Genomic DNA, 57002 nt, shown 5'->3' with positions numbered 1-57002 from the left:
GAAGCCCATGATTCCGCGATCAGCGCCATCAACTGGTCGCCATCCACGATCGCACCGCTCTCGTCGACGATGAGAACGCGATCGGCATCGCCATCGAGCGCAATGCCGATATCGGCACGCACTTCATGAACCTTCTTGGCGAGTGCCACAGGATGGGTGGAGCCGCAGTTGAGATTGATGTTGGTACCGTTCGGCTCGTTGCCGATGGTGATCACTTCGGCACCGAGTTCCCACAAGGCAGCCGGAGCAACCTTGTAGGCAGCGCCATTGGCGCAGTCGATCGCCACCCGCATGCCCGCCAGCGTGATGTCGCGCGGCATGGTGCGTTTGGCGAATTCGATATAGCGGTCGTGGACGCCGTCGATACGTTTGGCACGGCCGATGGCGTCGGCGGGCGCCAGACGCATGGTCACGTCTTCCTCGAGCATCACCTCGATCTGCTTTTCGATCTCGTCATTGAGCTTGAAGCCATCCGGACCGAAGAGCTTGATGCCGTTATCCTGATAGGGATTGTGCGAAGCCGAGATCATCACGCCGATATCGGCACGCAGCGAACGTGTCAGCATGGCCACGGCCGGCGTCGGAATCGGGCCGAGGAGAAAGACGTCCAGGCCCGCGGCGGTGAACCCGGCGACCAAGGCGTTTTCCAGCATGTAGCCCGACAGGCGCGTATCCTTGCCGATCACCACGCGATGGCGGTGCTCGCCGCGTTTGAACAGATTGCCCACCGCGATCCCGACCTTCATCGCCACATCCGGCGTCATCGGGTAAGTATTCGACTGGCCACGAATACCATCGGTTCCGAAATAGCGCTTGCTCATAAATATCCCCATTGCAGTACGGCCGGCCCGTTCAATGTCCGACCTGTCTGCCCTGCCCCCGACTCAGGAGCCGATTGCCGCTTTTCTGATAGCCAGTGGAACATGAAAACCGGAAATCAGAATTTATTTCACTTCGTTTCATGCAAAAAATTGCCGCCTTTGGTTGACGGTTACTTTACGCTGACGATCGCCGGTTGGGGAGATGCGATTGCGCCTACAGGCAACTTGCGGCTCTTTGACAACGAAAAAGGGCCGGCGCGAGGCCAGCCCTTTCTCTTGTCCATTCCGTCCGGGGCCTATTGCGGCAGCGGCTCGAGGCCCGTGTCCGGCTCGTCACCCTTGCCCTTGCCCTTCTTGGCGCCGGCCGTGGGAACGGCGGTGCCGCGCGGGCTCTGGGGCTCGTCCGGATCCTCGCGGGTCGGACGCTTGCCGTTCATCAGGTCACGCAGCTCGTCACCGGTCAGCGTCTCGAACTCGAGAAGCGCCTGGGCGATGGCCTCGAACTGGTCGATATTGTCATGGATCAGGTTGCGCGCGGTGGTTTCGGCTTCCTCGATCATGTCGCGGACTTCCTCGTCGATCAGCTTGGCCGTCGACGACGAGATATTGGTGGTCTGCGAGACCGAGTGGCCGAGGAACACTTCCTGCTGGTTCGACGCATAGCGCACGCGGCCGAGCTTGTCGGACATGCCCCATTCCATCACCATGGCGCGGGCCAGGCTGGTCGCCATCTGGATATCGCCGGAGGCACCGTTCGTCACCTTCTCGGGACCGAACTTGTAGATCTCCGCTTCGCGACCACCGAACAGCATGGCAAGACGTGCGATGCTCTTCTCGTGGCTCATCGAATAACGATCGCTTTCCGGCAGGGTCATGACCATGCCGAGTGCGCGGCCGCGCGGAATGATCGTCGCCTTGTGGATCGGATCGATGCCCGGCATCTTCAGCGCGATGATCGCGTGGCCGGCCTCGTGATAGGCGGTGGTCTTCTTTTCCTCGTCGGACATGGCCATCGACTTGCGCTCGGCGCCCATCATGACCTTGTCCTTGGCGTCCTCGAATTCCTGCATGGTGACCAGGCGCCGGTTGCGGCGGGCAGCCATGAGGGCGGCTTCGTTGACGAGGTTCATGAGGTCGGCACCCGAGAAGCCCGGGGTACCGCGCGCCAGGATGTGCAGGTCGACATTCGGGGCCACCGGCACATTGCGGACATGGACCTTGAGGATCTTTTCACGACCGTTGACGTCGGGAAGCGGGACGACGACCTGACGGTCGAAGCGGCCCGGCCGCATCAGCGCGGGGTCGAGAACGTCGGGACGGTTGGTTGCCGCAATCAGGATCACACCCTCATTGGCCTCGAAGCCGTCCATCTCCACGAGAAGCTGGTTGAGTGTCTGCTCCCGCTCGTCATTGCCGCCGCCGAGACCGGCGCCACGATGACGGCCGACGGCGTCGATTTCGTCGATGAAGATGATGCAGGGCGCGTTCTTCTTGGCCTGCTCGAACATGTCGCGGACGCGGGACGCACCGACACCGACGAACATCTCGACGAAGTCGGAACCCGAAATGGTGAAGAACGGCACATTGGCTTCGCCGGCGACCGCACGGGCGGTCAGCGTCTTGCCGGTTCCCGGAGGACCGACGAGCAGCACGCCGCGCGGGATCTTGCCGCCCAGACGCTGGAACTTCTGCGGATCACGCAGGAATTCGACGATTTCCTCGAGATCCTGCTTGGCCTCGTCCACACCGGCCACGTCGGCAAACGTCACCCGGCCATGCGCTTCGGTGAGAAGCTTGGCCTTCGACTTGCCGAACCCCATCGCACCGCGCGAACCGCCCTGCATCTGGCGCATGAAGAAGATCCAGACACCCAGGATAAGCAGGATGGGAAGCCACGAGATCAGGTAGCCCACGAGGGTGTTCGACGAATCGACCTCCGGGCGGGCGGTGATGTTGACGTTCTTCTTGGTCAGCTCGGAAACCAGATTGGTATCGCCCGGCGAATAGGTCTGGAAGTTTCCGCCCGTGTCGTTGTAGGTGCCGGTGATGCGCTCGCCGACGATCGTCACGTCGCGCACGCGGCCCGCATCGACGTCCGAAAGGAACTTCGAGTAGGCGATTTCCCGTCCGGTGTTCCGGTCGGTCGGGCTCTGGAACATGTTGAACAACGCTATCAGAAGCAGCGCGATAATGGCCCAGAGTGCGAAATTGCGTAGATTCGGATTCATCCTATTCCCCAACGGGTGGCGGCCTCGGAAAGGCCGTGGCGGCGGCATCCGCCGAAAGTTTGTTCCAACATAGGTTTCCGAGGCCGATTTGCCAAGGAGACAGGCTTCATTCTGGTTCGCTGACACTCATCCAGTCTGTCCACGGACAGGCACCAAAGCCCGGCCGACCGGCGAGAGCGGCCAGTGCATCGGCCCGCGACTTTTCGAAAACGGGCATCAGGCGCGAGGCGCGTCCGCAAATGCGCGTGGCATCCAAGTTCTCGATACGCACCTCAATACCTTCTTTTCTGACCGATAATTCCGGCAAAATTCCGTATTGCCCTGCGCCGGAGACGGCAACCCTTTCAACGCGATTGCGGTTTGCAATCCGATAACGGCCGTCCCACAGGAGTTCGTCGCCGGGTTCGATGGCGGACTGCGCGACGTTTCGCCGCTCGCGCCGGATGGTGATGTGATCGCCGCGCCGATGGAGAAGCACCCGCCCGACAGTAAGCCGGGACGCGCCCGGCGTACCGGCGAATTCCGCGAGACGCTCGACGCCGTGGCGGTCGAGACCCCGGTCCCGTCCGCCGGCCATGTCGACGAGCGTCCTGAGGCAGGAAAGAGCGACATCCCGCTCGAGCCCGGCCATGTCGAGTGCGAAGACATCGTCCTCGTTTCGGCTCGCCCGGTTAGCAATCGCCTCCCCCGTCCGCTTCGCGCGTTCCGTACGGATCAGCCAGGAGGAACGCAGGCCTTGCGCATCAACGCCCGCCTGGCGCACCCGCACCCGCTCGAATGTATGATCCATGTTGGAAGGATCCTCGACCCAGCCGAGCCTCGCCGCGCGGAGATGACGGCGGATCGCTTGCCGCGAGAGATGCAGCAGGGGGCGGAGAAACCAGACGGTCTCGTCACGCAATGTCGCCGGCGGAATGCCGGTATTCCCCTCGCTCTCGATGCCACGGGCGTTGCGCATTGCCAGCGTCTCCGCCTGGTCGCCCGCCGTATGCGCGGTGAGGATGGCTGCGAGATCGAGGCGACGGGCAGCGTCTGAGAGAAGATCGTAACGTGCGGCCCGCGCAGCGGCCTGAATGCCGGTTTTCGGCTTGCCGCCGAGCCAGTGCAGCGTTTCGTGGTGCGCCCCGAGCCTGTCGGAAAGCTCGGCCACGCCGCGCGCCTCGGCCGCGGATTCGCGACGCAGGCCGTGATCGACGGTAAGCGCGACGACGCGGTCGGGTCCGGCTGCACCAACAAGTGCGCTCAGAAGACCCGTCGAATCGCTGCCACCTGAAACGGCAACGCCGATCCTGCGGCTATCGGTGAAATGATCGAGAAAACGCGCGGCTGCGCGAAGGACGGACGCGCCGTCGGCACCGGGCATGACCGGAGAAGAACTCAGCAGCTCGCCTTGAGCTGTTCCTGCTGCACCTTGGCGCGGACAGCCTGGGTGGCGCCGGGGTAGTTGGTCAGCGTCTGGCGATAGGTCGCGCAGGCCGGCTCGCGCTTGTCGAGGGCTGCCAGCGACATGCCGAGCTTCAGCATGGTGTCAGCGCCTTTTTCAGCCTGCGGGAACTTGTTATGGGCATCGAGAAAGGTCTGTGCCGCATCATTGTAGCGGCCTTGCGAGAACTGTGCCTCGCCGAGCCAGAACATCGCGTTCGGAGCCTGGCCGTCGTCGGGATAGATATCGACGAAATCGCGGAAGACCTGTTCGGCGAGCTGGTAGTCGCCGGCCAGCATGTGGCTGTAGCCGGCCTGGTAGAGATCGCCCGGATTGTTGAGCGCCGCAGTCTGCGTCGCGTTGTTGCTGGGAACCTCCTCGGCATTGGAGGCAACCGGGTTGCCATCCTGGTCGAAGGTGATCGAGCCGAGCGTGCGCTCGGGTGCGCCAAGCTGCTGGTTGGGCGTCGTCGAGGCCGTAGCACTGCCCTCGACACCCGGCAGTGTTTCGGTGCTGGCGCTGTCCATCGGCACTTCTTCGGTGACCGCCGGGTTCTGCAGGGCGGGGCCGGCGTCCGTACGGTCGCCGTTCCCCCCTCCGCCCTCGAGCTGCTGGAAGCGGAACTCGTTGTCTTCCTGCATCTGGCGCATGCGCTCTTCCATCTGCAGAAGCTGGAAGCCCAGTTCCTCGATCTTGCCGTTGAGCTGGCGCACCTGCTCCTCGAGCTGGCCGACGCGATAGGTCTCGTCTGCACTCTGGACTTTGACGACGTGTTCGGTGGATCTGGCTTCGCCCAGCAGGGGAAGCTTCGACCACAGCGGTGCGGCCTGAGCCGTCGCCATGGTTCCGGCCAGCATTGCGGCCAGCACACCCATCTGACACGTACCGCGGATAATCTGTCTCACGTATTAGAGCTCCCGGTCTGTTTCTCGGAACGTTCGGGGACCCGCGGCTTGACCGGAGAGCCCCCGCCCTCGCCGCCGGATTATCTCCGAGATGCCCGCTGAATCAACGTATAAACGGGCCAAAATTGTGGTGAGGTCATGAAAAAAGGCGGCCCGTGAGCCGCCTTTCCCCGAATTGTCTGCAGATACGGGCTTCCGCCCGATCAGCTGCCGGCACCGCCGAGCACGGTGACGGAACGGCGGTTCTGCGACCAGCAGGAAATATCGTCGCAAACGGCGACCGGACGTTCCTTGCCGTAGGAGATGGTCTGCATCTGGCTGGCGGGCACACCCTTGGAAGCGAGATACGACTTGGCGGCTGCAGCGCGGCGTGCGCCGAGAGCCAGGTTGTATTCGCGGGTGCCGCGTTCGTCGGCGTGACCTTCCACGGTGATCCGGTACTGCGGATAACGTGCCAGCCACTGCGCCTGCTTGTCGAGCGTTGCAGCCGCGTCGGGACGGATCGACGACGAGTCGGTGTCGAAGAAAATGCGATCGCCGACATTGACCGTGAAGTCCTGCTGCGAGCCCGGGGTCGCCGAGTTCAGACCCAGTTCGCCGGCGTTGTTCGGCAGGGTCTTCTTGCTGGCGCAACCGGTGACTGCGAGTGCAGTGAACAGCGCGATCATGGCCGGGTTGGTGGCGAGAGTAAGAATGCGGCCCATGGCCGGCCTCCTTCAATGTTGTGGTTGACCAAATCTAACCGGTCTCGGTTAATCGGCCTTGAATCGGCATGGTTAATTTAATGTAAAAATCTGTCCCTTTGGCCCCGTTTGAAACGAAATTGCGGCACCAAAGGGGCAGAAATCCGGCTTATTCGAGAAGCGGGGACCAGGCCGGGTCGGACGCGTAGCCGGGCGTTTCGACCCGCTGTTCGTTGTATCCGGTCAGGTCGATCGAATAGATCTGCGGACCGCCCGCACCCGCCGGCTGACGGAAGAACATCAGCACGCGGCCGTTCGGAGCCCAGGTCGGCCCCTCATTGTGGAAGCCCGTGGTGAGGATGCGCTCGCCCGAACCGTCCGGACGCATGACGCCGATCGAGAACTTGCCGCCCGATTGCTTGGTGAAGGCGATCAGGTCGCCACGCGGAGACCAGACCGGAGTCGAATAGGAGCCGTCGCCGAACGAGATGCGCTGCTGGTTCGAGCCATCCGCATTCATCTTGTAGAGCTGCTGGCGTCCGCCGCGGTCGCTTTCGAACACGATCTGCTGGCTGTCGGGCGAATAGGACGGCGACGTGTCGATGGCGGCCGTATCCGTCAGGCGGGTGGTGGCGCGCGAGCGCAGGTCCATGGCGTAGATGTTGGCGTTGCCGCCTTCCTGCAGGCTCATGATGACGCGCTGGCCATCGGGCGAGAAGCGCGGCGAGAAGGTCATGCCCGGGAAGTTGCCGACGAGCTCACGCTGGCCGGTTTCGAGCTGCAGGAGATAAACCCGCGGCTGACCGCCTTCGAAGGACATGTAGGTGATTTCCTGGCGGTTGGGCGAAAAGCGCGGGGTCAGCACGATATCGTTGCCCGATGTCAGCATACGCGCATTCGCACCGTCCTGATCCATGATCGCGAGCTGCTTCTGGCGGTTGTTCTTCGGACCGGTTTCGGAGACGAAGACCACGCGGCTGTCGAAATAGCCCTTCTCGCCGGTCAGACGCTCGTAGATGGCATCGGCGATGATGTGCGCCACGCGGCGCCAGTTTTCCGGACGGGTGAAGAACTGCTCACCGGAAAGCTGCTGGTTCGCGAATGTATCCCACAGCCGGTATTCGGCGCGCAGACGGCCGTCGGCCTCCTGCACCACTCGGCCGGTGACCAGCGCCTGCGCATTGATCGCAGTCCAGTCGGGGAAGCGCGGGGTCTGGTCCGGATTGGTGATCTTCTCGATGAACGCACCGCGATTGACCGGGGCGAAGAGACCCGAACGCTTGAGGTCGGCTTCGACCACGCTGGAAACCTTGGCGCCGAGATCGTCAGTCGACTGGAAGTCGGTGATTGCGATCGGCAGCGGCTCGACATTGGCCTTGTTGATGTCGATTTCCACGACGGCCAGCGCCGGGCGGGCGGCGAGCGCCATGATCATGGCGGCCATCAGGAAGACAATTTTGCTCAGTCTCGGCATAGGTCAGCCTCTCTCTAGAACATCTGGCTCGGGTCGAAGTTCACGATGACTTCCGACCACGAAGCATATTTGTCGGCAGGCAGTTGGTAGGGCTGCGCCCTCAGGACGGCACGCTTGGCGCTGCCTGCAAGCGTCGAGCGCGTGCCGGGCGAACCACCGGTGGCGGATACATCCGGGTTGCCGATGATGTTGCCGCTCTGGTCGAGCCGCATCTTCACAGTGACCCGCACGTCATCGCCATCGGCCATGCCGGGAATGATATTCCAGTATTTCTGGATCTGGCCGCGCAGCGCATCCATCTCCGACAGCGACAGCGTCTCGCCGCGTGTGGTCTTCTCGCCACCCAGCGAGGCGGTTTCCGTCGAGCGCTTCGCGCCGCCGCCCCTGGCCTCGTCCTTGTTGAGAAGCGCGGCGATGTCGTCGGCGTTGAAGTCGCTGTCCTTGGCGGAGGAGGCAGCCGCCTTCTCCTGCTTTTTCTCGGCAGGCTTCTCGGGCTTCTTCTCGGCCGTCTCGGTCGGCTTGGGCGTTTCCGGCTTGGGACGCGATGACGGCACCGGACCGGCGGTCGGAAGATCCTCGAACGCAGGCTCTTCGGGCGCCTTCTCGATGGCCTCGGCCAGCGGGTCGGGTTCCGGCGGCAGGGCCGCGACCTCGGTTTCCTTGGGCGCCTCGGGCTTCGGCTCGGCAACAGGTTCAGGTTCCGGCTGCGGCTCGGGCTGCGGCGCGGGCGCGGCTTCCTCCACCGGCTGCGGCTCGGGTTCGGGCACCGGATCGGGCTCGGGCGTCGGCACCGGCTTTTCGGACGGCTTGGGCGGTGCGTCGGCCACCACCTCGCGCTCGGCAGGCTTGGGCGCCTTGTTGGCGAGATCGACCTTGTTCTCGCCGACGTTCTCGGCATCTTGCACCGGGTCGGGACGCTCGGTCGGCGTGGGAGCGGATTTCTCCGCAAGCTCGGCCTTCTTGTCGCCCTGCTGGATCTGGGTGATCGATTCAACCGGCACGATGTCGACCGGCAACGCCTCGACCTCCGCCACCTCGAGCGTTCGGGGAGCGGTGAAATTGGACAGGACGAAACCCAGAAGGAGGGCGTGGAGTCCGGTCGATATGATGAGGCTGCCCTTCATCGGCGGAAATCAGCTATCCTGCTCCTGGAGCGTGACGAGGCCGAGATTGCGATACCCGGCGGCGGAAATACGGGCCATCACCTTCATGACGGTGCCGTAGGCTGCGGCGGTGTCGCCGCGAACATAGATGCGTTCGTTGTAACCGGTGGTGGCGATGGCCTCGAGCTTCGGGACCACTTCGTCGATGGCGATCTCGGTTTCCTGCAGGTAGACCTGCCCCTCGGCATTGACCGAGATGGTGATCGGCTGCGTTTCCGAATTCATGGCCTCGGCGCGGGTTTCCGGCAGATCGATCGGTACGCCGACGGTGAGAAGCGGTGCGGCGACCATGAAGATGATCAGAAGCACCAGCATCACGTCGACGAACGGGGTGACGTTGATCTCGCTGACGAGCTGACGGCGACCGCCGCGCCGTCCCCGGCGCGATCCGCGTCCCTGATTGCCCCCTACGGACATGCCCATGCGTATCTCTCCCCTGCTGGGATGAAAGTCTTATTCTGCGGCCTGACGCGTCTGCAGACGTTCGTCGATCTGGCGCGACAGGATGCCGGAAAATTCGTCGGCGAAGCCTTCGAGGCGTGCGGTGATCTTGCCGGCGTCCGCGGAGAACTTGTTGTAGGCGATAACCGCCGGGATGGCGGCGAGCAGACCGATGGCGGTGGCAAGCAGGGCCTCGGCGATACCGGGAGCGACCACCGCGAGATTGGTCGACTTCGAGCCGGCAATCGCCTGGAACGAGGTCATGATACCGACCACGGTGCCGAAGAGACCGATGAAGGGAGCTGCCGAACCGATGGTTGCAAGCGAGCCCAACCGGGCCTCGAGCGCTTCGGATTCACGGGCGAGCGTGACGTCCATCGCCTTGTCGATGCGCATCTGCAGGCCGATGGGCGACTTGGCACCACGCTCGAAGGATTTCTTCCATTCGCGCATCGCGGCCACGAAGATCGCCCCCATGCCGGTCGACTTGCGTTCGGACAGGGAGCGGTAGAGCTCCTCGAGCGACTGTCCCGACCAGAAGACCTGTTCGAACTTGTCGAGTTGCCGGCGCACACGCCCATAGGTGACCACCTTGTCGACGACGATGGCCCAGGTCCAGATCGAAGCGCCGATCAGTCCGAGCATCACCAGCTTGACGACAAATCCAGCCTGCATGAAGAGAGACCACAACGTCACGTCGCTCGTCGCGGCCAGTCCAACCTGTTCCATTTCGATAGCCCTCGAATCCAAACGCCCGGCGGTTACACCGGGCGGCCAAGACTTCACTCTTTGCCGGAGAAACCGCGAGTCCGGGGTAATGCCCCTACTCGCAGCGACCTTCTCACGGCCAATTTTGGTTAAAGGATGGCGGTTTTCCCCAACCTTTCGCTGATAACCGTGATTCATAAGACGTTATGGTTAAGGCTTCGTTAGGGCGATGCTGCGGGCTGATGCCGTTTGCCTGCGGGAACCAAGGGTTGAACACCGGGTTTACCTGCAATGACGAGGATGACGGCTTCTCTGTTGCGTGAGCGGGCGCCTGCGGGCGCAGCCGAGCGGCTTCATATCGTCCCGGACTTACCGAACCCGGACTTGCATAAAACGACGAATGGAGGCGGCCATGGCCCCGCGTAGCCTTTGGAAGGGACAGATTCGACTGTCCCTCGTCTCGATTCCCGTCGAGCTTTTCAGTGCGACCAGGACCGCCGGCCGCACACGTTTCCGCCAGATACACGAACCTTCCGGCAAGCGCGTTCACTACGAGAAGGTGGTACAGGGCATCGGGCCGGTCGACACGGACGATATCGTGAAGGGCTACGAACTCGACGACGGCAAATATGTTCTCCTCGAACCTGAAGAGATCGACGCGGTCAAACTCGAAACCAAACGCGTCATGGATCTGGTGCAGTTCGTCGACGCCTGCGAGATTCCGCCGCTCTACTACGACAAGCCATATTATCTTGTGCCCACGGGTGACGTTGCCGAGGAGGCCTACCAGGTCATCCGCGACGCGCTGCGCGATACCGGCAAGGTGGGGCTCGGGCAGTTGACCATGCGTGGTCGCGAATACCTTGCCGCCGTCAGGCCGTGCGGCAACGGCCTGCTGCTGGAAACGCTCCATTACGAAGACGAATTGCGCGACGCCGAGCCCACGTTCAAGGGCATTCCGAAGAGGAAGTCCGACGCCGATCTTCTGGACGTGGCGACCGCGCTGATCGACAGGAAATCCGGCCCCTTCGACGCCTCGGCTTTCAAGGACCACTATGAGGCGGCCCTGAAGGAGCTGATCAAGAAAAAGAAGAGGGGCAAGAAGATCGAAATCGAGGAAGAGGACGACGAGGCAACGGCAGGCGGCGACAACGTCGTTGACCTGATGGCCGCCCTGAAGAAGAGCCTCGGAGACAACGGCAAGAAATCCGGGGCAAAAACGTCTTCCTCCTCCAGATCCTCCTCCTCCCGGAAGAAAAAATCGGCGTGAGGCGTGCCATGGCCGAAGCAGACACCTCGATCCGGGAGTATAACCGCAAGCGCGATTTCGACCGCACCGGCGAACCCAGAGGCAAGTCCGGCCGGAAGGAAAAACCGGCGCGGCTCGGCTATCTGATCCAGAAGCACGACGCCACGCGGCTGCACTACGATTTTCGCCTGGAACTCGACGGCGTTCTCAAAAGCTGGGCGGTAACACGCGGGCCGAGTTACAATCCCGAGGACAAGCGCCTTGCGGTCCGCACCGAGGACCATCCGCTCGACTACGGCCAGTTCGAGGGCGTGATCCCGAAAAAGGAATATGGCGGCGGCACGGTGATGCTCTGGGACACTGGCTGGTGGGAGCCGACCGAGGACCCCGGCAAAGGGCTCAAGCAGGGAAAACTCAAGTTCAGGCTCCACGGAGAACGGCTCTCCGGCGCCTGGACCCTCGTCAGGATGCGCCGCAAGGAGGGCGAGAAACGCGACAACTGGCTCCTCATCAAGGAGCGCGACGAATTTGCCGACGCGGAAGGCGATGCCATTCTCGAACGCGAAACGACAAGCGCCGCGACGGGCCGGACGATGGAAGACATCGCGGCCGGTGGAGGCAAACGCGGCAAGCGGGTCTGGCACTCGGAAAAAAGCGCGAAAGCCAACGTGCAGGCCGGCGCGATCCCCGCTAAAAAAGAGCAACCGAAGAAGCCAAGAAGCGCCAAGCGCAAACTCGGGTCTCCCGACTTTGTCGAACCGCAGCTCGCCACCCTCGTCGACGAAGCGCCCAGCGGGGAGGACTGGCTCAACGAGATCAAGTTCGACGGGTACCGGCTGATCGTCTCGGTCGGCAAGGGCGGCGTCAAATGCTACACCCGCAACGGGCTCGACTGGACGGAGAAATTTCCCACGATCGTGGAAGCCTGCGATGAGCTCGACTGTCGCAATGCCCTTCTGGACGGAGAGGCGGTCGTTGAATCCGGCGGCTCGGCCTTTTCAGCGCTGCAGAAGGCGATCAAGTCGGGCGGCGACATCTCCTATTTCGCCTTCGACCTGCTGGAACTCGACGGCGAGGATCTGCGCGGGAAACCGCTGCGCGAGCGCAAGGAAATGCTCCACCGTCTGATCGCGGATACCGGCGGAAAGCTGCTGCGCTACTCCGAGCACATCGAAGGCCGGGGCGAGGACATGCACGCCAGGCTCTGCGGCTGGGATCAGGAAGGCATGATCGCCAAGCGCGCCGATGCGCCATACCGGTCGGGTCGCGGTCGCGACTGGCTGAAGATCAAGTGCACCAGGCGCCAGGAACTGGTAATCGGCGGCTTTTCCCCGTCGGACAAGGTCGGGCGCCCCTTCGCGTCTATCCTGCTGGGTGCCTATGAGGGCCGGACGCTCGTCTATCGCGGCCGCGTCGGCACCGGTTTCAACGAGGCCCGGATGGACGAGTTGTCCGCTCTCTTCGGCAAGCGCGCCCGCAAGACCTCGCCCTTCGACGCGGTCCCCGACGACATCGCCCGTGACGCGAGCTGGCTGACGCCGGACCTGGTTGCGGAAATCGATTTTGCCGAATTCACCGCCGACGGTCATGTGCGCCACGGCGTCTACAAGGGCCTGCGCGAGGACAAGGAGGCGCGTGACGTGGTTGTCGAGAAAAAGAGCAAGGCTCCGTCAACTTCCGCGAAGAATGGCGGCAGGAACAGCGGCAAGTCGGGCGATACCGTTGCCGGCGTGAAGATCTCGAGCGGCGACAGGGTGGTCTTCGACAAGGGGCGGATCACCAAGCTCGACATCGCCCGCTATTACGGCGATGTGGCGGAGCACCTGCTGAAACATGCCGCCGGCCACCCGGTGTCGTTCCTCCGCGCTCCCGACGGAGACATAGGAAAGACCTTCTTCCAGAAACATGCCGGCGAGGGCTTTCCCGACCAGATCCGCCGCATTCCAATCAGGGAGAGTTCGGGCAAGACGGCCGACTACATGGTGCTCGACGAGGCCGACGACCTGGCGGGCGCGGCGCAAATGGGCACGATCGAGTTTCACATCTGGGGTTCTGCCGAGGACAAGCTCGACAAGCCCGACCGCATGGTCTTCGACCTCGATCCCGACGAGGGGCTGGGTTTCGAGACTGTCGTCAGATCCGCATTCGAGGTGCGCGACGTGCTGGAGGCGACCGGCCTCAAGTCTGTGGCGATGGTGACGGGCGGCAAGGGCGTTCACGTCGTTGTCCCGCTCGAACGCCGCGCGGATTTCGACCAGGTGAAGACCTTCGCCAAGGCATTGGCCGGCAAACTCGCCGACGCCGCGCCGAAGCGATATACGGCCACCATGTCCAAGGCCAAGCGCAAGGGCCGGATCTTCATCGACTGGCTGAGAAACGAGCGCGGTTCGACCGCGATCGCGCCCTATTCGATCCGTGCCCGCGAAGGCGGCCCGGTTGCCGTTCCCGTGAGCTGGGAAGAGCTCGAAACACTGAAGTCAGCCAACGGCTTTCACATCGACGATGTACGCGAACGTCTCGAGAGCGGCCTCGATCCTTGGACGGAGGCCGATGGGTGGAGCCAGTCGGTCACCAGGAAAATGATCGACGTGGTGAGCGGATGAGCGGCTCAGCTCCCGGACGGCACCGCCAACAGTCCCTCGCACATGCGATGAAACACCTCGATGACTTCGGGCAGCAGGGTTTCCGGATCCTCGCTGGCGGCGACCCAGAGCGCGGCATTGAGCGCCAGCCCGTTCAGGAGCCGTGACGCCGCCTCGACATCTACCGGTTTCATGATGCCGTCGGCGATCAGTTCGGCCACATCCCGCCGGGTGACCTCGAGACAGGCATTCTGGCTCGGCCAGTGCGCGGGATCGCCAAGCACCGCGGGTCCGTCGAGGAGCACGATCTGCCGCACCTCGGGATCGAGCGCCAGCCGGATATAGGCGTCCCCGACGCCAAGCATGTTGTCCCATTTGCTCGATTTCCCGGCGCCGATGTCCTGCGCGCGCGCGGCCATCTCGCTGTCGACCTGCGCGACGACGGCGGCGAACAGGCCGCGCTTGTCGCCGAAATTGTGGTACAGCGCGCCGCGGGTCAGCCCGGCATCCGCCGTCATCTCGTCCATCGACGCAGACGCGAACCCCTTCTCCGCGAAGGCCCTGCGCGCCGAGGCGATCAGCTTGCGCCGGTTTTCTTCCATCTTTTCCGCGCGCTTTGTCGGTCCCATGAGAATCCTCACAATTTCACATACGTGACGTATGCAATTTGACATACAGCACGTATGTGAGTATTTGACATACGCCCCGTATATCAAACGCCGCACAACATTCATAGCGCGACCAGAGCCAATAACTGGCCGGGGCCCTCAGAAAGGACCGAAAGGAATTCACGATGACAAAGCGCGAAGCGATATTTCCCGAAGGCAGGCACGCCCTTTTCAAGAAGCACGGCTATTCGGCCGCCGTCCGCTCCGGCGACCTTCTGTTCGTCTCCGGTCAGGTCGGCAGCAGCGACGACGGAAGTCCGGAGCCGGGGTTCGAAGCCCAGGTCCGCCTCGCCTTCTCGCGGCTTCAGGCCACCCTCAAGGCTGCCGGCTGCACCTTTGACGACATTATCGACGTCTCGACCTTCCACACGGACCCAAATGCGCAACTCGACACGATATTGGCCGTCAAGTCCGAGTTCTTTCCAGAGGAGCCCTATCCGACCTGGACGGCGGTCGGCGTGACCTGGCTCGCCGGCTTCGATTTCGAGATCAAGGTCATCGCACGCATCCCCTGAAACGAAAGGCGCTGACGAACGGGTGCAATCGGGCCGCGACTGTTACCAGCGGCATCAGTCGGGCAAGGTGAGAACGACCGGGCCGTTGCGGGTGACGACGACGGTGTGCTCGAACTGAACGGTGAGTGCCCGCGGCTCGGCGAACAGCGTCCAGTTGTCCTGGTCGCTGTCATCGGCGTAAACCGCGCCAAGCGACAGGAAGGGCTCGATGGTGAAAACCTGCCCTTCCTTCATCAGCCGCTTCTCGTGCTTGTCGGGCCAGGTGGCGATTTCGCGCGGCTCCTCGTGCAACGAACGCCCGACGCCGTGGCTCGCGAGGTTCTGGATCAGCGTATAGCGGTTCTTGTCGGCGAACCTGCCGATCGCCTCGCCGATCGATGCCAGCCGCGCACCGGTCTTCACCTGCTTGATACCGAGCCACATGGCCCGCTTGCCGTCGCGCAGAAGCCGTTCGGTCTTCGGGGTCGCGGTCCCGATCGCAAACGACGAGCCGGTGTCGCCGAAATAGCCGTTCCTGATTGCGGAGACATCGATGTTGACGAGATCGCCCTCGGCAATCACCCGGTCGCCGGGAATGCCGTGCGCCACTTCCTCGTTGACGGAAATACAGGTGGCGCCGGGAAAGTCGTAACAGACCTCGGGGGCGGATTCCGCGCCGTTCTCAGTGAGATATTTCCGCCCGATCGCATCGAGTTCACCCGTTGTCATGCCGGGCGTCATGGCCTCGGCCATCACCTGGATCGTGCGGGCGCAAATGCGGCCGATGTCCCGGAGGCCCTCAAGTTCCTCGTCATTCTCGACGATCATGTCAGATCCTTCCCGTTCGGTCTTCGTCCCTGGCCGCCATGCGCAGCAGATCGTTCCGGAGCGTGTCCGGCAGACGGCGCGCGCGGCCCGCACCATTGACGACAGCGACCTGCACCCTCGCCTCGATCAGCATCCGGCCTTCGCATTCGATCGACTGGACGAACGTCATGCGCGCGCCCTGCACCTCGGCCGGCCAGGTGCGGATCGTCAGCATATCGTCCATCCGCGCCGGCGCCCGAAAGTCGATCTCCATGCGACGCACGACGAAGGCCACGGCTTGCGCCGGATCGTCGAAATCATGGATCGCCGACTGCTTCACGCCCAGGTGACGGATGATATCGGTTCGGCCGCGCTCGAGAAAATGCAGATAACGGGCGTGGTAGACGACGCCGGAAAAATCCGTGTCCTCGTAATAGACCCGCTGGCGCAGCTCGTGAGAGCTGTCGGTCAGGGTGCCGGCGAGGTCAATATCCTGCGTCATTAGCTTCTTATCCCCAACATCATGGCGTGCGCTTGATTACGTGAGCTTTTGTCAGCTTTATAGCCCTGTCACAATTCTTTCTCATCCGCCCTACATAACTCGGGTGGAAACAGGAGTTACGATATGAAAATTGCGATTCTCGGCGGCGACGGCTTTGTCGGATGGCCTACGGCTCTACATCTCTCGGATGCCGGGCACGAAATCCACATCATCGACAATCTTTCGCGCCGCTGGATCGACACCGAGCTCGGCGTCCAGTCGCTCACCCCGATGGATTCGATCCAGGAACGGACCCGCATCTGGCATGCCGAGACGGGCCGGCGGATCCACTTCCACCTGATCGATCTCGCCCGTGACTACCAGATCTTCAAGTCGTGGCTCGTCCAGAACAAGCCGGACGCCATCGTTCACTTCGCCGAACAGCGCGCCGCGCCCTATTCGATGAAGTCGGATCGCCACAAGAACTACACGGTCAACAACAACGTCAACGCCACCCATAACGTCCTCAATGCCATCGTCGAGACCGGCATCGACGCGCATCTGGTTCATCTGGGCACCATGGGTGTCTATGGCTATTCCACCGTGGGGGCCGCGATTCCCGAGGGTTATCTGCCGGTCGGCATCGACACCATGTCGGGCGAGACCGTGAAGCAGGATATTCTCTATCCGGCCAATCCCGGTTCGATCTACCACATGACCAAGTGCCTCGATCAGCTGCTCTTCCAGTTCTACGCCAAGAATGACGGGCTCCGGATCACCGATCTGCACCAGGGCATCGTCTGGGGCACCCACACCCCGCAGACCGAGCGTCATCCGCAGCTCATCAACCGGTTCGACTACGACGGCGACTACGGCACGGTGCTGAACCGCTTCCTCATCCAGGCGGCGATCGGCTATCCGCTGACCGTCCACGGCACCGGCGGCCAGACCCGCGCCTTCATCCACATCCGCGATTCCGTCCGCTGCATCGAACTGGCGCTGAAGAACCCGCCGGCCAGAGGCGACAAGGTTGAGATCTTCAACCAGATGACCGAGACCCACCGGGTCAAGGATCTGGCCGAACTGGTGGCAAAGCTTACCGGCGCCCAGGTGGCCTATCTGCCCAATCCGCGCAAGGAAGCGCCGGAGAACGATCTCGTGGTCAACAACGAGAAGTTCCTCGGCCTCGGCCTCGATCCGACGAGGCTCGAGGATGGCCTGCTCGCCGAAGTCGTCGATGTGGCGAAGAAATTCTCCTATCGTGTCGACCGCAGCCGCGTGCCGGCCACCTCCGCCTGGACCAAGGAAATCGCGCCCAGAATCAACAGGGACCCGGAAGGCAAGTCGCTCAAGTCCGTCTCGTGAGCGCGACGTCCGACCGATCGGCGGGGCTGACGGCCGCAAGAGCCGCAGCTTCGCCCCATGCCTATGTGACCCTTGTCACCAATGCCGATTATGCGCTTGGCGCGACCGCCCTCGCCAGGTCGCTGAAACTCACGGGCACGCAAGCGGATATCGTGGTGCTGCACACGGGCGGCGTGGAGGCTGACAAGCTCGCGCCTCTCGCCGATCTCGGCTGCCGGCTCGTGTCCACGGAGCTGCTCGACACCTCCGACGCCTTCAACGCCCGCCATGCCAGGAAAGAGATCCACGGCAGGAACCCTTTCACCAAGGGGCGCAAACCGGATTTCCATTCGCCGCTCGACAATTTCTGCAAGCTTCGCCTGTGGCAGATGACGGACTACGAGGCCTGCGTCTTCATCGATGCCGACGCCATCGTCATCCGCAACATCGACAAGCTGTTCGGCTACCCGGAATTCTCCGCGGCACCCAACGTGTATGAGAGCCTCGCGGACTTTCACCGGCTCAATTCCGGCGTCTTCGTGGCACGCCCCTCGCTCGAGACATTCGCGGCGATGATGGAAAGGCTCGACGCACCGGACGCCTTCTGGCCGCGCACCGACCAGACCTTCCTGCAGGCATTCTTTCCCGACTGGCATGGCCTGCCGGTCTTTTTCAACATGCTGCAATATGTCTGGTTCAACATGCCGGAACTGTGGGACTGGAACTCCGTTTCGGTGATCCACTACCAGTACGAAAAGCCGTGGGAGGCTGAGCATCCCAAGGCGGAAAGACTGAGGATGTTGATCGATCTCTGGCAGGCCTATCTGACGGGAGACGACGTGCCGGACATTGCGGCACTCCCCGCTCCCGGAGCGAAGGAAACGACCGCATGACCGCGGTGCTCGTCTCCGGCGGCGGCGGGCTGGTGGGACGCTATATCGTCGAGCATCTTCTTGCCCATGGATACCGGGTGAAGATCGCCTCCCGGCAACCGCCCCCTCGCGGCTTGTTCTCTGCGGAAGTCGAGCACGTTCCCCTCAGCCTCGATCCCGACGCCGACAATTCCTGTGCCTTCGACGATGTCTATCACTTCATTCACGCCGCCTTCGATCACGTCCCCGGACGCTATCGCGGCGGCGAGGGCGATGACCCCGAGGGGTTCAGGCGCAACAATCTCGAGGGCAGCATACAGCTCTTCGAGACCGCGCGCCGCGCCGGCGTCCGCCGCGTGATCTTTCTGTCGAGCCGTGCGGTCTATGACGGTGTGGAGCCGGGAACGCCGCTCTCCGAGGACCTCCAGCTTTCACCGGCCACGCTTTACGGCGAAGTCAAGCTGAAGGCAGAAGGTGCACTTGCCTTCATGAGCGAGGCGGAGCCCGGATTTTCCGGCACAAGTCTCCGGGTAACCGGTGTCTATGGCAACCTGCGCCCCAACAAGTGGGACAAGATGTTCGCCGACTATCTCGACGGACGGCCGGTGGAGATGAGAGCCGGCAGCGAGGTTCACGGCAGCGACGTCGCCGCCGCCTGCCGCATGATGCTCGAAGCCGAAACCGCAAAGGTCGCGGGCGAGAGCTTCAACATCTCCGATGTCGTGACCGATACGCACCGGATTCTGGCACATCTGAAGGCGGCGACCGGAAGCGACAGGACGCTCCCCGATCCGGCCGATCGCAAAGCTGTCGCCGTCATGCCGACCGAAAAGATCCGCGCGCTCGGATGGGAGCCCGGCGGCGAGGCCTTGCTGGCGGAGACAGTGGCGGAGCTCGCGAGAAGCATCCGGGATCGGCACCTCTAGCCGCTTGCCCAGACCGACACAGCATTCACGCGCCCTGCCGGTGCGCAAGCATCCGGTGAAGGATCAGACCTCGAAGCCGCCATCGCGCATCTTTGCGCGGTTCTCGGCACTGTCCAGATCGCGGTCGTCCCACACAACATGGCGCGGTGTTTCGGGCAGCGCCTCGATCTCGGCAGCGATGAAGTAAGGCGGGATGTCGAGTTCAGCGAGCGCGGCATGGGTGGCCGGCACCCATTTGAATTCCAGATCGTTGCCGCCGTCCCGGACCTCATGAACGATCTCCCCGCCATCCGAGAACGGAAACGCCGGCGGGATGTCCATCACATAGAAGAGTGCCACTTCATGGCAGTCGCGTCCTTCGTAGTGAAAGAAGTTCTCGACCGTCCAGAGAAGCCTGCCGAGCGTGACAGTGACGCCCAGTTCCTCTTCCATTTCGCGTACCAGTGTCTGCTGGCTCGTCTCACCGATTTCCGCCCCGCCGCCCGGGAAGGTCCAGAAGTCTTCATGCCTGGCGCGATGAACGAGAACATGGCCATTGGAAAAGCCGAGCCCGGCAACCCGCATCTGGAAGACGGGGCCGCTATCGGTGCGGATGCGGATGCGTGTGCGTTCGTCTGAGGCCATGCCTAACCCAGTTCGAGCAAGAGGATTTCGGGATAGGAACCAACACGCAGCGGCAACACGGAACAGCCGAGCCCGCGGGATACGATGAGCTCGCTTCCCCCGACATTGAAATACCCGGCGGGATACTTCGCCGACGCCCTCGACGCCGAAACAGGGCGCCACCCGAACAGATTGAACTGACCGCCGTGCGTATGCCCGCTCACGGTCAGGCTCACCCGGTCGTCGGTTGGCGGGAATATATCCGGTTCATGAGCCATCAGAATGACGGGCTCGCCTTCGGGAATGCCCGCCAGCGTCATGTCCAGATCATCGATACCACGCTTGCCCGGACGATCATGGGACAAACCGGGCGGCGAGGCCAGCTGGTCCCCGAGACCGGCCAGCCAGAACCTGGCCCCCTCCTTATGGATGGGGACAGCCTCGTTCACATAGGTCGAAATGCCGACGCGCTGCAGCGCCTCCAATACGGATGGCGCCACACTCGGGTCTCTGTGCCAGGGCCGATCGTGCAAGTAATCGTGATTGCCGAGAATGGCGTGGACGCCAAGGGGCGCACGCAAGGTTCCGAGCACGGCCGACCATTCGGACGCCTCCACCGTTCGCGTGACGAACTTCGTGCCGGAAACATAGTCGCCCAGAAGCAGGATGATGTCGGGATCCAGCTCCGTTGTCTGCCGGCAGATGGCCTCGATCCGCGACGCCGTCATCCACGGCTCGCATGCGTGAATGTCGGCGATCACGGCGGCACGCAGCTTCAGGTCCATCGGCCAGCCGCGAGGGCTCAGCCTGTATTCCGTAACACGTGGCTTTCCGAACACCTCGGTGAATGGGTAGGCCGCTGTCGCCGCCAGGGTGACAAAACCCGCGCCCAGCAGCTTGAGGAGATCACGTCTCGTGATCATTCACTCGCCATCCAGGCTGAGCCGGAATTGCGCCGCTTCCAGTTCCTTGGGCGTTTCGAGCCCGAGATGGGCGAAGGCGCGGCCTGTCAGCACCCGGCCACGCGGGGTACGCTGGATAAAGCCCTGCTGGATCAGATAGGGCTCGATGATGTCCTCGATGGCGTCGCGCGGCTCGGACAGGCCGGCCGCGATGGTTTCGATCCCCACCGGCCCGCCACCGAAATTCGATGCGATCATGGTCAGATAGCGAAGATCGAGCTGGTCGAGCCCCATGGAATCGACGGCAAGCCGGGTCAGCGCCTCGTCGGCGATCGTCCTGTCGACGGCCTCGGCCCTTGCGACCTCGGCGAAGTCGCGTACCCGTCGCAAGAGGCGGCCCGCGATACGCGGCGTACCGCGCGAGCGCCGCGCGATCTCACGCGCGCCATCCTCCGTCATGTTGAGCCCGACGATCCGCGCGCCACGCCGGACGATGCCTTCCAGCTCCTCCACCGTGTAGAACTGCAGCCGCACCGGAATGCCGAAACGGTCGCGCAGCGGATTGGTGAGAAGGCCGAGGCGCGTGGTGGCGGCGACCAGCGTGAAGCGTGCGAGATCGATCTTCACCGAGCGCGCCGCCGGCCCTTCGCCGATGATGAGGTCGAGCTGGAAATCCTCCATCGCCGGGTAGAGGATTTCCTCGACCGCCGGATTGAGCCGGTGGATCTCGTCGATGAAGAGGACGTCGCCATCCTCGAGATTGGTCAGAAGGGCCGCCAGATCGCCCGATTTGGCGATGACCGGTCCCGATGTCGAACGGAAATTGACGCCGAGTTCCTTGGCCATGATCTGGGCGAGCGTCGTCTTGCCGAGACCGGGGGGACCGACGAAGAGGACGTGATCGAGCGCCTCGCCACGGTTCTTCGCCGCCTCGATGAAGATCTTGAGATTGGCGCGCGCCTCGGCCTGGCCGGTGAAATCGTCGAGCGACTGCGGGCGCAGGCTCTGCTCGACGTCCTCGCCACGCTTTTCAGGATCGATCAATCGCTGGGGTTCACTCATACTTCAAATTCCATCGGCAGATCGTTCAAACTTCGGGTCTTCGGCGCACTCAAAAGTCGATCGCCACTGCAAGTACCGCAACCTGGTGCGAGAGGCCATTGGCAGAATGCCATTTCTTCAGCCTCCACACCATTCAGCCTTACCGCGACAGTTCCTTCAGACCCAGCCGGATGAGCTTGGCCGCATCGGCATCCTCGCCTGCGGTCTTGATGGCCGCCGACACGGCGTTGGCGGCCTGGTCGCGGGAGTAGCCGAGATTGGAGAGCGCCGAGACGGCATCGGTGACGGCACCGCCGGCGACACCCTCGCCGAGCTCCTGCTTGAGGCCGATGGAGGGTGCCGCCTCGCCGGCATAGGCAGGCGCCTTGCTTCTCAACTCGGTCACGATGCGTTCGGCCACCTTCTTGCCGACGCCGGGCGCGCGCGAGACCATCGTGATATCGCGCAACGCCACCGCATTGGCGATCTCCGAGGGGCTCAGGGTCGAAAGCACGGCGAGCGACACCTTGGCGCCGACGCCCTGAACCCCCTGGAGCAGACGGAACCATTCGCGCTCGAGATGGCTGGAAAAACCGAAAAGCCGGAACTGGTCCTCCCGCACATAGGTCTCGATATGCATGACCGCCGCCTCGCCCGGATTGAGCTTGGCTATGGTGCGCGACGAACACGACACGGTGTAGCAGACGCCATGCACGTCGATCAGCACGTTGTCGCCCTCGATCTCGTCGACCGTTCCCTTGAGTTTACCGATCATTCTGAGCAACCTTCATGGATGGGTTTCGGGCGCAATGAGTTCGACGTCCGGAAAATAGGCGCGGTACCCGCTCGTGTCCCGGGTCAGTATGGAATAGCCTCGGATGGCCGCATGCGCGCCAATCAGAAAATCGGGGAGCATTCGCTCTCGCCGACCGCCAGCCTGGCGATAGATCTGGTAGGCGCGGCCCGCCGCAAAGGCCGCGAGCCAGGGCAGGCTTTCGCGACGGAACTGGTCGTCCGGCAGGAGCGCGTCCACTTCTTCCACCGACCGGTAGCGAACCGAAAATTCGGCATAGATCACCGGATTGATCAACGGAACCGTCTCGCCCCAGAGCGCTATCAGCTTCGCACGCGACCAGGCGAGCCACTGGGGATCACGCACGGCAACATCGATGAGCACATTGGTATCGACGAGGACGCTCACTGGTCACGATCCCGCGTCATCGCCATAACCGCTTCTGCGTCGAGTGTGGCATCACCCGTTCCTTCGAGCCGATCGAGCGTTTCGACGAAGCGGTCTAGCCGGGCACGTTCGGCCGACTTGAATGCCCTGGCCTTCGGTTCGAGGACGATCCTGCCATCCTCCAGGGTAAAGACCACTTCGCTGTTGGGCTCTATGCCGGCCAGCTCGCGAAGATCACGCGGAATGGTGACCTGGCCTTTTGACGTCACACGCATGGGGCAAACTCACACCAGTTGGAATGAGTAAGAAATATCATTACCAGCGGAACAAGTCAAGAACATTTGCGCCGGCGGGCGAAGCCTACTCCGCCGCAATGCGCCATGCGGGAGAGGCACGGTGATGCGCGTGGCAGATCGCGATCGCGATCGCGTCCGCCGCATCGTCCGTGTCGAACTCGGCCCGAGGCATGAGCACCTTCACCATCATCTGGATCTGCTTCTTGTCGCCGTGGCCGACGCCGATAACGCTCTTCTTGACCGCGTTCGGCGCATATTCGGCAACCCGAAGCCCGGCACGGACCGGCACCACCATTGCGATGCCGCGCGCCTGGCCGAGCTTCAGCGTGGCCGTCGCATCCTTGTTGACGAACGTGTTTTCCACCGCCGCCTCGAAGGGCCGATAGGTATGGATGACCTCCTCCAGCCCCTCGAAGAGCTGGTGAAGCCGCGAGGCAAGATCGCGCTTCTCGTCCGAACGAACTGTTCCGGAGGCGACGAAGCGCAGGGAATTGCCGAGACTTTCAACGATCCCCCAGCCGGTGCGCCTGAGCCCCGGGTCGATACCGATGATGCGAATCGCTTCAGTCATGCTTGAACCCTAACTTTGTCGGGCGGAGCTTTCCATCGAAATGTGAACAAACAGAAAACGGAATTGAATGGGCGCGCGGGGTTTGTCTGGCTGGCCCGGCTACCTACATTGAGGTCCAACCTCGTTCCTGAAAGACATCTCCCATGACCGCATTTTCCATTCTCGACCTTTGCCCGATCATTGACGGCTCGAACGCCGGCGAGGCCATCGCGGCGACCCGCGCCATGGCGAAGGCCGCGGAGGATGCCGGCTTCACCCGCTTCTGGCTGGCCGAACACCACGGCATGGAAGGAATCGCCAGCGCGGCCACATCGCTGGTGATCGCCGAGGCAGGACATGCGACCAGGACGATCCGCATCGGTTCGGGCGGGGTGATGCTGCCCAACCATGCGCCGCTGGTGATCGCCGAACAGTTCGGCACGCTTGAAGCCATGTTCCCCGGCCGCGTCGATCTGGGTCTGGGTCGCGCGCCCGGCACCGATATGAACACCGCCCGCGCGCTGCGCCGCAACCTGGAAACCGGCGCCAACTCCTTCCCCGACGACATCATCGAATTGCAGACCTATCTCGGCGACCGCCAGGAGGATCAGCGCCTGATCGCAGTGCCCGGCATGGGCGCAAAGGTGCCGATCTGGCTTCTGGGTTCGAGCCTCTATTCGGCACACCTCGCGGCAGCGCTGGGCCTTCCCTACGCCTTCGCATCGCATTTCGCGCCCGACCTCATCGAGGAGGCGCTCTACATCTACCGCTCCTCCTTCCACCCCTCGGCGCAGCTCGACAAGCCTTATGTGATCGCCGCAGCCATGGGCGTGATGGCGGACACCGACGAGGAAGCCGCCTACCACTTCACCTCGGTGCAGCAGAACTTCGTCAACATGCGCCGCAACGCCCGCGGCAAGATGCCCAAGCCGCTCGAAACGATGGACGGTTACTGGAACGAGATGGAAAAGATCTCCGTCGAGCACACGCTGCGCTACGCGGTCGTCGGCGGACCGGAAACGGCAAAGCAAAAGATGACGCGGTTCATCGACATGACTGCCGCCGACGAGATCATCCTCTCGATGCATATCTATTCACTCGAAGCCCGGCTGAAATCCGTCGAGCTGTTCGGGAAGATGCGCGAGACGCTGCCGGCCCGATAACACACGCTGCCGATGCCGCTTTCGCCGGCTCACCGGAAAAGAAAAAGCCGCCGGATCGCGCCGGCGGCTTTTCTGCAAGACGAAGTCGGAAAGATCAGGCCGAAAGCTTGGCCATGGTTTCCTCATCGACCTCGAAATTGGCGTAGACATTCTGCACGTCGTCATCGTCGTCAAGGACGCTGATGAGACGCAGAACGGAAGCAGCCTTTTCCTCATCGACCGGCGTGGTCGTCTGGGGCTTCCAGATGGCGCGGACGGATTCGGCTTCCCCGAGCTGCTCCTCGAGCGCCTTGGAGACGTCGCCGATATCCTCGAAGGCGCAGATGATCGTGTGACCTTCGTCGTCGCTCTGCACATCCTCGGCGCCGGCCATGATCGCCGCTTCCATCATCTCGTCGGCGCTCCCCTTGTCGACGGCATAGACGATCTCGCCGACGCGGTCGAACATGAAGCCCACCGAGCCGGTTTCACCGAGCGCTCCGCCGGACTTGGTGAAGGCGGCGCGGACGTTGGATGCGGTGCGGTTGCGGTTGTCGGTCAGCGCCTCGACGATGACGGCCACGCCACCCGGACCGTAGCCCTCGTAACGCACTTCGTCGTAGTTTTCGCCGTCATTGCCGGCAGCCTTGGAGATGGCGCGCTGGATATTGTCCTTCGGCATGGACTGCGCCTTGGCGTTCTGGATGGCCAGACGCAGGCGCGGATTCATGTCCGGGTCCGGGGCCCCCATCTTGGCAGCGACGGTGATTTCGCGCGCCAGCTTGGAGAAGATCTTCGACCGCACGGCGTCCTGCCGGCCCTTGCGGTGCATGATGTTCTTGAATTGTGAATGGCCTGCCATGTCGGTCCCGATGGTCTCGTTTTGCAATCGGCCCGCCTTATAAGCGCCTTGCCGCCATTCGTCCAGAAGGGCGGCGGAAGAGCTTCGCGCGACGACCACAAACCGGCGCCGATCACAACGAGGTGAGATCGCGCTTGCCACGCTTTACGCGGGGGCAGCCCTTGCTATCCTGCACACAACGGTCGATGGACCAGGTTCGGGAGACACGCCATGCATGCCCTCCTTTCAACCGCGATCACCGCAACCGCCTTCTTCACACTTGTACAGGGCGGGACCGCGCGCGCGCAGGATGCCGTTGCGCCGGTAAGCCAGTGCATGGCGCTGGCCCGGGCCCTTCCCGGTGCGACCTATGCGGATCTCTCCCCCGACGCGCCGCTTCCCGTACGAAAAGCTGCCGGCTCCGGCGAGGTCCATATCCGCTATGCGGGACACTCCACCTATGTGATCACCACACCCGCCGGCGTGACGATCGCCACCGATTACAGCGACTGGTCCAGCGGCGGATACATTCCCCGCGTCGCCACGATGAACAAGGCCCATTCGAGCCACTTCACCCTGACGCCCGACGAGGGGATCGAACATGTCCTGCCCGGATGGGGATCGGAGGCCCGGCCCGCCGATCACGATCTCGTGGTGGACGACGTCTATATCCGCAACGTCACCACCGACATCCGCGCCTATGGCGCGATGGAGGCGGACGCCAATTCGATCTTCATATTCGAGGTTGCCGATCTCTGCATCGGCCATCTCGGCCACCTGCATCATCCGCTCGAGGACACCCATTATGCACAAATCGGGCGGCTCGACATCGTCATGGTCCCCGTCGACGGCGGACTGACGCTGAGCCATTCCGCCATGACGGACATCCTCAAGCGGCTCCATACCTCGATCGTGCTTCCCATGCACCGGCGGGGACGACCGCTTTCGGATTTCATCACGATGATGGGTGAGGGTTTCACCACCGACTATAGGCTGGACGACGGCTTTGCCGTGTCGCTGAAAAGCCTACCCCGCCGTCCGACGATCGTGGTGCTGCAGGGCGTCTAGTTCCAGAATTCGGGGATGGTCTCGCCCAGACGCGGACCGATCCTGAGCGGCGCGATCTTTTCGGCCAACCCGGTGCGGTCGGAGATGTCCACACCGACACCGCAGATGGTGGCCGGGCCGTTGGCGGCCTCGAACTTGCCCTTGGCAAGACGGGTGATAAACCGGTTGAGCGGCTCTTCCTTGTCCATGCCGAGCGAGGAATCGTAGTCGCCGCACATGCCCGCATCCGACATGTAGGCAGTCCCGCCGTTCAGGATCATCGCATCGGCGGTTGGAACATGGGTATGCGTACCGACGACGAAGCTCGCCCGTCCGTCGACGAAATGCGCGAAACAGATCTTCTCGGACGTCGCCTCGGCATGGAAATCGAAGACGACGGCATCGGCCTGCTCGCCGAGCGGACAGGCGTCGAGGATTTTCTCGCCGCAGCCGAAGGGATCGTCGAGATCGGGATGCATGAAGACACGCCCCATGATGTTGGCAACCAGAATGCGCGCGCCGTTGCGGGCGGTAATCAGGTTGGATCCGCGTCCCGGCGTCCCGGCAGGAAAGTTCGCCGGGCGCAGGAATGTGTCGTAGCGTTCGGCAAAGGACAGCGCCTCGCGCTGGTCGAAGACATGGTTTCCGGTCGTCACCACGTCGGCGCCGGCCTCGATCGTCTGCTTGAAGATGTCCTCGGTAATTCCGAAGCCGCCCGCGGCGTTCTCGCCGTTGACGATCACGAAATCGAGCTTGAGATCCTTGATCAGCCCCGGAAGCTTGTCGAAGACCGCGTTGCGGCCCGAGCGGCCGACCATGTCGCCCAGAAACAGAAGTCTCATGTCTCGTCCTAACCTTTTTAGGGGAGTCTCTATACGCGTGTGGAAAAGGAACGCAAACCTGTCTCGGTGATCAATTCGTCGAGCGGAACGTCATGATCTTCGGCGGGAATGGCCTCGACGAACTGGGTTTCGAATGCCGTTCCGATCAGCCTGACGCTCTTGCTCCGCACGCGGAGGCGGGCGATCGCGCGGTCGTAGTGTCCGGCGCCATATCCGAGCCGGTTGCCCGCCGCATCGAACCCGGCGAGCGGCATCAGCATGATGTCCGGATCGAGCACCTCCGCGCCTTCCCCCGGGCCGACGGTGCCGAAACCGGTATCGACCAGCCCCTCACCACGCACGAAATCGCGGAAGACGATCGTCTCGCGATCGAGGACGACAGGCAGGCAAAGCCGCGCGCCCCGATCGCGAAGAGCTGCCATCAGCGGCCGGAGGTCAGGCTCGGACCGAATGGGAAGAAAGCCGGAAATCACCGTGCCGGGATCGAAGGAAATCCGGCCGGCGGCATCCGCCATGGCGAGGCTTTTCTCGATGCGCTGCGATATCGGCAGAGCGTCGCGGCGCGCCAGCGCAGTTTTGCGCAATTGGTTCTTCCCGGCCTTGCCGCCATCCGGCATGACGTCTCTCCACATCCGTACAGCGGAGATGTGCGACGCAAAGCCCGGGCTGTCAATGTTTGAACCGGATCGGACCGGGGCAAGAAATCCCCATGCCCCCTGTCACTCGTGAGGGCGCGCCCCGACACCCTTGAGGAAAATCGAGATGGCCAGCTTCCGCCGCGCCGCCTTGTCCTGCGTATCCTCCAGGGTTGCATCCGGATCGAGCAGGAGCCGCAGCGGGCTCTCGAGGGCCATGTCGGTCAGAAGTACGGCATGGATACGGGCATCCGGCACTTTCAGCGCAAGCGCGCCGCGCCTGATCTCCACCACCAGTTCGTTCTCCACCATGTCGTAGAGACGTCCCATGCAGACGAGATGAATCTGCCGTCCGAGCGAAGGATATTCGCGCGCCGAGGAGATCACCGACCGAAGCATCTCGACCGACTGACGGGCCGACGTCCGCGACAGATTGAAGGTAAAGAGCCCGTCGAGCCGTTCTGCAAGCGACAGCGCCTTCTGTGCCGGGGTCAACGGCTCAAGCATGAGCTGGGAGCGGCGCACCAGACATTCCGAAAAGAGGGTTTCCCGGCTGTCGAACACCTCGTAAACCGTTCGCTTCGACATTCCGGCGCGCTTGGCGACTGCATCCATGCTGGTACGCGCCAGCCCGCACTCGACCATGAACGTCTCCACCGCATCGAGGATCAGGTCCCGACGCTCTCCGGCTTCCATCTGGACGGGCCGCCCTTTCCGGACAGACCCTTCGGCACAGCATGGATGTTTGCGATTCATGGTAAGATTTTCTACCTCCCGTTCTCAGTTTGCATCGCACAAATCGCTTTACAAAACTACCCCGTTTTCTTAGTGATAAGCGACAAATTTCAGAAATCTCCCGCCCTCCCGGAGCTCCATAATGCATATTCGCCCCCTTTCCGCGCGGCTTGCCGCCGTCGCCATAGCCACTTTCGTCGTCTCCTCTCCGGCCGGCGCCCAGCAGGCAGGTGGCGAGCAGCCGCCGCAGGCCGTGACCGTCGTCACGCTGAAAGCCCAGGATACCACCCTGACGTCCAACCTTCCCGGCCGCGTGGCCGCATCGCGCACCGCAGAGGTTCGCCCCCAGGTGTCCGGCATCATCACCGAGCGGCTGTTCGAGGAAGGTTCGGCGGTCAAGAAGGGTGACGTTCTCTACAAGATCGACGCGGCAAGTTACGAGGCGTCGGTCGCAGCGGCCCGGGCAGCCCTCGCACAGGCAGAGGCCACATTGGAAAATGCCGAGCGCGAGGCGGATCGCCAGAAGGCTCTCCTCGATCGGTCCGTGGTGTCGCAGCAGGAAGTTGACAGCGCCAATTCCGCCCGTCAGACGGCAGCCGCCGCCGTGCAGGTCGCCGAAGCCAACAAGCTGTCCGCCGAAATCGATCTCGAACGCACCACGATCCGTGCTCCGCTCGATGGAACAGCGGGTTTCAGCCAGGTTACGCAAGGCGCGCTGGTCACGTCCGGCCAGGGCACCGCGCTCACCACCATACGTGCGCTCGACCCCGTCTATGTCGACGTCACCCAGTCGTCGGCGGAGATCCTGTCCTGGCGCCGCAACGGCGGCGGATACGAGGACAACAACATCGACGAAACCGTCACGCTTCATCTCGCCGATGGCAGCGAATACGAACAGACGGGCAAATTGTCCGCCGCCGAGCCGTACGTGAACGAGCTCACCGGCGTGGTGGTGCTGCGTCTCGAATTCCCCAATCCCGACCAGCTTCTTCTGCCGGGCATGTATGTGCAGGTCGAAATGCCCCAGGGCGTTCTCGAGAATGCGATCCTCGTGCCCCAGGAAGGCGTCAGCCGCGACCGCCGCGGCCAGCCGGTCGCCATGATCGTCAATGCCGAGAACAAGGTCGAACAGCGCCAGCTGACCATCCGGCGCGACCAGGGCAGCAGCTGGGTTGTCACCGACGGACTTTCGGCCGGCGACAAGCTCATCGTCGCGGGCCTGCAGAAGATTGCCCCCGGCGCGACCGTCACCCCGGAAGAGCGCACCGCCGAAACCGGAGCTCCGGCCGAACCGGAACAGGCTGCCGCGGACAAATCCGCCGCCGCCGAGTGAACTGAAAGAGCCGGAGCAGCACAATGGCGCGTTATTTCATAGACAGGCCCGTCTTTGCATGGGTCATCTCGATCCTCATCATGGGGATCGGCCTCCTGTCGATCCTCACCCTTCCGATCGCCCAGTATCCCGAGATCGCACCGCCGTCGGTCACCATTTCGGCGACCTATCCCGGCGCATCCGCCGAGACGGTCGCAAACACGGTCACCCAGATCATCGAACAGCAGATGACCGGCCTCGACGGCATGCGCTACATGTCCTCGAGCTCCACCTCCGCCGGCACCGCCTCGATCACCCTGACCTTCGAGACCGGCACCGATCCCGATACCGCGCAGGTCCAGGTGCAGAACAAGCTGGCCCAGGCGACGTCGCTGCTGCCTGAAACGGTCCAGCGCCAGGGCGTGCGCGTGCAGAAGTCCTCCTCATCCTTCATGATGGTGATCGCACTGATCTCCGAGGACGGAAAGCTCGACCAGGCCGACCTGTCCGACTACATGAACTCCAACCTCGTCGACACTTTCAGCCGTATCGAGGGCGTCGGCGGCGTACAGGTCTTCGGCGCACAGTACGCCATGCGCATCTGGCTCGATCCGGCCAAGCTCTCCGCCTTCGAAATGACGCCGTCGGATGTCGTTTCCGCCGTTTCGGCACAGAACGCGCAGATTTCAGCCGGCGCATTCGGCACTCTGCCGGCTGTCGAGGGTCAGCAGCTCAACGCGACGATCACGGCGCAATCGCTCCTTTCGACGCCGGATGATTTCCGCAACATCGTCCTTCGGGCCGAGGCCGACGGCGGCCTGGTCCTGCTGCGGGACGTGGCCCGCGTCGAGATCGGCGCGGAAAACTACTCGACCATCGCCCGTTTCGACGGCAAACCTTCCTCGGGCATGGCCATCCAGCTCGCCGCCGGCGCCAACGCGCTCGATACCGCCGAGCTGGTCAAGGCCAGGATCAGCGAATTCGAGCAGTACTTTCCCGAAGGCGTGAGCTACGTCATTCCCTATGACACCACGCCCTTCGTGCAGATCTCGATCGACGAGGTGGTCAAGACGCTCATCGAGGCGATCGTGCTGGTCTTCCTCGTGATGCTTCTGTTCCTGCAGAACATCCGCGCCACCCTGATCCCGACCTTTGCCGTGCCGGTCGTCATTCTCGGCACATTCGGCGTGCTCGCGCTTTTCGGCTTCACGATCAACACACTGACCATGCTGGCCATGGTGCTCGCCATCGGCCTCCTGGTCGATGACGCCATCGTTGTCGTCGAGAACGTCGAGCGCATCATCGAGGAAGAGGGACTTTCGCCGCGCGAGGCGACGCGCAAGTCGATGAGCCAGATCACCGGCGCCCTGATCGGCATCGCGCTCGTCCTGTCCGCAGTGTTCGTTCCCATGGCCTTCTTCGGCGGCTCGACCGGGGTGATCTATCGCCAGTTCTCCATCACCATCGTGTCGGCAATGCTGCTCTCGGTGGTCGTCGCGCTGACCCTGACGCCCGCACTCTGCGCCACCCTTCTGCGCACCAAGGATGCCTCCCATACCAAGCGCGGGCCTTTCGGCTACTTCAACCGCTTCTTCGACAAGGTGACGGGCGGCTACGGCAGCACCGTGGGCTATGTCGTCCGCCGCCCCTTGCGCGTCGGCGTGCTCTACCTCGCGCTCGGCGGCGCGGTCGTGTGGCTCTTCATGCAGACGCCCACCGGCTTCCTGCCGGATGAGGACCAGGGCATCATGCTGACGCTCATCCAGGCGCCGACGGGTGCCACGGCCGAGCGCACGCTCGAGGTCGTCAAGCAGGTGGAGGACCACTTCCATAATGCCGAGGCGGAGAACGTCGAATCGACCTTCGGCGTCGTCGGCTTTTCCTTCTCCGGACAGGGTCAGAACATGGGTCTCGCCTTCGTGCGGATGAAGGACTGGGAAGAACGCCCGCGTCCGGACCAGAGCGTTCAGGCCGTGGCGGGACGCGCCTTCGGCGCCTTCTCGCAAATCCGTGACGCCATGGTCTTCCCCGTGGTTCCGCCCGCGGTGGTGGAACTCGGCAACGTCTCGGGCTTCGACTTCTACCTGCAGGCCCAGGGCAACCAGACGCATGAACAGCTGCTCGATGCGCGCAACCAGCTGCTCGGCATGGCGGCCCAGAGCCCGCTGATCGGCTCTGCCCGACCGTCCGGTCTGGAAGATGCGGCCCAGTTCAATCTCGACATCGACTGGCGCGCCGCCGGTGCCATGGGCGTTTCGCCGACCAATGTGGGCAATCTGCTGCAGATTGCCTGGGCCGGCCAGTACGTCAACGACTTCAACGATCACGGGCGCATCAAGCGGGTCTATGTACAGGGTGAGGCGGAATCGCGCGCCACACCTTCGGATCTGCGCAAATGGCGCGTGCGGAATGCCAATGGCGATCTCGTCCCGTTTGCCAACTTCACCTCGGAAAGCTGGCAGTTCGGGCCGCAGGGGCTTACCCGCTACAACGGCATTCCGGCCATGCAGATCCAGGGCAGTCCCGCTCCCGGCGTGACCACCGGCGAGGCGATGGCCGAAATGGAACGGCTGGTCGCACAGATTCCAGGCGGTTTTTCCCTCTCCTGGACCGGCCTCTCGCTTGAAGAACGCGAATCGGGCGGTCAGGCACCGCTTCTCTACGCGCTGTCTCTGGCGGCCATCTTCCTCTGCCTCGCCGCCCTTTACGAAAGCTGGGCCATTCCGATCGCCGTCATGCTCGCCATGCCTATCGGTGTCCTCGGCACGCTCCTGGCAGCCCATCTGGGCGGTTTCGAAAACGGTGTCTTCTTCCAGGTCGGCCTGCTGACCGTGATCGGACTGACAGGCAAGAACGCCATCCTGATCGTGGAGTTCGCCCGCGACCGCTTCGAGGAAGGCGAAAGCCTGATTCATGCGGTCACCGAAGCGGCCCGGCAGCGCTTCCGCCCGATCATCATGACCTCGATGGCCTTCACCCTCGGTGTCCTGCCGCTGGTTCTCTCCAAGGGTGCCGGTTCGGGCGGCCGCACCGCCGTCGGTTCTGCCGTCTTCGGCGGCACCCTCTCGGCGACGATACTGGGCGTGGTCTTCGTGCCGCTGTTCTTCGTCGGCATCCAGCGTCTGTTCAACCGGAAGATGGTCCGCGAGAATGCGAACCGTGCGGAAACCGCACCCGCCGAATGACCGCGTAAAGACCGGTAGAAAAAGCAGAAGGGCCGTCCGATCGATCGGGCGGCCCTTCTGGTTTCATCCCCGTGAAAAGGGACGCTATGCGAAAGCTGGAGTACGATCCACGGCGACCGATGAACGTTTACGATCCCGGGATGCCTACAATGTAGGTGGGCGCCGTGTGTCCAGGCCCACGAGCCCGGACAGGGACAGCTCCCTAAGGATCGAGTAAGGCCCCGGGGATTGAGTGTCCTGTCGGGAAGCGCAGATCGTGATCCCTATATAGGTGATCCCAGCCCCCGCGCCAATGGGGGACAGTCCCTCTCCCGCCCATTTCAGAGCGTGGAGATGTACGCGCCCGATCTGGCTATGCCGGGTCGATCGCGGCTCCAGACCAAGGCCTCGGCGTGACCGGGAAACGCGCCCCCCCCTTGATCGTCCAGGCCCGTACCGGCAGAAAGGGATGAATTTTATTATTCCGGAAACGTCGATGCGACTATAAGGTTGGAATGGAAACCGGATGGGGTCGGGCCGGTTTCCGTCAAAGATGGGGCAAGGACGAGACGAATGGAATCCGTCGAGGGGGCGGCGCTTCCGCGCACAATCGAGGCAATCTACTCTTATTTCAACGGCGAGCAGGAGTTCACAGAACTCATGCGCGATCTCGAGGCGTTCCTGACGGTAGGTTCCGGCCAGCCCATTTTCAGTGGCGAGATCGATAGCCATTTTCGCATTGCCAACGAACTGGCCCGCACGCTCTCGCCGGGTGCGGAATTCCGCTACAAGATGCTGGTGGAAGGCCCCGCGCTGAAGCTGGTCTTCGACCGGGCTCTACGCGTCGTCGCGCAATCGGAATCCGCCCGTACGGCCTATGGCGACCTCGGCAGCCTGGGCATCTCGTTGCGCGAGCAGTTTCCCGAGATGCATGCCGGCGGCTCCGTCAGCGACATCGGCAGGGCAAGAACCGCGCTTCTGGAACAACTGACCGGGCCGGTGACCAAGGCGGTTATCGCGCTCTTCGCTCCCGAGCCGGACGAACTGGCCGCCGAGGCCGATGGCGAGATGCGCAGTTTCGTCCGCCTGCCCGACGATGGCGGCTTCGTTTCGCTTTCGCGCTTTCACACGCCCGACGTGGTGACCGTCACCCTGCCCGCCGCCAACTGGGGGGAGCACATCGCCGAAATGCTCAGGCGCAGCCTCGGCCTGTCGCGCTCGGAGACTGAGGTTCTCGAGCTGATGCTCATCGGGCGGTCGAACGTGGAGATTTCCAGGGAACGTCAACGCTCCGTCGATACCGTCAAGAGCCAGACGCAGTCGATCTTCCGCAAGCTCGGCGTTGCCTCACGCGTCGAAGCCGTCCAGGTGATCAAGGACATTACCAGCCTGGCCGCATTGTCGGGTGCGCCGCCCCCAGCGGCCGTCGCGATGAGCCGGGCCAAGCGCGACATCACCTTCGCTCACAATCCTTCCGTCTGGAAGATCGAGGAAATCAACGGGCGTGAAGTCGGCTATGTCCACTATCCTGCCCATGGCCGAGCCAGGGAGCCGGGCCGCAGCGTCATCCTTTTCCACGGGCTCCTGCAAGGGCCCGAGCTGTCGGACCGGACGCAGCACGCCCTGCGAAGCGCGGGCTACGAATTGATCGGCATTTCCAGGCCCGGTTACGGCGCGACGGCGCGCGCCCCGCGTGACGGCGACTTTTTTCGCACAGCACTCGACGACGCGCATGCGGTCGCCCGCAAGCTCCGGCTCAACAAGCCCGTTCTTCTCGGCCATCTCTTCGGCGGCCACGCGGCGATCGAATATGCCGCCCGCTGGCCCGACGAGGTCTCGGGGATCGTGTTCTGCTCGACCTATTTCCCGCTGCAGATCGCCGAGCATCTGGTGCCGATCGGCGCGGTGCAGAAACTCGCCATGTCATCGGGACTGACATCCTGGGCAGCCCACCAGTTCATCGCCCATACCGGCGTGGCCTATCTTCGCTATGGCGGGGCGCAGCGCTATCTCGCGGCCCTCTCCGAGCGGTCGCCCGCCGACCGCAAGGCGATGGAGGACCTGGACATCCGTTCACTCCTTCACGCCGGAGCCCGCCACGCCAGCATCTCCGGAGCCACGGCTTTCCTCGCGGACACCGCCGCAAGCCGGCACGACTGGAGCGGCCTGCTGCCGCAGATCAGGATACCAACCGTGGTGCTGCATGGCGCCAGCGATCCGGCGGTCAATCCGCAGATTGCCCGCCTGGCCGCGCGAATGATCCCGGACTGCCGCTACGAGGAACTGGAAAACACCGGACAGCAGCTTCTGCACATGGTGCCGGACAAGCTCGTTGTCGCGCTGGACGAGATAAGGGAGAAATCGGCCTAGCGCCGCGACGCCTCAGCTGTTGAGTTTCAGCGCGATCGCCTCGATGCGACCGGTGACCTCGGTCAGCGCGAGCGCCAGATCGCTGTCGGTCCGCTCGGCCTTGGACAGCGCATTGTCGCGGGTCTTCTTCAACGTTTCGACTTCCGCCTCGAGCCCGCGCAGCTTGGTCTGCACCTCGTGCAGTTCATCCATCACCATGATGCCCGACATCACCGTCAATCGCAGATCGCCGATTTCGCCGAACTGCGACTTGAGGTGGCTGACATAACGGTCGAAGCGGCCGGCGAGATCGGTCAGGTGATCTTCCTGCCCCTCCTCGCAAGCCATGCGATAGGCTTTTCCATCAATATTGACCGTGACCTGTGCCATGCCCTAATCCCGAAAGCGAAACTCAGCGGTCCAGAACCGCACGAATGGTCTCCATTGCCGTGACCAACCGGCGCGAGACCTCGCGATTGGCTTCCTCCAGCCGGTTCGACCGGTGCTCGGACTGGTCGAGTTCCTGTGCAAGACGCGACCGGTCCTCGAGCATGCGGGACAGTTCCGCGGCCGCCTCCTCGGCGTTGCGGCTGTTCTCGGCACGTCTATCGACGGCATTTTCCAGCCTTTGCAGCGCGTTGTTCAGCGAGTCCAGCGCCGTTTTCACTGTCTTTTCACTGCTTATCATGGGCGTCCCGGACAGACGGTCGCGGCCGAATCGCTTTTAAGACCGTGGTTTGCATCGATTACCTTATTCATCGCTGAAAGCCAGCGTCAACAAAGCCTGACCGCTGTCCCCAATCTGTGCCGCACCGGCACGGCGCTTTTGCGGCCCCTGCGTCAAAACTCGGCATCGAAAACCCGGCGGGGGTCTCTATAATGGCGCACCTCAGGGAGCGGGAAGAGACATAGGGTGACAGTTCGAGCCACCTGCCGATTTGTTGACTCCGGTGCGGCACCTGCTATGTGTTCGCCGCTCCCACAGTCCCTCGGGAGAACACCTGTGACGGGTGCCCCGGGAGGATTCAAGTCACAACAGGAAGCAGAAGGCTGACCGCATGGCTTCACGCGAAAAACACGACCGGATGGCCAATGCGATCCGGTTTCTGTCCATGGACGCTGTCCAGCAGGCAAACTCCGGACACCCCGGCCTCCCCATGGGCGCCGCGGATATCGCAACCGTACTCTTCACCCGATACCTGACGTTCGATGCCAAGAAGCCCAACTGGGCTGACCGCGACCGTTTCGTCCTGTCGGCCGGACACGGCTCGATGCTCCTGTACTCGCTGCTCTATCTCACGGGCTACGACGATATCTCCATCGAGGATATCAGGAACTTTCGCCAGCTCGGCGCGCCGACCGCCGGTCACCCGGAATATGGTCACGCAGCCGGCATCGAGACGACGACCGGCCCGCTCGGCCAGGGCATCGGCAACTCGGTGGGCATGGCGATCGCCGAGGCGCATCTGCGCGCCGAGTTCGGCGAAGACCTGATGGATCACTACACCTATGTGCTGGCGGGCGACGGCTGCCTGATGGAAGGCATCAGCCAGGAAGCGATTTCGCTGGCGGGCCATCTCAAGCTCAACAAGCTCATCGTCTTCTGGGACAATAACGGCATTTCGATCGACGGACCTGTTTCGCTTTCGGATTCCACCGATCAGCTCGCCCGTTTCGCGGCATCGGGCTGGAACACCCTCGACATTGACGGTCACGACCCCGAAGCGATCGCCAGCGCAATCGAGACCGCGCAGAAATCCGACAAGCCGACATTGATCGCCTGCAAGACGACCATCGGTTTCGGTGCGCCGACGAAGGCCGGCACCAAGTCCGCCCACGGCTCGCCGCTGGGTCCGGACGAGATCGCCGCCACCCGCAAGGCACTGGGCTGGGAAGCAGAAGCCTTCACCGTGCCGTCGGACGTTCTGGACGCCTGGCGCCTCGCCGGCCTGCGCTCCGTCAAGGAACGCAAGGCCTGGGAGGCCCGTCTGGCCGAAGCACCCTCGGAGACCCGCGTCTCCTTCGAGCGCCGCTTCTCGGGCGAAGTTCCCGGCGGGCTCGACGCCGCGATCAACAAGCACAAGAAGAAGCTGTCGGAAGACAAGCCGAAGGTCGCCACCCGCAAGTCATCGCAGATGGCGCTCGAAGTCATCAACGGCGTGGTGCCGGAAACCATCGGCGGCTCGGCCGACCTGACGGGCTCGAACAACACCGACACCAGCCAGACCAAGCCGCTCTCCGCTGACAATTACGGCGGCCGCTTCATCCATTACGGCATCCGTGAGCACGGCATGGCGGCTGCGATGAACGGCATGGCGCTTCATGGCGGGGTAATCCCCTATTCGGGCGGCTTCCTGATCTTCTCGGACTATTGCCGTCCCTCGATCCGCCTCGCAGCGCTTATGGGTATCCGCGTCATCCACGTGCTGACCCACGATTCCATCGGCTTGGGCGAAGACGGACCGACCCACCAGCCGGTCGAGCACATGGCCGCACTCCGGGCGATCCCCAATCTGGTCATGTTCCGCCCTGCCGACGCGGTGGAAACGGCCGAGTGCTGGCAGCTGGCCCTGGAAATGCAGAAGCGGCCGAGCGGCCTGGCGCTGACCCGCCAGAACCTGCCGACCGTGCGCGAAGAACACACCGAGGAAAACCTCTCCGCTCTTGGCGCCTATGACCTGATTTCGGCAAGCGACGCGGACGTGACGATCTTCGCCACCGGCTCGGAAGTCTCGCTCGCGGTCGAAGCCCGCGAAAAACTCGAAGCCAAGGGCATCGCCACCCGCGTCGTCTCGGTTCCGAGCTTCGAACTGTTCGAAGACCAGGACGACACCTACAAGGCGGCGATCGTCGGCAATTCCAAGGTCAAGATCGCCATCGAGGCCGGCATCCGCATGGGCTGGGACCGTTTCATCGGTTCCGACGGCATCTTCATCGGCATGAATTCCTTCGGCGCCTCGGGCCCCTATGAGGAACTCTACGAACATTTCGGCATCACCGCCGATGCAGCCGTCACTGCGGCTGAAGCCAAACTCAAGGCCAGCGCCTGATCACACGGATCAGGCGCGCTTCTGAACGAACGAACAAGGAGCACTGCATATGGCAACTCGTATAGCGATCAACGGTTTCGGACGTATCGGCCGCAACGTCGTGCGCGCGATCTACGAATCCGGTCGCAAGGACATCGACGTGGTCGCGATCAACGATCTCGGCCCGGTGGAAACCAACGCACACCTGATGCGCTTCGATTCCGTCCACGGCCGCTTCCCCAAGGAAGTCACCGTCGATGGCGACACCATCAGGATCGAAGGCGGCGACAGCTTCAAGGTGTTCGCGGAGCGCGACCCCAAGAACCTCCCCTGGGGCGAGCTCGGCATCGACATCGTGATGGAATGCACCGGCATCTTCACCGCGCGTGAAAAGGCCGCCCTTCATCTCGAAGCCGGCGCTAAGCGCGTTCTCGTCTCGGCTCCGTCCACCGGTGCCGACAAGACGATCGTCTATGGCGTGAACCACGACACGCTGACCAAGGACGACCTGGTCGTCTCCAACGCTTCGTGCACCACCAACTGCCTGGCCCCGGTCGTCGATGTCCTGCACTCGGCCTTCGGCATCGAGCGCGGAATGATGACAACCATCCATTCCTATACCGGCGACCAGCCGACGCTCGACACCATGCACAAGGACCTCTATCGGGCCCGTGCCGCTGCCATGAGCCAGATCCCGACCTCGACCGGTGCCGCCAAGGCCATCGGCCTGGTGATCCCGGATCTCAAGGGCAAGCTCGACGGCATCTCGGTCCGCGTGCCTACGCCGAACGTCTCCCTGGTCGACTTCAAGTTCATCGCCAGGAAGGACGTGACGCCGGACGAGATCAACAATGCGCTGATCGAAGCCGCCGACGGACGCCTGAAGAACGTACTGGGCTACACCAACCACCCGAATGTCTCGATCGACTTCAATCACGATCCGCATTCCTCGACGGTCGCGCTCGATCAGACCAAGGTCATGGACGGCACGATGGTCTCGGTCCTGTCCTGGTACGACAATGAGTGGGGCTTCTCCAACCGCATGTCGGACACCGCGGTTGCAATGGCTAAGCTTATCTAAGAGATTTTCAGCCTCGAATTGGAAAGCCCGCCGGATACGACAATCCGGCGGGCTTTTTCTTTGTCTGTGGCGATCAAACGGCTCGTTCGTCGCTGCCCCGTGCACCGCGTGCCCGCCCTCCACCACCGACTTGCGACCGCGACGAGCGGAGATGAGGGAGCACTCCTCGCCGTTTCGCGTAACATCTTGGCGCAATGCGCTTTTCGGTCTTACTCTTTTCACCATTGCGTGTGATCATGCGGGTTCATCGGACTGGCCGACGCATTTTCCACCCGCCCCGCGAGCGCGCTTCCATCAGGAAATGGGGCAGGGAACGGACGGGAAAGGCATGCCGCCGGCCCGATATGGCTTGTTCGAAGGACGTTTGAACGGAGAGGGCGACAGGACGTGGATAGCTTTTACCTTGCGGTGATGGTGGCGACGGCACTCGTGCTGCTGGCGGCTTTCTCAAGCCTGCTCGCCTTCCGCTTTGGCGCTCCCCTGCTTCTGCTCTTTCTCGGCATCGGCCTGCTCGCCGGCGTCGACGGCCTCGGCATCGATTTCTCCAACAATGGTCTGGCCTATGTTCTCGGCTCGACGGCCCTTGCGGTGATCCTGTTCGATTCCGGCTATGGCACCACGCTGCAATCCTTTCGCACCGCCGCCCTGCCCTCGCTGACGCTTGCCTCGCTCGGCGTGGTTCTGACCGCATGCCTCGTCGGACTTCTGGCCATGCTGGTGCTGGATTTCACCTTCATCGAAGGCGCGCTTCTGGGATCGATCGTCGCCTCGACGGATGCCGCCGCCGTGTTCTTCCTGCTGCGCATCGGCGGCATCAATATCCGCGACAAGGTGCGCTCGACGCTGGAAGTCGAATCGGGAACCAACGACCCGATGGCGATCTTCCTGACGATGGCGCTGGTGCAGCTTGTCGCCGCCGGCGAAGGCTATGCCGGCTTCGATTTCGAGCTGCTGATTCTCTTCTTCGAACAGATGGGACTCGGCTTCGTCTGCGGCCTGATCGGCGGCGTGATCATCCATTTCGTGCTCAAGCGCCTGAATATCGAACGGGGTCTCGCCCCCATCCTGATGCTGGCGATGGCGCTGATGGTCTTCGGCGTCACCGGCGTTCTGGGCGGCAGCGGCTTTCTTGCCGTCTATGTCGCGGGCATCTATGCGGGTAACCGCAAGATCCCCGCACGCACCACCATCACACGCTTTCAGGAAGGAATTACCTGGCTGGCGCAGATCATCATGTTTCTGGTGCTGGGCCTGCTCGCCACGCCGTCCGAGTTCCTGACGATCCTGCTGCCCTCGGTGCTGCTCGGCCTGTTCCTGGTCTTCATCGCACGTCCACTCGCGGTCTGGCTGTGCCTCCTGCCCTTCGATTATACCCAGCGGGAAATGGGCTTCATCGGCTGGGTGGGTCTGCGCGGCGCGGTATCGATCCTGCTCGGAATCGTGCCGATCATCGGCGGGCTGGAAAACGGGCAGCTCTATTTCAACACCGTCTTCATCATCGTCATGATGTCGCTCGTCCTGCAGGGCTGGAGCATCAAGACGGTTGCGACCCGGCTCAAGCTGATCATACCGCCGCGGATCGGGGCGATCGACAAGGTCGAACTCGACCTGCCGGGCAACGCCAATCATGAACTGCTTGCCTATCGCGTGGCGGCCGGCAGCCCGGTGGCGCTTGGCGAGCGCATCCCGCGCTGGGCCCACCCCTCGCTGGTGATCCGAGACGGCAAGTCGATGCGCTACCAGTACGCCGGTCGCCTGCAGGAAAACGATCATGTCTACCTCTTCATCGCCCCCGGCTATTCCGGCCTGATCGACCGCCTGTTCGCCAGCAAGGCGCCCGTGAGCGAGAGCGACGAAGCCTTTTTCGGCACGTTCCAGATCGCCCCCAACCGTCCTGTCGAAGAAGTCCTGCAAGCCTACGGACCGATGAGCGCGTCCGAGGCGGAGGCGGAGATGACGGTCGCCGACCTCATCGAGCACCGCATCGGCGGCAAGGCTCATTACGGAGACCGGGTAAGACTGCACAACATCGTGCTGATCGTGGTGGATACCGACGAGAACGGCCGCATTTCCAAGGTCGGCGTCTCGATGGAGCCGGTAGCACCCGCCACCAGCCTGCCGATCTTCCTCGACCTGCCCGAAATCCGCTCGCGCATCCGCACTTATTTCGCCAAGCGCAAACGTCTCAGGGCGATACGCCAGACTTCCGGCAAGCCGGATCAAAAAGAGGCCTGATCGCCTTGCACGGGATGCCCGGACATGCGATTTCGCGGACATCCGGATTTTCAAATTCAACCAAAGACGGACCTGTTTCCATGGCGGCTTTCAAGACCCTCGACGATCTCCAAGACATTTCCGGCCAGCGCGTTCTCGTGCGCGTCGACCTCAACGTGCCGGTCAAAGACGGCAAGGTCACCGACTACACCCGTATCGAGCGCGTCGTCCCGACCATTCAGGAACTGTCGACCAAGGGCGCCAAGGTCATCCTGATGGCCCATTTCGGCCGGCCGAAAGGCAAGCCGGCCGAGGGCATGTCTCTGGAACCGATCGCGACCGCGGTCGAACAGGTTCTCGATTCCCGCGTCCACTTCGCCCCGGAAGCCATCGGCGAGAAAGCCGCCGAAGCCATCTCCAGGATGGTCGATGGCGATGTCCTTCTTCTGCAAAACACCCGCTTCTACGAAGGCGAAGAAAAGAACGATCCCGAATTCGCCAAGGCGCTTGCCGCAAATGGCGACATCTATGTCAACGACGCATTCTCCGCCGCTCACCGCGCCCATGCCTCGACCGAGGGCCTCGCCCATCTGCTGCCCGCCTATGCCGGCCGCACGATGCAGGCGGAACTCGAAGCGCTCGAAAAGGGCCTTGGCCAGCCCGCGCGCCCGGTGGTGGCAATCGTCGGTGGCGCGAAGGTTTCGACCAAGATCGACCTGTTGCAGAACCTTGTTGCCAAGGTCGATGCGCTGGTGATCGGCGGCGGCATGGCCAACACTTTCCTCGCCGCGCGCGGCATCGACGTGGGCAAATCGCTCTGCGAACACGATCTCGCCGATACCGCCAGGGCCATCGACGCAGCCGCCCGGAAGGCAGGCTGCGACATCGTACTGCCTTCCGATGGCGTCGTGGCGAAGAAATTCGAGGCTGGGGCGGAGAGTGAAATCGTCGCCATCGATGCGATCCCGGCTGACGCCATGGTGCTCGATGTCGGCCCCCGGACCATCGAGGCGGTCAAGGCCTGGATCACGAAGGCCCACACGCTGGTCTGGAACGGTCCGCTCGGCGCCTTCGAGATCGAACCCTTCGACAAGGCGACCGTTGAAGCTGCCCGCCACGCTGCGGCCCGCACCGGCGAGGGCATTCTGGTTTCGGTCGCCGGCGGCGGCGATACCGTGGCTGCCCTCAACCATGCGGGCGTGGCCGACGACTTCACCTATGTCTCGACAGCCGGCGGCGCCTTCCTCGAATGGATGGAAGGCAAGGAATTGCCGGGCGTGACGGCACTTCAGGCCTGATCCGCACAACCCTGCGACGACCCTTGCGAGGGCCGGGCAACCGGCGCTTTTCGTCACCTGGCTATTTTCTTCAAGCCTTTCAAACGATTGATGTATTTTCAATCGATTGAAGGATCTCCCTTGCTATTCCGGTCGCATCGTCCATCTGCTAATCACGGATCAACCGTGTAACAGCAAGGGATCAAGGCATGACCTACGAAGCTATGGCGAAACAGATGTCGGAAAAGGATGGCTTCATTGCCGCGCTCGACCAGTCGGGCGGTTCGACACCCAAGGCGCTGAAGCTTTACGGCGTGCCGGAAGACGCCTACTCGAACGACGAGGAAATGTTCGCCGAGATCCACAAGATGCGCACCCGCATCATCAAGTCGCCGGCCTTCAGTGGCGACAAGGTGATCGGCGCGATCCTGTTCGAGCGCACGATGGATGGCGAAGTCGACGGTGTGCCGACCGCCGACTACCTCTGGCAGAAATGCGGCATCGTTCCCTTCCTCAAGATCGACAAGGGCCTGGCCGACGAGGCGGACGGCGTGCAGCTCATGAAGGAGATGCCGGGCCTCGACGCGCTTCTCGACCGCGCCCGGGCCAAGAACATCTTCGGCACCAAGGAACGCTCGGTCATCAACGCCGCCAATGAAAAGGGCATCCAGGCCATCGTCGCCCAGCAGTTCGAAATCGGCAGGCAGGTGCTGTCGCACGGCCTGATGCCCATTCTCGAGCCCGAGGTGAACATCAAGATCGCCGACAAGGCCGAAGCCGAGGATATCCTTCTCGCCACCATCCAGAACCATCTCGCGCAGGTGCCGGAGGGCAAGAAGGTCATGCTCAAGCTGTCGCTGCCGAGCAAGCCGAACCTCTACAAGCCGCTGATCGACGATCCGCGTGTGATGCGCGTGGTTGCCCTTTCGGGCGGCTACAGCCGTGCCGAGGCCAACGAAATCCTGAAGAAGAATGACGGCATGATCGCCAGCTTCTCCCGTGCGCTCACCGAAGGCATGTCGAAGGGCCAGTCCGACGACGAGTTCAATTCCGCGCTCGACGGCGCGATAGACAGCATCTACCAGGCCTCCCGCGCCGCCTGAGGCATAAATTCAGTTGACAGCGAGAAGCACCCGCCGCATCGCGGCGGGTTTTTTGTTTCTCTGTCACCTGAATTGCAAGCCCGGGCTTTAATCCTGCGACTGAGCTGGATTAGAGTTTCGTCATGGGCGAGTCGGGGTACATGAACAATTTCACTGCAGGACTGATCAGTTGGCTTCTTCTTCCGGTGGCAGGGTATTACGGCCTGCAGATCCGGCGAACGACACCGCGCATGCCGCCGCCGCGCGGCAATCAGCGCGGCAGCCTCGCGACAAGTCCGGACCGGGGCCCCGCAGACTGGCGGCTGCTGATCATGGGAGATTCCTCGGCCGCCGGCGTCGGCGTGGACAGGGTGGAGGAAGCGCTTGCCCCGCAACTCGCCGACATCATCCACCAGCGCACCGGTGAGAGCGTTTCCTGGCGCACTGCGGGTGCCAATTCCGCCGAAGCCCGACACCTGCGCGATCTCATTCTGCCCAATATCGAGGAACGGGATTTTACCCATATCGTGCTCTGCGTCGGCACCAACGACATGAAGAATTTTCTGACCGCCATGCAGTTCAAGAAGGGCTTCGGCGGGCTTCTCTACGCCATTCACGCCCGCTGGCCCGATGCCAAGGTCGTCTGGTCGCCGGTTCTCAACATGCCCGACGTTCCCGTGTTGCCGCCGGTGCTCGCATGGATACTGAAACTGCGCACGCAGATCATCAATACGATGGGCTTCCGCATGTGCCGCGAACGCCATGCCGTGGCCGCCGAACCGCTGCCGGTGCCGAGCGTGGAGGGCTTTGCGGAAGACGGCTTTCACGCCAACGCGGCGGGCTACCGTTACTGGGCCGAGCACCTTTCGACTTATGTTATGGACGTAGAAGCACCGTCAGCCCCATAGCCACGGCGAATCCGAGCCCTATCTTCCAGACGTCGGCCCGGCGCCTCAGCCCGGGCAAGCCAAAGGGGCGGATCAGATGAGTGGCCATCAGTATGAGGATCAGGAGTGCCAGGATTTTCATCATCGGCGGGGGACTTTCGTCGTCATGCCTACCGCCTACCCCAATCCCGTCCTAAAGTCATTGCCCGCCGCCATGCTTTCGCGGCATTTTGCGAACAAGGCGGGCACCCATACATGACCGGGCCCGGCTCGGCGAGCACCAGAGATTAATTCAGAGCACAATGCGCAAGAACCTTATTCCCGTCTTCGCCCTATTACTCGGCACCGCCTTCCTGCTCGCAGGCAACGGCCTGCATGGCCTGCTTCTCCCGATGCGCGGCACCGAGGAAAATTTCTCGTCGGCTTCGCTGGGTATGCTCGGCACCGCCTGGGCGACCGGGTTCGTGCTCGGCTGTATCTTCGCGCAGCGCGTCGTTCGGCGGATCGGCCATGTCCGCGCATTCTCTGCATTCGCCTCGATGATCGCGATCATTGCGCTGCTGACCGGGATTTTCGTCAACCCCGTCGCCTGGATCGCCCTGCGCGCCGTCACCGGATTTGCGCTTGCCGCCTCGTTCATGATCATCGAAAGCTGGCTCAACGAACGCGCCACCAACGAGACCCGTGGGCTCATCTTCTCGCTCTACATGACGATCACATATGTCGCGATCGTCGCCGGGCAGATGAGCATCGCCCTCGGCGACATCTCGACGCCCACCTTCTTCATGGTGGCGGGCATACTCTATTGCCTGGCGCTGCTGCCGACGGCTCTCTCCACCGCATCCAGCCCCCCGCCCCTCTCCGAGGTTCGCATCGACCTGCCGATGATCTACCGGAATTCGCCGGTATCCTTCATCGGCATCCTGCTCGTCGGCATCGCCAACGGCGCCTTCGGAACGCTGGGCCCGGTCTTTGCCGCCAAGTCCGGGCTGCCGGGCGGCGCTGTTGCGACGCTGATGTCGGTGACGATCTTTTCCGGTGCGATCATGCAGATCCCGGCAGGCAAGCTGTCCGACAGTCTCGACCGGCGCTACGTGCTTGCCGGCATGGCCGCCATCGCCTCGATCGCAGGCCTGATCCTCGCGATCTTCGCTCCGGCCAATACCGGGCTACTCTTCGCGATCATCGCGATTTACGGCGCGATGTCCTACACGCTCTATTCGATCATCGTGGCACATGCGAACGACTATGCGGACGCCGACAAGTTCGTGACGGTCTCCAGCGGCCTGCTTCTGCTCTACGGCATCGGCACGATCATCGGCCCGACCATCGGCGGCATCCTGATGGCCGGCGGCGCCCCCTACCGGCTCTTCCTCGTCACCGGCCTGGCCCATCTTGCGGTCGCGGCCTACGCGATCTACCGCTCCACCCGCCGTGCCGCCATTCCCGCCGATATCCGCGAGACCTTCTCGTCGGTCCCGGCGTCGCGCTCGGCGACGCCCGAATCGATCGCACTCGATCCGCGCGCCAATCCGGATGAGCCGGTCGAGGCCTGATCCGGTCTAGCCGACCTCGAGCACGATCTTGCCGATATGGCCGCCCTCTTCCATGCGCGCATGGGCGGCGGCGGCCTTTTCGAGCGGGAGAAGCGAATCCATGACCGGCGCGATGGACCGGTCATCGAGAAGCGGCCAGACCTGACGGCGCAGGGCCTGGGCGATCTCACCCTTGAAATGGGCATCTCGCGCCCGCAGCGTAGACCCCGTGAAGACGAGCCGCTTCAACATGATCTGCGACAGGTCGATCTCCGCCGTGTTGCCGTTGAGGAAAGCAATCTGCACGATTCGCCCCTCGACGGCTGCGACCTTGAGATTGCGGTTGACGTAATCGCCGCCCACCATGTCGAGAATGACATCGACGCCCTTCTTGTCGGTCTCGCGGCGGATGACCTCGACGAAATCCTCGTCCTTGTAATTGATCGCCATGTCTGCGCCGAGATCGCGCATGACGGCGCATTTCTCGTCGGAACCGGCGGTCGCAAATACGGTTGCGCCAAACGCCTTGGCGAGCTGTATGGCCGTCGTCCCGATACCCGAGGTGCCGCCATGGACGAGGAAGGTCTCCCCCGGCTTGAGCGCGGCTCGATCGAAGACGTTCGACCAGACCGTGAAGAAGGTTTCGGGAATGGCCGCCGCTTCCGTCATGGTCAGGCCGCGAGGAACCGGCAGCGCATTGCGCGCATCGGCCACGCAATATTCGGCATAGCCGCCGCCCGGAACGAGTGCGCAAACCCGGTCTCCGACCTGCCAGCTCGTAACCTGATCGCCGGCAGCCACCACTTCACCGGCTATCTCGAGGCCCGGAATGTCCGACGCTCCCGGAGGTGGCGGATATTTGCCGGCACGCTGCATGCAATCCGGACGATTGACGCCCGCCGCATGAACCTTGATCAGGATTTCACCCGCTCGAGGCTCGGGTCGGGCACGGTCCTCCACGACCAGAACTTCCGGCCCCCCCGGTTCGGTGATGGCGATGGCGCGCATTTCAGTCTCCTCTGCGTCTCGGCTTGCGGCAAAAGCCGCATCATGTCCCAGGCTCAATCCTGTACCCGCCAATCCGGTTCCGGTAAACTTGGGCGGACCGCGAACCATGACTGCAATGAGCGGAAGGAAACCGGAATGCTCTTTGACGACGACCGCCCGAAAAAGCCCGCGACTCACGAGATCGGGTGCGATCTATCCATGCTGTCGGCAGACGAACTCCAGGCGAGAATCACATTGCTCGAGGCGGAAATCGAACGGCTTCAAACCGAAATTGAAGCGAAAACCCGGAGCCGTGGTGCGGCCGAGGACATTTTCCGCAAAAAATAACGCAGGAATTACAAATTCTTACGCGGCCACTCGGCCCTGTTAAGCTGCGGTTAAGCTTTACGAGTGTTTACTGTGGTTATCCAGTCCTGCTGGATTTGACAGCCGCCCTGACGGGCCTGCTGTTTGACGCCTCCCTGTTAAACTCTTGAGAGCCGCCCATGCGGCTCTTTTTTTTCGTCCTTGAATGATTGATTTACCGGCGTGCCATTATGACCGCCGCGGAAGCGGTTTCGCATGCCCGGATATGGCCATTAACCCTTCTTTAACAATTCGGTTGCCGGAACGATCTCAACACGGCACAATCGATAAATAGATGGGGAACAACCCCGCAGGTAGGCCGTTAAACAGTAGTTCGTTTGGGATTTTGAAGATGACCGAGACCAGTCTGAACACAGTGAGTTTCGCCGAACGCATCGCGAATTCGGCACAGTTCAAGTCCCTCTACGCCGAAGGCATGGGACTGGTCGAAGAGACGGCTGCCTATCTCGACGGCGATGGTCGCACTGCCTCCAAGCAGCTGCCGCGCATGGCCTCGGTGCTCTATGCGGCAGAATCCATGCGCCTGACGACCCGCCTCATGCAGATGGCTTCGTGGCTGCTGCTGCAGCGCGCGGTCAATAATGGCGAGATGAGCCGCGAGCAGGTGATGGCCGAGAAGACCAAGGTCCGCCTCGACGGCTTCAACTGCGACCGCAATGCGCAGGGTTGGAACGATCTGCCGCAGAGGTTCCGCGATCTCGTTGAAAGCTCGCTGCATCTTCAGAACCGTGTTGCCCTGCTTGATCGCGAGATCTATCGTCCGCGCGAAGCCACGGCCGCACCGAGGGCCGACAACCAGAACGCGGTCCAGGCGCAGCAGAACCTGTTGACCACCGCTTTCACCAAGCGCTGAGATCAGACTGCCGGATCGACGGATCCGGACATTCCAAGAGACAAGCCCTCGTCCTCCAGCGGGGGCTTTTCTTGTTGTCCGTCCTGGGCGCCGGCCGTTCGGGTGCGGTGTTGCACCGCGCCTGGAACGGATTGATTTGACCGTGCGTCCGGCTATGTTCACGCCAGACACAATGGACGGATACAATGATGGCCGAGATCACCCCCGGAAACCCAGCTTCGAGCCCGCTGCCCAAGGACCACCCACCGGTGCAGTTCGGCAAGGTCGGGGTGCTTCTGGTCAATCTCGGCACACCCGACGGCACCGACTACAAGTCGATGCGCCGTTACCTTGCCGAGTTTCTGTCCGACCGCCGCGTCATCGAGGTGCCGCGTGCCATCTGGTACCCGCTTCTTCATGGCATCATCCTCAACCGTCGCCCCCAGAAGGTGGGCAAGGCCTATGAGGAAATCTGGAACCACGAGGCCGGCGAAAGCTGGCTGCGCACCTATACACGCAACCAGTCCGACAAGATGGCCGGGCTCCTGAGCGATCTGCCGAATGTGGTGGTCGACTGGGCCATGCGCTATGGCACGCCAACCATCGGCAGCCGTATCGAGGCGCTTCTGAAGCAGGGCTGCGAGAAGATCGTGCTCTTCCCGCTCTATCCGCAATACGCTGCTGCAACGACTGCCACCGTCAACGACCACGCCTTCCGAAAGTTGATGGAGATGCGTTGGCAGCCGGCGCTGCGCACCGTGCCGCCCTATCATGACGATCCTGTCTATATCGACGCGCTGGCGCGCTTGATCGAGACGCACCTGGCCTCGCTCGACTGGGAGCCGGAGATGGTGATCGCCTCCTTCCACGGCATCCCGCTCTCCTACTTCCAGAAGGGCGATCCCTATCACTGCCAGTGCCAGAAGACCGCCCGCCTCCTGCGCGAGCGTCTCGGCTGGTCGAAGGACAAGCTGATGCTGTGTTTCCAGTCCCGCTTCGGGCGCGAGGAATGGCTGCAGCCCTATACCGACAAGACCGTCGAGGCCCTCGCCCGGCAAGGCATGAAGCGGCTGGCGATCTTCAATCCCGGCTTCGTTTCGGACTGCCTGGAAACGCTTGAGGAGATCGCCGGCGAAGCGGGCGAGATTTTCACCCATAATGGCGGCGAGAAATTCACCCATATTCCCTGCCTGAACGATACCGAAGACGGCATGCGGGTCCTCGAAACCGTCGTGCGCCGCGAGTTGCAGGGCTGGGTCTGACGGGCGACCCGGTCAGCTTGCCTTGCGGCGGGCCTTCCGGTTTGCTTGCGGCGAGGTTGTCGCTTAACTATCTTGAACAAAGGCGCAAGTACGCGCCACGGGAGGAATTGCCATGGCCCTGAACGGGTTCGACATCACCGTCATCGTGATCGTCGCGATCGTCATCCTGATCCTGTTTGCCGGGATCAAGACAGTGCCGCAAGGCTATTCCTACACCGTCGAGCGTTTCGGCCGCTATACGCGCACGCTGTCTCCGGGCCTCAACCTGATCGTTCCCTTCATCGACCAGATCGGCAAGAAGATGAACATCATGGAGCAGGTGCTCGACGTTCCGACACAGGAGGTGATCACGCGCGACAACGCCTCGATCGCCACCGATGCCGTCGCATTCTACCAGGTCCTGAACCCTGCCGAAGCCGCCTATCAGGTCGCCAATCTGGAACTGGCGCTCCTCAACCTGACCATGACCAACATCCGTTCGGTCATGGGCTCGATGGACCTCGACGAGCTTCTGTCCAATCGTGACGCGATCAACGACCGCCTCTTGCGCGTCGTGGATCAGGCCGCAAAGCCCTGGGGCATCAAGATCACCCGCGTTGAGATCAAGGATATCGCGCCACCCAACGATCTCGTCGAGGCAATGGGCCGCCAGATGAAGGCCGAGCGTGAGAAGCGCGCGGAGGTTCTGGAAGCGGAAGGCGCCCGCAACGCCCAGATCCTGCGCGCCGAAGGCGCCAAGCAATCGGCCATTCTCGAGGCCGAAGGCCGCCGCGAAGCCGCCTATCGCGATGCCGAGGCCCGCGAACGTCTCGCCGAAGCCGAAGCCAAGGCGACCGAACTCGTCTCCAAGGCGGTAGCGGAGGGCGACGTGAATGCGCTCAACTACTTCGTCGCTCAGAAATATACCGAAGCACTTGGCGACATCGCCACTTCGAAGAACCACAAGGTGGTCCTGATGCCGCTCGAAGCCTCCTCGCTGATCGGCTCGCTCGGCGGCATAGGAGCGCTCGCACGCGAGGTATTCGGCGACCAGACCGTCACCGCCTCCAATCCCCCGTCACGTTCCGGCCCTCCGCCCATCCGACGCGGCAGCATGCCGGCACCCAGCGAGGACTAGGCCATGATCGACACGCTGATTTCCGAGGTCGGCCCCTGGAGCTGGTGGATACTCGGCCTGCTGCTGCTGGGCGCGGAGATCATCGTGCCCGGCATGTTCCTTATCTGGATCGGGCTGGCGGCGATCGTGGTCGGCGCGATCTCCTTTGCGCTGTGGGACTCCGCCATATGGAGCTGGCAGATCCAGCTTCTGGTCTTTGCTGTTCTTTCGCTCGTCTCCGCGCTGGTCGGCCGGAAGATCATGGCCTCGCGCGACGGCGACACCGATCAGCCCATGCTCAACCGCCGCATGGAGCAGATGATCGGACGAACAGCCACGCTCGAGGAACCGATCACCGAGGGCCAGGGCCGCATTCGTCTCGGCGACACGCTCTGGACCGTCCGCGGTCCCGATCTGCCGGTCGGTTCGCGCGTCCGGATCGTGGCGATCGAAAACGACGATCCGGTCGTTCAGCCGGTCTGACGAAAAGCGCCATACCGGCCCGCTGGAAAGAAAGCGTTAACCACGAGCATTTACACTTTGCAAAGATTTAGCAGAGTGGGCGTGCGGGACTTGCAATCGGACCTCAAAAACAGAACCGCCTTGATGAGCGGCGTGGCGCTGGCGGCTATCATGCTGCTGGGTGGTTTCGGGACGCCTGCCAATGCCCAGTCGGCATCGAGTTCGTCTCTCTACGACATGAGTTCGGCCGAGATCCGTGATAATACGGACGACGGCACGGGCTTCGATGGCGCCGACAGTTATTTCGGCACGGCCTCGACAGCCGGATCTTCGAGCGCGCGGCCGACGCTCGGCGGCAATACTGACGACACGAGCCCTCCCCTCGTCCCGTCCTATGACGACGACACCGCCATCACAGCAGCGGAAACCGGCGGCGAGGACATCGTCGCGGCAGAACCGTCACGCTCGCCCAGCGTCGATGCCGCCCTCGCCGAGCAGGACCGGGAAGAGAACGGCTTTGGCCGCCAGAACCTTCCGATATCCTCCGTCGATGGACGCCAGACCGCATCGGTTCCCGAAGATGGCCGGGCAACGGGCATCCGGCTCGGTACTTTCCTCCTGCGGCCGACGCTGACCCAGAAGATCGCCCATGAAAACCAGCGCGACGGCAGCACCTCCACCAGCCGGACCTTCAGCGAGACCACGCTCGAAGGCTCTCTCGAATCCGACTGGGCGCGTCACAAACTGACCGTGACCGGTTCCGGCACCTTTCAGAAGAACATTTCCGGCGAAGGCCAGGAAGAACCCTCGGCATCGGTCGATGCCCTCCTCGATCTCGACTTCACCGAAACGGTCAGCGGCCAGCTGACCGCGGGCTACGACTTCTCCCGTGAAGACCGGACCGACCCGAATGCGATCGCGAATGCGACCGCCCAGGCCGGCGTTCATATCCTCTCGGCCACGGCAGGACTGACCAAGCGGCTCGGCTCTCTGCGCGGCACTGCGACGGCGGAAGTCTCGCGCAAGCTTTTTGGCGATGCGGAACTGGCGAACGGCACGGTCATCTCGGGTGACGACCGCAACACCCTGACAACCGGCATCCGCGGCCGGATCGGTTATGAACTTTCGCCCGCACTCGTTCCGTTCGTGGAAGCTTCACTGGCGCGCACCCGCTACGACCAGACCATCGACAACACCGGCACCGAGCGGTCTGCCACCACCTATGGCCTGCGGGCCGGCGTGGAGCTGCCGGTGGGCGAAAAACTGTCGGGCGAGATTTCCGCCGGCTATCTCCTGCGGGACATCGACGACGCGGCGCTTGACGATATCGACGCCTTCTCGATCGACGGTTCGCTTGCCTGGTCGCCGATGCGCGGCACGACGCTCACCGCGGCGCTGAGCACTGCGCTGGAAGAATCGACGACCGTCGGCCAGAGCGGCTCTGTCGTCCATCTCCTCTCGCTCGAACTCGAGCAGGAACTGCGCGAAAGCGTGATTGCCAGGCTGACCGGCACGGCGGCATTGCGGAAGTTCGAAGGAACCTCCGCTCCCGACAACCAGACCCGCCTGGGACTTGCCGCCGAGGTCGACTGGTCGATCAACCGCTACCTCTCGCTCGTGGCCGATGCCGGCTACGAACGCACCACGCAGCCCGGCGCGGACGATTCCGACACCGCGCGCGTCGGGCTTGGATTGCGGGTACGCCGCTAGACGATACGCTCAGAGAAGCGCCTTGATCTTGTCGGCGACAAGCGGGCGCATGTCGTCGCGGGCGAGCGCGAAGGCGACATTGGCCATGATGAAACCGTCCTTGGATCCGCAGTCATACGTCTCGCCGTTAAAACGGTAGGCGGAGAACGGCTGCGTCTCGGCGAGATGCAGCATGGCATCGGTCACCTGGATCTCGTTGCCTGCGCCCCTTTCGCCCCGAGCCAGAATATCGAATATCTCGGGCTGGAGAATGTAGCGGCCGTTGATGAAATAGTTCGACGGCGCGGTGCCCTTCTCGGGCTTTTCAACCATTTCGGTGACGCGGAAACCGCCCGGAAGTTCTTCGCCCTTGCCGACGATGCCGTAGCGATGGGCCAGTTCCGGATCGCATTGCTCGACCGAGATGATGTTGCCGCCGACCCGTTCATAGAGATCGACCATACCGGACATGCAGCCCACCTTGTCGCGCATCACCATGTCCGGGAGCAGCAGGGCAAAGGGTTCGTCACCGACGATATCGCGCGCGCACCATACCGCGTGTCCCAGACCATGGGGGGCCTGCTGGCGGGTGAAGCTGGTCTTGCCTGCGGCCGGCAGCATGTCCTCGAGCTCCGTCAGCTCGGCGGTCTTGCCGCGCTTTTCGAGCGTATCGTTGAGTTCGAATGCAATGTCGAAATGGTCTTCGATGATGCCCTTGTTCCGCCCCGTGACAAAGATGATGTGTTCGATGCCGGCATCGAGCGCTTCCTCGACGACATACTGCACGACCGGCTTGTCGACGACCGTCAGCATCTCCTTCGGCACCGCCTTGGTGGCAGGCAGGAAGCGCGTTCCGAGACCGGCGACGGGCAGGATTGCTTTCCGGATTTTTTTGAATTCAGTCATAAAAATATCCCCATTCATTATGAACCTCACCAGCCTGCGGCAATGTTCAGGCGGATGCACGACTTAGCGGAGTAAAGCCCGGAAAAATCCGGAAATCGGCGTCACCCCTTCTTGTATGGTAAACGGACTGTTAACGACAAGCTGGCATGGTGAGGGAACGCCGCCCCAACACTTAAGCAAACACAGGATCACATAAAATGTTCCCCCGCGCTCGCACGTTTTTGACGACATCGGCGCTTGCCCTGGCCCTTACGGCTTCGCTCGGCACGACGAGCGCAAAGTCAGCCGATGCAGACTTCCTGAACTTCATTTCCGGCTTCTACGCGACCGCCGCGCAAAGCGGAATCACCAGGGAAACGTACAACGCAGCCTTCTCCGGTGTCGTCGATCCCGACCCCGAAGTCCTGAGCAAGGCCCGCTATCAGCCGGAGTTCACCACCAAGGCATGGGACTATCTCGATTCCCGCGTGAACCCCTACACGGTCGAGAAGGGCCGCGAGATGCTGCGCAAGCACGGCCGCACGCTCGACGCGATCGAAAAGCGCTTCGGCGTCAGCCGCTACATACTCCTGGCCATCTGGTCGATGGAATCGAATTACGGCGCCATCCTCGACAATCACGAGCGGCTCCATTACGTGCCGCGCGCGCTGGCCACACTCGCCTATGCCGACAAGAAGCGCGCCAAGTTCGCCCGCTCCCAGCTTGTTGCCGCCCTCAAGATCCTGCAGGCGGGCGACATCGCTCCGCGGCAGATGACCGGTTCCTGGGCAGGCGCGATGGGCCATACCCAGTTCATTCCGACGAGCTATCTCGCCTTTGCCGTCGACCAGGACCGCAACGGCCATCGCGACATCTGGGGCTCGATCCCCGACGCGCTGGCGACGGCCGCCAATCTTCTGCACAAGAACGGCTGGCGCACCGGCGAAACCTGGGGCTACGAAACCGTCGCTCCGCGCGGCGGCAACAAATATAACGGCGCGACGAAAACGCTCGGTCAGTGGGCGCAGCTCGGCTTCACCCGCCCCAGTGGACGCGGCTTCCCCCATGCCGGCATGCGCGCGGAACTGAAGATGCCGGAAGGCCCGAACGGCCCGGCATTCCTGATGACCCGCAACTTCTTCATGATCAAGCGCTACAACAATTCCGACCTCTACGCGCTCGCCGTCGGCGTGCTCGCCGACGAGATCGCAGGCTGGGGCGGCGTCGACCAGCGCTGGCCGCGCCCGGAAGGCACGCTCGACATGAAGGAGAAGTTCGAGCTGCAGACCAGGCTCAAGCAGCTCGGCTACTATGAGGGCGAGATCGACGGCAATTTCGGCTCCGGCTCGCGCGCCGCGATCGAAGCTTTCCAGGCCCGCCTCGGCTTGACCAAGGATGGCAATCCGTCGCAAAAGGTTCTCCAGGCAATCCGGGGAAACTAGGCGACGGGCACCAGAAGCCCGACACCCGGCCCGGATAGCCACGTGAAAGTGCGACTGCGCACCGGAGAAATCGTTCAATGTCCCGGCCGGCTGTCATCAGCTTTGCTGCACGCCTGACATGCCTTGCCGCGCTGGCCTTCGCCATCGCGGTTTCCGGCATTCCGGCCTCGCACGCCCAGGAACGCATCGAGCGCAAATCCCTCATCGAGATGCTGTTCGGCGGCAATAACGGCGCCCGCCAGCCGAACCGCCGTGAGGCAGCCCCGCAGCAGAACAAAAGCAGGCGCACCAGCCGTCCGACCAAGTCCGTGGTGCGACGCGCAGCGCCCGTCGCTCCGGCCGAACCGGACGTCGAGAAGCTTGAGAACGCCCGCAAGGTTCTCGTGGTCGGCGACTTCCTTGCCGGCGGACTGGCGGACGGCCTCGAACAGAGTTTCGAACAGTCGCCGGGCGTGGTCGTCATCGAGCAGTCGAGTGGCTCCTCCGGTCTGGTACGCGACGATTACTTTGACTGGCCCGGCGAATTGCCCGGCATCATCGAGAATACCCAGCCCGATATCGTGGTCGTTCAGCTCGGCTCCAACGACAGCCAGCAGATGAAGACGGACAGCGGCCGCGCCGAAGTCCGTTCGCAAGCCTGGCTCAGCGAATACGAGAAGCGCACCGACGAGATCATCAGGATCGTCGCCGACAGCGGCAAGCCGCTCGTCTGGGTCGGCCTGCCGTCTTTCAATTTCACCTCCATGTCCGCCGACATGCTGGCGCTCAACGGCATCTTCAAGCAGCATGTCGAGCAGGCCAATGGCGAATTCGTCGACATCTGGGACGGCTTTGTCGATGAAGACGGGAAGTTCATCTTCACCGGTTCGGACATCAACGGCCAGCAGGTGCGCCTGCGCGGTTCGGACGGCATCAACGTGACGAAGGCCGGGCGCCGCAAGATGGCG

The 57002-nt window shown here is 62.8% G+C and carries 53 protein-coding genes and 1 other RNA gene (2 of these 54 running past the window's edge); 26 read left to right on the top strand and 28 right to left on the bottom strand.

The features are described 5' to 3' along the window. From glmM to tolQ, 9 genes are all read right to left on the bottom strand, one after another. On the bottom strand, window positions 1-821 hold the 5' portion of the coding sequence (gene glmM, locus E2A64_RS15580) for a phosphoglucosamine mutase (protein WP_133285413.1). 532 nt of this gene lie to the left of the window's left edge; the window shows 821 of its 1353 coding nt (coding positions 1-821); its start codon is at window positions 819-821; its stop codon lies beyond the left edge, outside the window. A 296-nt stretch (window positions 822-1117) separates the two neighbouring features. After that, entirely contained in the window at window positions 1118-3049 is a 1932-nt protein-coding gene (ftsH, locus tag E2A64_RS15575) for an ATP-dependent zinc metalloprotease FtsH (protein ID WP_133285412.1), read from the bottom strand. A 106-nt stretch (window positions 3050-3155) separates the two neighbouring features. Further along, on the bottom strand, window positions 3156-4412 hold the full coding sequence (gene tilS / locus E2A64_RS15570; protein WP_133285411.1) for a tRNA lysidine(34) synthetase TilS: 1257 nt from the start codon (window positions 4410-4412) through the stop codon (window positions 3156-3158). Window positions 4413-4426: 14 nt separating this feature from the next. Next, complete coding sequence (gene ybgF / locus E2A64_RS15565; RefSeq protein ID WP_244598317.1) at window positions 4427-5377, bottom strand: tol-pal system protein YbgF; 951 nt, start codon at window positions 5375-5377, stop codon at window positions 4427-4429. 203 nt (window positions 5378-5580) lie between these two features. Further along, complete coding sequence (gene pal, locus E2A64_RS15560; RefSeq protein WP_133285410.1) at window positions 5581-6081, bottom strand: peptidoglycan-associated lipoprotein Pal; 501 nt, start codon at window positions 6079-6081, stop codon at window positions 5581-5583. 148 nt (window positions 6082-6229) lie between these two features. Further along, window positions 6230-7504, bottom strand: a complete 1275-nt coding sequence (gene tolB, locus E2A64_RS15555; RefSeq protein ID WP_428977497.1) for a Tol-Pal system beta propeller repeat protein TolB — start codon at window positions 7502-7504, stop codon at window positions 6230-6232. Between the two features lie 44 nt (window positions 7505-7548). Further along, entirely contained in the window at window positions 7549-8658 is a 1110-nt protein-coding gene (locus tag E2A64_RS15550) for a cell envelope integrity TolA family protein (protein WP_133285408.1), read from the bottom strand. 9 nt (window positions 8659-8667) lie between these two features. After that, window positions 8668-9120 carry a protein TolR gene (gene tolR, locus E2A64_RS15545; protein WP_133285407.1) on the bottom strand — a complete coding sequence of 151 codons (453 nt, stop codon included), beginning with the start codon at window positions 9118-9120 and terminating at the stop codon, window positions 8668-8670. A gap of 30 nt (window positions 9121-9150) precedes the next feature. Further along, window positions 9151-9867: a protein TolQ gene (tolQ, locus tag E2A64_RS15540; RefSeq protein ID WP_133285406.1), complete on the bottom strand. Its 717-nt coding sequence runs from the start codon at window positions 9865-9867 to the stop codon at window positions 9151-9153. Between the two features lie 391 nt (window positions 9868-10258). Here tolQ and ku point away from each other — a divergent pair, with 391 nt between their 5' ends. Both ku and ligD read left to right on the top strand, forming a co-directional pair. Further along, entirely contained in the window at window positions 10259-11116 is an 858-nt protein-coding gene (ku, locus tag E2A64_RS15535) for a non-homologous end joining protein Ku (RefSeq protein WP_133285405.1), read from the top strand. 8 nt (window positions 11117-11124) lie between these two features. Beyond that, on the top strand, window positions 11125-13698 hold the full coding sequence (gene ligD, locus E2A64_RS15530; protein WP_133285404.1) for a DNA ligase D: 2574 nt from the start codon (window positions 11125-11127) through the stop codon (window positions 13696-13698). A 5-nt stretch (window positions 13699-13703) separates the two neighbouring features. Here the strand turns inward: ligD and E2A64_RS15525 are convergent, their stop codons facing one another. Further along, window positions 13704-14306 carry a TetR/AcrR family transcriptional regulator gene (locus E2A64_RS15525; protein WP_133285403.1) on the bottom strand — a complete coding sequence of 201 codons (603 nt, stop codon included), beginning with the start codon at window positions 14304-14306 and terminating at the stop codon, window positions 13704-13706. Between the two features lie 164 nt (window positions 14307-14470). Here E2A64_RS15525 and E2A64_RS15520 point away from each other — a divergent pair, with 164 nt between their 5' ends. Further along, window positions 14471-14860 carry a RidA family protein gene (locus tag E2A64_RS15520; protein WP_133285402.1) on the top strand — a complete coding sequence of 130 codons (390 nt, stop codon included), beginning with the start codon at window positions 14471-14473 and terminating at the stop codon, window positions 14858-14860. Window positions 14861-14914: 54 nt separating this feature from the next. Here the strand turns inward: E2A64_RS15520 and map are convergent, their stop codons facing one another. Continuing rightward, window positions 14915-15667 (bottom strand): type I methionyl aminopeptidase, encoded by a 753-nt coding sequence (map, locus tag E2A64_RS15515; RefSeq protein ID WP_133285401.1) that lies wholly within the window; start codon window positions 15665-15667, stop codon window positions 14915-14917. A 1-nt stretch (window position 15668) separates the two neighbouring features. Beyond that, the gene (gene ybgC, locus E2A64_RS15510) at window positions 15669-16148 is read right to left on the bottom strand and encodes a tol-pal system-associated acyl-CoA thioesterase (protein WP_133285400.1); all 480 of its coding nucleotides are present in this window, start codon (window positions 16146-16148) and stop codon (window positions 15669-15671) included. Between the two features lie 123 nt (window positions 16149-16271). On the opposite strand from ybgC, the gene E2A64_RS15505 reads away from it, so the two are divergent. From E2A64_RS15505 to E2A64_RS15495, 3 genes are read left to right on the top strand one after another with little or no spacing between them, the layout of a single operon-like run. Further along, window positions 16272-17492: an NAD-dependent epimerase/dehydratase family protein gene (locus E2A64_RS15505; RefSeq protein ID WP_133285399.1), complete on the top strand. Its 1221-nt coding sequence runs from the start codon at window positions 16272-16274 to the stop codon at window positions 17490-17492. Continuing rightward, complete coding sequence (locus E2A64_RS15500) at window positions 17489-18364, top strand: glycosyltransferase (RefSeq protein WP_133285398.1); 876 nt, start codon at window positions 17489-17491, stop codon at window positions 18362-18364. Before E2A64_RS15505 ends, E2A64_RS15500 begins: the two co-directional genes overlap by 4 nt. Next, the gene (locus tag E2A64_RS15495) at window positions 18361-19269 is read left to right on the top strand and encodes an NAD-dependent epimerase/dehydratase family protein (protein WP_133285397.1); all 909 of its coding nucleotides are present in this window, start codon (window positions 18361-18363) and stop codon (window positions 19267-19269) included. The genes E2A64_RS15500 and E2A64_RS15495 overlap by 4 nt, the downstream gene beginning before the upstream one ends. A gap of 63 nt (window positions 19270-19332) precedes the next feature. Here the strand turns inward: E2A64_RS15495 and E2A64_RS15490 are convergent, their stop codons facing one another. The 7 genes from E2A64_RS15490 to ruvC all read right to left on the bottom strand — a co-directional run bounded on the left by E2A64_RS15490 (window position 19333) and on the right by ruvC (window position 23862). Then, on the bottom strand, window positions 19333-19893 hold the full coding sequence (locus tag E2A64_RS15490) for an NUDIX hydrolase (RefSeq protein WP_133285396.1): 561 nt from the start codon (window positions 19891-19893) through the stop codon (window positions 19333-19335). 2 nt (window positions 19894-19895) lie between these two features. Next, window positions 19896-20795, bottom strand: coding sequence for a metallophosphoesterase (locus E2A64_RS15485; protein WP_133285395.1), 900 nt, complete (start codon window positions 20793-20795; stop codon window positions 19896-19898). Beyond that, entirely contained in the window at window positions 20796-21836 is a 1041-nt protein-coding gene (gene ruvB, locus E2A64_RS15480; protein WP_133285394.1) for a Holliday junction branch migration DNA helicase RuvB, read from the bottom strand. Window positions 21837-21975: 139 nt separating this feature from the next. Next, window positions 21976-22590: a Holliday junction branch migration protein RuvA gene (ruvA, locus tag E2A64_RS15475; protein WP_133285393.1), complete on the bottom strand. Its 615-nt coding sequence runs from the start codon at window positions 22588-22590 to the stop codon at window positions 21976-21978. Between the two features lie 12 nt (window positions 22591-22602). Beyond that, window positions 22603-23016, bottom strand: coding sequence for a type II toxin-antitoxin system VapC family toxin (locus tag E2A64_RS15470; RefSeq protein WP_133285392.1), 414 nt, complete (start codon window positions 23014-23016; stop codon window positions 22603-22605). After that, a complete protein-coding gene (locus E2A64_RS15465; protein ID WP_133285391.1) occupies window positions 23013-23270 on the bottom strand; it encodes an AbrB/MazE/SpoVT family DNA-binding domain-containing protein in 258 nt (85 codons plus the stop codon). Before E2A64_RS15465 ends, E2A64_RS15470 begins: the two co-directional genes overlap by 4 nt. A gap of 85 nt (window positions 23271-23355) precedes the next feature. Further along, a complete protein-coding gene (gene ruvC, locus E2A64_RS15460; protein WP_133285390.1) occupies window positions 23356-23862 on the bottom strand; it encodes a crossover junction endodeoxyribonuclease RuvC in 507 nt (168 codons plus the stop codon). A 143-nt stretch (window positions 23863-24005) separates the two neighbouring features. Here ruvC and E2A64_RS15455 point away from each other — a divergent pair, with 143 nt between their 5' ends. Further along, window positions 24006-25004 carry an LLM class flavin-dependent oxidoreductase gene (locus tag E2A64_RS15455; protein WP_133285389.1) on the top strand — a complete coding sequence of 333 codons (999 nt, stop codon included), beginning with the start codon at window positions 24006-24008 and terminating at the stop codon, window positions 25002-25004. A 94-nt stretch (window positions 25005-25098) separates the two neighbouring features. On the opposite strand, the gene E2A64_RS15450 is transcribed toward E2A64_RS15455, so the two are convergent. Further along, a complete protein-coding gene (locus E2A64_RS15450) occupies window positions 25099-25845 on the bottom strand; it encodes a YebC/PmpR family DNA-binding transcriptional regulator (protein WP_133285529.1) in 747 nt (248 codons plus the stop codon). Window positions 25846-26055: 210 nt separating this feature from the next. On the opposite strand from E2A64_RS15450, the gene E2A64_RS15445 reads away from it, so the two are divergent. After that, window positions 26056-26892 carry an MBL fold metallo-hydrolase gene (locus E2A64_RS15445; protein ID WP_133285388.1) on the top strand — a complete coding sequence of 279 codons (837 nt, stop codon included), beginning with the start codon at window positions 26056-26058 and terminating at the stop codon, window positions 26890-26892. On the opposite strand, the gene E2A64_RS15440 is transcribed toward E2A64_RS15445, so the two are convergent. From E2A64_RS15440 to E2A64_RS15430, 3 genes are all read right to left on the bottom strand, one after another. Next, complete coding sequence (locus E2A64_RS15440; protein ID WP_133285387.1) at window positions 26889-27713, bottom strand: TIGR00282 family metallophosphoesterase; 825 nt, start codon at window positions 27711-27713, stop codon at window positions 26889-26891. The two genes, E2A64_RS15445 and E2A64_RS15440, sit on opposite strands and share 4 nt — an antisense overlap. Window positions 27714-27742: 29 nt before the next feature. Further along, on the bottom strand, window positions 27743-28330 hold the full coding sequence (locus tag E2A64_RS15435) for a 5-formyltetrahydrofolate cyclo-ligase (RefSeq protein WP_133285386.1): 588 nt from the start codon (window positions 28328-28330) through the stop codon (window positions 27743-27745). Window positions 28331-28432: 102 nt separating this feature from the next. Then, the gene (locus E2A64_RS15430) at window positions 28433-29104 is read right to left on the bottom strand and encodes a TetR/AcrR family transcriptional regulator (RefSeq protein ID WP_133285385.1); all 672 of its coding nucleotides are present in this window, start codon (window positions 29102-29104) and stop codon (window positions 28433-28435) included. Window positions 29105-29225: 121 nt separating this feature from the next. On the opposite strand from E2A64_RS15430, the gene E2A64_RS15425 reads away from it, so the two are divergent. Beyond that, entirely contained in the window at window positions 29226-30416 is a 1191-nt protein-coding gene (locus E2A64_RS15425; protein WP_133285384.1) for an efflux RND transporter periplasmic adaptor subunit, read from the top strand. A gap of 23 nt (window positions 30417-30439) precedes the next feature. Beyond that, the gene (locus tag E2A64_RS15420) at window positions 30440-33580 is read left to right on the top strand and encodes an efflux RND transporter permease subunit (RefSeq protein ID WP_133285383.1); all 3141 of its coding nucleotides are present in this window, start codon (window positions 30440-30442) and stop codon (window positions 33578-33580) included. 100 nt (window positions 33581-33680) lie between these two features. Here the strand turns inward: E2A64_RS15420 and ssrS are convergent. Beyond that, window positions 33681-33839, bottom strand: a non-coding RNA gene (gene ssrS / locus E2A64_RS15415) — 6S RNA. A 293-nt stretch (window positions 33840-34132) separates the two neighbouring features. Here ssrS and E2A64_RS15410 point away from each other — a divergent pair. After that, on the top strand, window positions 34133-35929 hold the full coding sequence (locus E2A64_RS15410) for an alpha/beta fold hydrolase (RefSeq protein ID WP_133285382.1): 1797 nt from the start codon (window positions 34133-34135) through the stop codon (window positions 35927-35929). A gap of 12 nt (window positions 35930-35941) precedes the next feature. Here the strand turns inward: E2A64_RS15410 and E2A64_RS15405 are convergent, their stop codons facing one another. Continuing rightward, window positions 35942-36298 carry a cell division protein ZapA gene (locus E2A64_RS15405; RefSeq protein ID WP_133285381.1) on the bottom strand — a complete coding sequence of 119 codons (357 nt, stop codon included), beginning with the start codon at window positions 36296-36298 and terminating at the stop codon, window positions 35942-35944. Between the two features lie 22 nt (window positions 36299-36320). Then, entirely contained in the window at window positions 36321-36596 is a 276-nt protein-coding gene (locus E2A64_RS15400) for a DUF4164 domain-containing protein (protein WP_133285380.1), read from the bottom strand. A 370-nt stretch (window positions 36597-36966) separates the two neighbouring features. On the opposite strand from E2A64_RS15400, the gene tkt reads away from it, so the two are divergent. From tkt to E2A64_RS15365, 7 genes are all read left to right on the top strand, one after another. After that, window positions 36967-38958, top strand: coding sequence for a transketolase (tkt, locus tag E2A64_RS15395; RefSeq protein ID WP_133285379.1), 1992 nt, complete (start codon window positions 36967-36969; stop codon window positions 38956-38958). A 49-nt stretch (window positions 38959-39007) separates the two neighbouring features. Then, window positions 39008-40018 carry a type I glyceraldehyde-3-phosphate dehydrogenase gene (gene gap, locus E2A64_RS15390; RefSeq protein ID WP_133285378.1) on the top strand — a complete coding sequence of 337 codons (1011 nt, stop codon included), beginning with the start codon at window positions 39008-39010 and terminating at the stop codon, window positions 40016-40018. 387 nt (window positions 40019-40405) lie between these two features. After that, complete coding sequence (locus E2A64_RS15385) at window positions 40406-42253, top strand: potassium/proton antiporter (RefSeq protein WP_133285377.1); 1848 nt, start codon at window positions 40406-40408, stop codon at window positions 42251-42253. A gap of 80 nt (window positions 42254-42333) precedes the next feature. Further along, window positions 42334-43530: a phosphoglycerate kinase gene (locus E2A64_RS15380; protein WP_133285376.1), complete on the top strand. Its 1197-nt coding sequence runs from the start codon at window positions 42334-42336 to the stop codon at window positions 43528-43530. A gap of 188 nt (window positions 43531-43718) precedes the next feature. Further along, on the top strand, window positions 43719-44612 hold the full coding sequence (locus E2A64_RS15375) for a fructose bisphosphate aldolase (protein WP_133285375.1): 894 nt from the start codon (window positions 43719-43721) through the stop codon (window positions 44610-44612). A 140-nt stretch (window positions 44613-44752) separates the two neighbouring features. Further along, window positions 44753-45499 carry an SGNH/GDSL hydrolase family protein gene (locus E2A64_RS15370; protein WP_133285374.1) on the top strand — a complete coding sequence of 249 codons (747 nt, stop codon included), beginning with the start codon at window positions 44753-44755 and terminating at the stop codon, window positions 45497-45499. Between the two features lie 281 nt (window positions 45500-45780). After that, a complete protein-coding gene (locus E2A64_RS15365) occupies window positions 45781-47034 on the top strand; it encodes an MFS transporter (protein ID WP_133285373.1) in 1254 nt (417 codons plus the stop codon). Window positions 47035-47040: 6 nt separating this feature from the next. Here the strand turns inward: E2A64_RS15365 and E2A64_RS15360 are convergent, their stop codons facing one another. After that, the gene (locus tag E2A64_RS15360; protein ID WP_133285372.1) at window positions 47041-48021 is read right to left on the bottom strand and encodes an NAD(P)H-quinone oxidoreductase; all 981 of its coding nucleotides are present in this window, start codon (window positions 48019-48021) and stop codon (window positions 47041-47043) included. Between the two features lie 135 nt (window positions 48022-48156). Between E2A64_RS15360 and E2A64_RS15355 the strand changes: the two genes are divergently transcribed. The 6 genes from E2A64_RS15355 (at window position 48157) to E2A64_RS15330 (ending at window position 53749) form a co-directional block, all read left to right on the top strand. Continuing rightward, complete coding sequence (locus tag E2A64_RS15355) at window positions 48157-48348, top strand: DUF1192 domain-containing protein (RefSeq protein WP_133285371.1); 192 nt, start codon at window positions 48157-48159, stop codon at window positions 48346-48348. Between the two features lie 370 nt (window positions 48349-48718). After that, entirely contained in the window at window positions 48719-49240 is a 522-nt protein-coding gene (gene rcdA / locus E2A64_RS15350) for a protease adaptor protein RcdA (RefSeq protein WP_133285370.1), read from the top strand. Between the two features lie 188 nt (window positions 49241-49428). Continuing rightward, a complete protein-coding gene (gene hemH, locus E2A64_RS15345) occupies window positions 49429-50481 on the top strand; it encodes a ferrochelatase (RefSeq protein WP_133285369.1) in 1053 nt (350 codons plus the stop codon). 112 nt (window positions 50482-50593) lie between these two features. After that, window positions 50594-51598 (top strand): SPFH domain-containing protein, encoded by a 1005-nt coding sequence (locus E2A64_RS15340; protein WP_133285368.1) that lies wholly within the window; start codon window positions 50594-50596, stop codon window positions 51596-51598. Window positions 51599-51601: 3 nt separating this feature from the next. Then, window positions 51602-52060 carry an NfeD family protein gene (locus E2A64_RS15335; protein ID WP_133285367.1) on the top strand — a complete coding sequence of 153 codons (459 nt, stop codon included), beginning with the start codon at window positions 51602-51604 and terminating at the stop codon, window positions 52058-52060. 123 nt (window positions 52061-52183) lie between these two features. Then, window positions 52184-53749 (top strand): outer membrane beta-barrel protein, encoded by a 1566-nt coding sequence (locus E2A64_RS15330; protein ID WP_133285366.1) that lies wholly within the window; start codon window positions 52184-52186, stop codon window positions 53747-53749. 9 nt (window positions 53750-53758) lie between these two features. On the opposite strand, the gene galU is transcribed toward E2A64_RS15330, so the two are convergent. Further along, window positions 53759-54634 (bottom strand): UTP--glucose-1-phosphate uridylyltransferase GalU, encoded by an 876-nt coding sequence (gene galU / locus E2A64_RS15325; protein ID WP_133285365.1) that lies wholly within the window; start codon window positions 54632-54634, stop codon window positions 53759-53761. A 197-nt stretch (window positions 54635-54831) separates the two neighbouring features. Between galU and E2A64_RS15320 the strand changes: the two genes are divergently transcribed. Both E2A64_RS15320 and E2A64_RS15315 read left to right on the top strand, forming a co-directional pair. Further along, complete coding sequence (locus E2A64_RS15320; RefSeq protein WP_133285364.1) at window positions 54832-56055, top strand: lytic murein transglycosylase; 1224 nt, start codon at window positions 54832-54834, stop codon at window positions 56053-56055. A 77-nt stretch (window positions 56056-56132) separates the two neighbouring features. Beyond that, window positions 56133-57002: the 5' portion of an SGNH/GDSL hydrolase family protein gene (locus tag E2A64_RS15315; protein WP_133285363.1), read on the top strand. 402 nt of this gene lie beyond the right edge of the window; only the first 870 of its 1272 coding nucleotides appear in the window; its start codon is at window positions 56133-56135; its stop codon lies off the right edge, out of view.

It is taken from the genome of Pseudohoeflea suaedae, from assembly GCF_004354915.1.
Taxonomy (GTDB): Bacteria; Pseudomonadota; Alphaproteobacteria; order Rhizobiales; family Rhizobiaceae; genus Pseudohoeflea; species Pseudohoeflea suaedae.
Note: the sequence above shows the minus strand (reverse complement) of the source record. Positions and strands in the feature narration are given on the sequence as shown.

Excerpts from the sequence above, each read along its gene's own strand:
- E2A64_RS15485 (WP_133285395.1), bottom strand. The coding sequence starts at position 20,795 with ATGATCACGAGACGTGATCTCCTCAAGCTGCTGGGCGCGGGTTTTGTC.
- E2A64_RS15405 (WP_133285381.1), bottom strand. The coding sequence starts at position 36,298 with ATGGCACAGGTCACGGTCAATATTGATGGAAAAGCCTATCGCATGGCT.
- E2A64_RS15525 (WP_133285403.1), bottom strand. The coding sequence starts at position 14,306 with ATGGGACCGACAAAGCGCGCGGAAAAGATGGAAGAAAACCGGCGCAAG.
- E2A64_RS15425 (WP_133285384.1), top strand. The coding sequence starts at position 29,226 with ATGCATATTCGCCCCCTTTCCGCGCGGCTTGCCGCCGTCGCCATAGCC.
- E2A64_RS15370 (WP_133285374.1), top strand. The coding sequence starts at position 44,753 with ATGAACAATTTCACTGCAGGACTGATCAGTTGGCTTCTTCTTCCGGTG.
- E2A64_RS15375 (WP_133285375.1), top strand. The coding sequence starts at position 43,719 with ATGACCTACGAAGCTATGGCGAAACAGATGTCGGAAAAGGATGGCTTC.
- rcdA (WP_133285370.1), top strand. The coding sequence starts at position 48,719 with ATGACCGAGACCAGTCTGAACACAGTGAGTTTCGCCGAACGCATCGCG.
- tkt (WP_133285379.1), top strand. The coding sequence starts at position 36,967 with ATGGCTTCACGCGAAAAACACGACCGGATGGCCAATGCGATCCGGTTT.
- gap (WP_133285378.1), top strand. The coding sequence starts at position 39,008 with ATGGCAACTCGTATAGCGATCAACGGTTTCGGACGTATCGGCCGCAAC.
- E2A64_RS15420 (WP_133285383.1), top strand. The coding sequence starts at position 30,440 with ATGGCGCGTTATTTCATAGACAGGCCCGTCTTTGCATGGGTCATCTCG.
- ybgC (WP_133285400.1), bottom strand. The coding sequence starts at position 16,148 with ATGACGCAGGATATTGACCTCGCCGGCACCCTGACCGACAGCTCTCAC.
- hemH (WP_133285369.1), top strand. The coding sequence starts at position 49,429 with ATGGCCGAGATCACCCCCGGAAACCCAGCTTCGAGCCCGCTGCCCAAG.
- tolQ (WP_133285406.1), bottom strand. The coding sequence starts at position 9,867 with ATGGAACAGGTTGGACTGGCCGCGACGAGCGACGTGACGTTGTGGTCT.
- E2A64_RS15320 (WP_133285364.1), top strand. The coding sequence starts at position 54,832 with ATGTTCCCCCGCGCTCGCACGTTTTTGACGACATCGGCGCTTGCCCTG.
- ruvA (WP_133285393.1), bottom strand. The coding sequence starts at position 22,590 with ATGATCGGTAAACTCAAGGGAACGGTCGACGAGATCGAGGGCGACAAC.
- ligD (WP_133285404.1), top strand. The coding sequence starts at position 11,125 with ATGGCCGAAGCAGACACCTCGATCCGGGAGTATAACCGCAAGCGCGAT.
- E2A64_RS15355 (WP_133285371.1), top strand. The coding sequence starts at position 48,157 with ATGCTCTTTGACGACGACCGCCCGAAAAAGCCCGCGACTCACGAGATC.
- E2A64_RS15340 (WP_133285368.1), top strand. The coding sequence starts at position 50,594 with ATGGCCCTGAACGGGTTCGACATCACCGTCATCGTGATCGTCGCGATC.
- ruvC (WP_133285390.1), bottom strand. The coding sequence starts at position 23,862 with ATGACTGAAGCGATTCGCATCATCGGTATCGACCCGGGGCTCAGGCGC.
- ftsH (WP_133285412.1), bottom strand. The coding sequence starts at position 3,049 with ATGAATCCGAATCTACGCAATTTCGCACTCTGGGCCATTATCGCGCTG.
- tolB (WP_428977497.1), bottom strand. The coding sequence starts at position 7,504 with ATGGCCGCCATGATCATGGCGCTCGCCGCCCGCCCGGCGCTGGCCGTC.
- E2A64_RS15450 (WP_133285529.1), bottom strand. The coding sequence starts at position 25,845 with ATGGCAGGCCATTCACAATTCAAGAACATCATGCACCGCAAGGGCCGG.
- E2A64_RS15435 (WP_133285386.1), bottom strand. The coding sequence starts at position 28,330 with ATGCCGGATGGCGGCAAGGCCGGGAAGAACCAATTGCGCAAAACTGCG.
- E2A64_RS15520 (WP_133285402.1), top strand. The coding sequence starts at position 14,471 with ATGACAAAGCGCGAAGCGATATTTCCCGAAGGCAGGCACGCCCTTTTC.
- E2A64_RS15380 (WP_133285376.1), top strand. The coding sequence starts at position 42,334 with ATGGCGGCTTTCAAGACCCTCGACGATCTCCAAGACATTTCCGGCCAG.
- tolR (WP_133285407.1), bottom strand. The coding sequence starts at position 9,120 with ATGGGCATGTCCGTAGGGGGCAATCAGGGACGCGGATCGCGCCGGGGA.
- E2A64_RS15465 (WP_133285391.1), bottom strand. The coding sequence starts at position 23,270 with ATGCGTGTGACGTCAAAAGGCCAGGTCACCATTCCGCGTGATCTTCGC.
- E2A64_RS15440 (WP_133285387.1), bottom strand. The coding sequence starts at position 27,713 with ATGAGACTTCTGTTTCTGGGCGACATGGTCGGCCGCTCGGGCCGCAAC.
- E2A64_RS15365 (WP_133285373.1), top strand. The coding sequence starts at position 45,781 with ATGCGCAAGAACCTTATTCCCGTCTTCGCCCTATTACTCGGCACCGCC.
- E2A64_RS15430 (WP_133285385.1), bottom strand. The coding sequence starts at position 29,104 with ATGAATCGCAAACATCCATGCTGTGCCGAAGGGTCTGTCCGGAAAGGG.
- pal (WP_133285410.1), bottom strand. The coding sequence starts at position 6,081 with ATGGGCCGCATTCTTACTCTCGCCACCAACCCGGCCATGATCGCGCTG.
- E2A64_RS15360 (WP_133285372.1), bottom strand. The coding sequence starts at position 48,021 with ATGCGCGCCATCGCCATCACCGAACCGGGGGGGCCGGAAGTTCTGGTC.
- tilS (WP_133285411.1), bottom strand. The coding sequence starts at position 4,412 with ATGCCCGGTGCCGACGGCGCGTCCGTCCTTCGCGCAGCCGCGCGTTTT.
- E2A64_RS15495 (WP_133285397.1), top strand. The coding sequence starts at position 18,361 with ATGACCGCGGTGCTCGTCTCCGGCGGCGGCGGGCTGGTGGGACGCTAT.
- ruvB (WP_133285394.1), bottom strand. The coding sequence starts at position 21,836 with ATGAGTGAACCCCAGCGATTGATCGATCCTGAAAAGCGTGGCGAGGAC.
- E2A64_RS15330 (WP_133285366.1), top strand. The coding sequence starts at position 52,184 with ATGAGCGGCGTGGCGCTGGCGGCTATCATGCTGCTGGGTGGTTTCGGG.
- E2A64_RS15400 (WP_133285380.1), bottom strand. The coding sequence starts at position 36,596 with ATGATAAGCAGTGAAAAGACAGTGAAAACGGCGCTGGACTCGCTGAAC.
- E2A64_RS15335 (WP_133285367.1), top strand. The coding sequence starts at position 51,602 with ATGATCGACACGCTGATTTCCGAGGTCGGCCCCTGGAGCTGGTGGATA.
- E2A64_RS15410 (WP_133285382.1), top strand. The coding sequence starts at position 34,133 with ATGGAATCCGTCGAGGGGGCGGCGCTTCCGCGCACAATCGAGGCAATC.
- E2A64_RS15455 (WP_133285389.1), top strand. The coding sequence starts at position 24,006 with ATGACCGCATTTTCCATTCTCGACCTTTGCCCGATCATTGACGGCTCG.
- E2A64_RS15550 (WP_133285408.1), bottom strand. The coding sequence starts at position 8,658 with ATGAAGGGCAGCCTCATCATATCGACCGGACTCCACGCCCTCCTTCTG.
- E2A64_RS15490 (WP_133285396.1), bottom strand. The coding sequence starts at position 19,893 with ATGGCCTCAGACGAACGCACACGCATCCGCATCCGCACCGATAGCGGC.
- E2A64_RS15445 (WP_133285388.1), top strand. The coding sequence starts at position 26,056 with ATGCATGCCCTCCTTTCAACCGCGATCACCGCAACCGCCTTCTTCACA.
- map (WP_133285401.1), bottom strand. The coding sequence starts at position 15,667 with ATGATCGTCGAGAATGACGAGGAACTTGAGGGCCTCCGGGACATCGGC.
- galU (WP_133285365.1), bottom strand. The coding sequence starts at position 54,634 with ATGACTGAATTCAAAAAAATCCGGAAAGCAATCCTGCCCGTCGCCGGT.
- ku (WP_133285405.1), top strand. The coding sequence starts at position 10,259 with ATGGCCCCGCGTAGCCTTTGGAAGGGACAGATTCGACTGTCCCTCGTC.
- E2A64_RS15505 (WP_133285399.1), top strand. The coding sequence starts at position 16,272 with ATGAAAATTGCGATTCTCGGCGGCGACGGCTTTGTCGGATGGCCTACG.